General features: G+C 55.8%; 47 protein-coding genes and 2 pseudogenes. 22 read left to right on the top strand and 27 right to left on the bottom strand.

What is annotated here, in order from left to right:
* From IM291_RS19465 to IM291_RS19415, 12 genes and pseudogenes are all read left to right on the top strand, one after another.
* On the top strand, positions 1-607 hold a 607-nt coding region (locus tag IM291_RS19465), incomplete at its 5' end, for an S-type pyocin domain-containing protein (protein WP_192987526.1).
* 1 nt (position 608) lies between these two features.
* On the top strand, positions 609-857 hold the full coding sequence (locus IM291_RS19460) for a bacteriocin immunity protein (RefSeq protein ID WP_226837554.1): 249 nt from the start codon (positions 609-611) through the stop codon (positions 855-857).
* 46 nt (positions 858-903) lie between these two features.
* A pseudogene (locus IM291_RS22125) lies at positions 904-1,110 on the top strand (HNH endonuclease); the annotation flags it as partial.
* Entirely contained in the window at positions 1,097-1,354 is a 258-nt protein-coding gene (locus IM291_RS19455) for a bacteriocin immunity protein (protein WP_226837552.1), read from the top strand. The pseudogene IM291_RS22125 and the gene IM291_RS19455, both read left to right, overlap by 14 nt.
* Positions 1,326-1,559, top strand: coding sequence for a CPCC family cysteine-rich protein (locus IM291_RS19450; protein ID WP_370552184.1), 234 nt, complete (start codon positions 1,326-1,328; stop codon positions 1,557-1,559). The genes IM291_RS19455 and IM291_RS19450 overlap by 29 nt, the downstream gene beginning before the upstream one ends.
* Before the next feature lie 873 nt (positions 1,560-2,432).
* A complete protein-coding gene (gene tdcA, locus IM291_RS19445) occupies positions 2,433-3,353 on the top strand; it encodes a transcriptional regulator TdcA (protein ID WP_045260099.1) in 921 nt (306 codons plus the stop codon).
* Positions 3,354-3,449: 96 nt separating this feature from the next.
* A complete protein-coding gene (gene tdcB, locus IM291_RS19440; RefSeq protein WP_023326154.1) occupies positions 3,450-4,439 on the top strand; it encodes a bifunctional threonine ammonia-lyase/L-serine ammonia-lyase TdcB in 990 nt (329 codons plus the stop codon).
* A 9-nt stretch (positions 4,440-4,448) separates the two neighbouring features.
* Positions 4,449-5,780 carry a threonine/serine transporter TdcC gene (gene tdcC, locus IM291_RS19435; protein ID WP_047367071.1) on the top strand — a complete coding sequence of 444 codons (1,332 nt, stop codon included), beginning with the start codon at positions 4,449-4,451 and terminating at the stop codon, positions 5,778-5,780.
* A gap of 29 nt (positions 5,781-5,809) precedes the next feature.
* On the top strand, positions 5,810-7,018 hold the full coding sequence (gene tdcD, locus IM291_RS19430; protein ID WP_192987524.1) for a propionate kinase: 1,209 nt from the start codon (positions 5,810-5,812) through the stop codon (positions 7,016-7,018).
* 15 nt (positions 7,019-7,033) lie between these two features.
* Positions 7,034-9,328: a formate C-acetyltransferase gene (pflB, locus tag IM291_RS19425; protein WP_192987522.1), complete on the top strand. Its 2,295-nt coding sequence runs from the start codon at positions 7,034-7,036 to the stop codon at positions 9,326-9,328.
* Between the two features lie 273 nt (positions 9,329-9,601).
* Positions 9,602-10,932, top strand: a pseudogene (locus IM291_RS19420) (hypothetical protein).
* 20 nt (positions 10,933-10,952) lie between these two features.
* A complete protein-coding gene (locus tag IM291_RS19415; protein ID WP_192987519.1) occupies positions 10,953-12,254 on the top strand; it encodes a serine dehydratase subunit alpha family protein in 1,302 nt (433 codons plus the stop codon).
* Between the two features lie 53 nt (positions 12,255-12,307).
* On the opposite strand, the gene IM291_RS19410 is transcribed toward IM291_RS19415, so the two are convergent.
* The gene (locus tag IM291_RS19410; protein WP_022649481.1) at positions 12,308-13,009 is read right to left on the bottom strand and encodes a pirin family protein; all 702 of its coding nucleotides are present in this window, start codon (positions 13,007-13,009) and stop codon (positions 12,308-12,310) included.
* 104 nt (positions 13,010-13,113) lie between these two features.
* Here IM291_RS19410 and yhaJ point away from each other — a divergent pair, with 104 nt between their 5' ends.
* Positions 13,114-14,016, top strand: coding sequence for a DNA-binding transcriptional regulator YhaJ (yhaJ, locus tag IM291_RS19405; protein ID WP_003862655.1), 903 nt, complete (start codon positions 13,114-13,116; stop codon positions 14,014-14,016).
* A 41-nt stretch (positions 14,017-14,057) separates the two neighbouring features.
* Here yhaJ and IM291_RS19400 read toward each other — a convergent pair whose 3' ends face one another.
* The 11 genes from IM291_RS19400 to IM291_RS19350 all read right to left on the bottom strand — a co-directional run bounded on the left by IM291_RS19400 (position 14,058) and on the right by IM291_RS19350 (position 21,344).
* Positions 14,058-14,423: a DUF805 domain-containing protein gene (locus tag IM291_RS19400; protein WP_028014511.1), complete on the bottom strand. Its 366-nt coding sequence runs from the start codon at positions 14,421-14,423 to the stop codon at positions 14,058-14,060.
* A gap of 105 nt (positions 14,424-14,528) precedes the next feature.
* On the bottom strand, positions 14,529-15,515 hold the full coding sequence (locus tag IM291_RS19395) for a glutathione S-transferase family protein (RefSeq protein WP_028014510.1): 987 nt from the start codon (positions 15,513-15,515) through the stop codon (positions 14,529-14,531).
* 72 nt (positions 15,516-15,587) lie between these two features.
* Positions 15,588-15,980, bottom strand: coding sequence for a DoxX family protein (locus IM291_RS19390; RefSeq protein ID WP_014833394.1), 393 nt, complete (start codon positions 15,978-15,980; stop codon positions 15,588-15,590).
* A gap of 241 nt (positions 15,981-16,221) precedes the next feature.
* Complete coding sequence (locus IM291_RS19385; protein ID WP_014885330.1) at positions 16,222-16,518, bottom strand: YqjK-like family protein; 297 nt, start codon at positions 16,516-16,518, stop codon at positions 16,222-16,224.
* Positions 16,515-16,913 carry a phage holin family protein gene (locus IM291_RS19380; RefSeq protein ID WP_041907961.1) on the bottom strand — a complete coding sequence of 133 codons (399 nt, stop codon included), beginning with the start codon at positions 16,911-16,913 and terminating at the stop codon, positions 16,515-16,517. Before IM291_RS19380 ends, IM291_RS19385 begins: the two co-directional genes overlap by 4 nt.
* Before the next feature lies 1 nt (position 16,914).
* Positions 16,915-17,220, bottom strand: a complete 306-nt coding sequence (locus tag IM291_RS19375) for a YqjD family protein (RefSeq protein WP_008503141.1) — start codon at positions 17,218-17,220, stop codon at positions 16,915-16,917.
* A gap of 29 nt (positions 17,221-17,249) precedes the next feature.
* The gene (locus IM291_RS19370) at positions 17,250-17,618 is read right to left on the bottom strand and encodes a DUF1090 domain-containing protein (protein ID WP_028014508.1); all 369 of its coding nucleotides are present in this window, start codon (positions 17,616-17,618) and stop codon (positions 17,250-17,252) included.
* A gap of 143 nt (positions 17,619-17,761) precedes the next feature.
* A complete protein-coding gene (mzrA, locus tag IM291_RS19365) occupies positions 17,762-18,145 on the bottom strand; it encodes an EnvZ/OmpR regulon moderator MzrA (RefSeq protein WP_045260108.1) in 384 nt (127 codons plus the stop codon).
* Positions 18,146-18,147: 2 nt separating this feature from the next.
* Positions 18,148-18,810, bottom strand: a complete 663-nt coding sequence (gene yqjA, locus IM291_RS19360) for a DedA family general envelope maintenance protein YqjA (protein WP_008503144.1) — start codon at positions 18,808-18,810, stop codon at positions 18,148-18,150.
* Positions 18,811-19,153: 343 nt separating this feature from the next.
* On the bottom strand, positions 19,154-19,930 hold the full coding sequence (exuR, locus tag IM291_RS19355) for a transcriptional regulator ExuR (protein ID WP_028014506.1): 777 nt from the start codon (positions 19,928-19,930) through the stop codon (positions 19,154-19,156).
* A gap of 115 nt (positions 19,931-20,045) precedes the next feature.
* Positions 20,046-21,344, bottom strand: coding sequence for an MFS transporter (locus tag IM291_RS19350; RefSeq protein ID WP_028014505.1), 1,299 nt, complete (start codon positions 21,342-21,344; stop codon positions 20,046-20,048).
* Between the two features lie 476 nt (positions 21,345-21,820).
* Here IM291_RS19350 and uxaC point away from each other — a divergent pair, with 476 nt between their 5' ends.
* Positions 21,821-23,233 (top strand): glucuronate isomerase, encoded by a 1,413-nt coding sequence (uxaC, locus tag IM291_RS19345; RefSeq protein WP_048999508.1) that lies wholly within the window; start codon positions 21,821-21,823, stop codon positions 23,231-23,233.
* A gap of 17 nt (positions 23,234-23,250) precedes the next feature.
* On the top strand, positions 23,251-24,738 hold the full coding sequence (locus tag IM291_RS19340) for a UxaA family hydrolase (RefSeq protein ID WP_192987517.1): 1,488 nt from the start codon (positions 23,251-23,253) through the stop codon (positions 24,736-24,738).
* Positions 24,739-24,825: 87 nt separating this feature from the next.
* Here the strand turns inward: IM291_RS19340 and sstT are convergent, their stop codons facing one another.
* The 4 genes from sstT to IM291_RS19320 all read right to left on the bottom strand — a co-directional run bounded on the left by sstT (position 24,826) and on the right by IM291_RS19320 (position 29,067).
* The gene (sstT, locus tag IM291_RS19335) at positions 24,826-26,067 is read right to left on the bottom strand and encodes a serine/threonine transporter SstT (protein ID WP_028014502.1); all 1,242 of its coding nucleotides are present in this window, start codon (positions 26,065-26,067) and stop codon (positions 24,826-24,828) included.
* Between the two features lie 211 nt (positions 26,068-26,278).
* The gene (locus IM291_RS19330; RefSeq protein WP_126300141.1) at positions 26,279-27,244 is read right to left on the bottom strand and encodes a TerC family protein; all 966 of its coding nucleotides are present in this window, start codon (positions 27,242-27,244) and stop codon (positions 26,279-26,281) included.
* A gap of 250 nt (positions 27,245-27,494) precedes the next feature.
* Positions 27,495-28,493, bottom strand: a complete 999-nt coding sequence (locus IM291_RS19325) for a Gfo/Idh/MocA family protein (protein WP_028014500.1) — start codon at positions 28,491-28,493, stop codon at positions 27,495-27,497.
* A gap of 70 nt (positions 28,494-28,563) precedes the next feature.
* Entirely contained in the window at positions 28,564-29,067 is a 504-nt protein-coding gene (locus tag IM291_RS19320) for a YgjP-like metallopeptidase domain-containing protein (protein WP_023333531.1), read from the bottom strand.
* Between the two features lie 83 nt (positions 29,068-29,150).
* On the opposite strand from IM291_RS19320, the gene rlmG reads away from it, so the two are divergent.
* Positions 29,151-30,287 carry a 23S rRNA (guanine(1835)-N(2))-methyltransferase RlmG gene (rlmG, locus tag IM291_RS19315; protein ID WP_028014499.1) on the top strand — a complete coding sequence of 379 codons (1,137 nt, stop codon included), beginning with the start codon at positions 29,151-29,153 and terminating at the stop codon, positions 30,285-30,287.
* Here the strand turns inward: rlmG and IM291_RS19310 are convergent.
* From IM291_RS19310 to lsrR, 3 genes are all read right to left on the bottom strand, one after another.
* Positions 30,284-32,305, bottom strand: coding sequence for an NADPH-dependent 2,4-dienoyl-CoA reductase (locus IM291_RS19310; protein ID WP_192987515.1), 2,022 nt, complete (start codon positions 32,303-32,305; stop codon positions 30,284-30,286). The two genes, rlmG and IM291_RS19310, sit on opposite strands and share 4 nt — an antisense overlap.
* 185 nt (positions 32,306-32,490) lie before the next feature.
* Positions 32,491-34,071 carry an autoinducer-2 kinase gene (gene lsrK / locus IM291_RS19305; protein ID WP_192987514.1) on the bottom strand — a complete coding sequence of 527 codons (1,581 nt, stop codon included), beginning with the start codon at positions 34,069-34,071 and terminating at the stop codon, positions 32,491-32,493.
* A 32-nt stretch (positions 34,072-34,103) separates the two neighbouring features.
* Positions 34,104-35,075: a transcriptional regulator LsrR gene (gene lsrR / locus IM291_RS19300; protein WP_045260116.1), complete on the bottom strand. Its 972-nt coding sequence runs from the start codon at positions 35,073-35,075 to the stop codon at positions 34,104-34,106.
* A gap of 215 nt (positions 35,076-35,290) precedes the next feature.
* Between lsrR and lsrA the strand changes: the two genes are divergently transcribed.
* The 6 genes from lsrA to lsrG are packed head-to-tail and all read left to right on the top strand — an operon-like array spanning position 35,291 to position 40,976.
* On the top strand, positions 35,291-36,778 hold the full coding sequence (gene lsrA / locus IM291_RS19295) for an autoinducer 2 ABC transporter ATP-binding protein LsrA (RefSeq protein ID WP_192987531.1): 1,488 nt from the start codon (positions 35,291-35,293) through the stop codon (positions 36,776-36,778).
* On the top strand, positions 36,775-37,806 hold the full coding sequence (gene lsrC, locus IM291_RS19290) for an autoinducer 2 ABC transporter permease LsrC (RefSeq protein ID WP_192987513.1): 1,032 nt from the start codon (positions 36,775-36,777) through the stop codon (positions 37,804-37,806). The genes lsrA and lsrC overlap by 4 nt, the downstream gene beginning before the upstream one ends.
* The gene (lsrD, locus tag IM291_RS19285; RefSeq protein ID WP_192987512.1) at positions 37,807-38,784 is read left to right on the top strand and encodes an autoinducer 2 ABC transporter permease LsrD; all 978 of its coding nucleotides are present in this window, start codon (positions 37,807-37,809) and stop codon (positions 38,782-38,784) included.
* Position 38,785: 1 nt separating this feature from the next.
* Positions 38,786-39,787 carry an autoinducer 2 ABC transporter substrate-binding protein LsrB gene (gene lsrB, locus IM291_RS19280; RefSeq protein ID WP_045260120.1) on the top strand — a complete coding sequence of 334 codons (1,002 nt, stop codon included), beginning with the start codon at positions 38,786-38,788 and terminating at the stop codon, positions 39,785-39,787.
* A gap of 11 nt (positions 39,788-39,798) precedes the next feature.
* Positions 39,799-40,686 carry a 3-hydroxy-5-phosphonooxypentane-2,4-dione thiolase gene (gene lsrF, locus IM291_RS19275; RefSeq protein ID WP_028014491.1) on the top strand — a complete coding sequence of 296 codons (888 nt, stop codon included), beginning with the start codon at positions 39,799-39,801 and terminating at the stop codon, positions 40,684-40,686.
* A complete protein-coding gene (gene lsrG, locus IM291_RS19270) occupies positions 40,683-40,976 on the top strand; it encodes a (4S)-4-hydroxy-5-phosphonooxypentane-2,3-dione isomerase (protein ID WP_028014490.1) in 294 nt (97 codons plus the stop codon). Before lsrF ends, lsrG begins: the two co-directional genes overlap by 4 nt.
* Positions 40,977-41,022: 46 nt before the next feature.
* On the opposite strand, the gene IM291_RS19265 is transcribed toward lsrG, so the two are convergent.
* From IM291_RS19265 to IM291_RS19230, 8 genes are all read right to left on the bottom strand, one after another.
* Positions 41,023-41,649 carry a hypothetical protein gene (locus tag IM291_RS19265; protein WP_028014489.1) on the bottom strand — a complete coding sequence of 209 codons (627 nt, stop codon included), beginning with the start codon at positions 41,647-41,649 and terminating at the stop codon, positions 41,023-41,025.
* Positions 41,650-41,680: 31 nt separating this feature from the next.
* On the bottom strand, positions 41,681-42,418 hold the full coding sequence (locus IM291_RS19260) for a molecular chaperone (protein ID WP_226840440.1): 738 nt from the start codon (positions 42,416-42,418) through the stop codon (positions 41,681-41,683).
* The gene (locus tag IM291_RS19255; protein ID WP_028014487.1) at positions 42,384-42,914 is read right to left on the bottom strand and encodes a fimbrial protein; all 531 of its coding nucleotides are present in this window, start codon (positions 42,912-42,914) and stop codon (positions 42,384-42,386) included. Before IM291_RS19255 ends, IM291_RS19260 begins: the two co-directional genes overlap by 35 nt.
* Positions 42,915-42,923: 9 nt before the next feature.
* Positions 42,924-43,466: a fimbrial protein gene (locus tag IM291_RS19250; protein ID WP_049137051.1), complete on the bottom strand. Its 543-nt coding sequence runs from the start codon at positions 43,464-43,466 to the stop codon at positions 42,924-42,926.
* 9 nt (positions 43,467-43,475) lie between these two features.
* Complete coding sequence (locus tag IM291_RS19245; protein WP_049000025.1) at positions 43,476-44,492, bottom strand: fimbrial protein; 1,017 nt, start codon at positions 44,490-44,492, stop codon at positions 43,476-43,478.
* The gene (locus IM291_RS19240) at positions 44,493-47,111 is read right to left on the bottom strand and encodes a fimbrial biogenesis usher protein (protein WP_063155310.1); all 2,619 of its coding nucleotides are present in this window, start codon (positions 47,109-47,111) and stop codon (positions 44,493-44,495) included. It lies immediately after the preceding gene.
* Between the two features lie 49 nt (positions 47,112-47,160).
* Positions 47,161-47,868 (bottom strand): fimbria/pilus periplasmic chaperone, encoded by a 708-nt coding sequence (locus IM291_RS19235; RefSeq protein WP_028014483.1) that lies wholly within the window; start codon positions 47,866-47,868, stop codon positions 47,161-47,163.
* A 153-nt stretch (positions 47,869-48,021) separates the two neighbouring features.
* Positions 48,022-48,564: a fimbrial protein BcfA gene (locus tag IM291_RS19230; RefSeq protein WP_028014482.1), complete on the bottom strand. Its 543-nt coding sequence runs from the start codon at positions 48,562-48,564 to the stop codon at positions 48,022-48,024.
* Between the last annotated feature and the right edge of the window lie 336 nt (positions 48,565-48,900).

Below are 48,900 nucleotides of genomic sequence, written 5' to 3'. Positions count from 1 at the left end.
CCTTATCTGGACCCCGGATCATTCCGGTATTAACGCTCCGTCAAACACAGGTAATCAGACACCTCCAAAGCTACCGGAAAGCATCCTTGTTAACCCGTTACCGGATGGAACTCAGAGTACCAGCACAACAACTCCGGCACCGGATGAAAAAAATTTCGCGGATTACATTCTGATCCTGCCCGTATCAGACATCCCGCCAATTTATATCTATATTCGCAACAATCCGGGACAAGTCACAGGCAAAGGCCAGAAGGTTACTGGCACATGGTTAGGTGATGCGAATCAGGGGAATGGCTCTCCGATCCCGTCTCAGATAGCCGATAAACTGCGTGGGCGTACCTTCTCCAGCTTTGACGACTTCAGGGAAGCATTCTGGCAGGAGGTCAGTAAAGATCCTGAACTATCAGAGAAATTTATCCCCAGCAATTTAGCCCGAATGAAATATGGTATGTCTCCACGAACAATGTTTGTAGAAACTGTTGGGAAAAGGCGTGCTTTTGAAATTCACCATATCAAGCCTGTAAGCCAAGGCGGTGATGTGTACAATGTGGATAATATGGGTATCACGACCCCCAAACGCCACATTGATATCCATAAAGGAGCATAACTTGAAAAGTGTAAGCGAATTGTCAAGAAACGAGTTCATCGAGTTAATTGCAGAAATTATTAGTGCTGAAGGGGGCGAAAGTCATCAAGACGAGCTTTTGGAACAGTTCATTGAGCTATCAGAGCATCCCTCGGGTTCTGATTTAATCTACTATCCTGAACCAGGTGAACAAGCAACACCTGAAGCTATTGCGGAAAAAGTTCAGAAATGGCGTAAAGCCAACGGCAAGCCAGGCTTTCGTGGAGAGTAAGCTCCATTCGTAAACGGTTTGTCCCAGCCTTTCATCAAGACAATTTGATCTAGGTAGTTTAGCTACCATGAAGAATGGTCGAGCGCCTTACGTCAGGAAATCGGAAAGGGTTGGGTTAAGGGGCAAGCATGAGCTTCATCATATTGAAGAAATTCAAAATGGTGGCGCTGTTTATGGTGTCGATAATTTAGGGGTAGCAACACCTAAGCGTCATATCGAAATTCACCGAGGAGCACAAAATGGGAATGGGTAAAGAGATTACTGATTTTAGCGAGGCTGATTTCCTCGCTTTTGTTGAGGGCATCTACCAAGATACCTATCCCTCTGAAAACGCTCATATGGCTGCTGTAGCTGAGTTTGAAAGGCTTTGCGAACATCCTTCTGGCTCAGATTTGTTGTACTACCCGGAGGAAGGGAAAAGCGGACCGCTAGCGATTATCCAAGAAATAAAAGAATGGCGTAAAGCCAATGGAAAACCCGGCTTTCGAGATGAATAAGTCGCAAATTTTTGAGGCCAAGATGTTATGCCCCTGTTGTGGGCAGTTCGAGTTTAGCGGAGAGAGAAGTTATGAATTATGCCCTGTCTGTAACTGGGAAAATGATTCAGTTCAGAGCGGTGATCCTGATTATGCTGGTGGAGCTAATATCATGAGCTTGAACGAAGCGCGCGAAGCATTCCGACAAGGCCGAAAGGTAGGGTAACCCTGCTTTGGAGGATTTAATCTGTGAGTTGGACGACTGGGATTTTTCCCGGCCTTTCTTTTGTCTGGTAACCAGCTTTATCTGTCACACAAAGTGAGATACAGTCTGCGCCACAAGACAACTTCAGCGCTGTAGTTGCCTGACGTACAGTCGAACGAAGCCGCCTTATCGGTCAGCTTCAACTTCTTAAAAAACCCCGCTTCGGCGGGGTTTTTTGCTTTCTGGGGGTTGTAGGCAGGGTAAGTGCATCGCCACCCGGCAACTCGCACAAACGACATCAATTCTCATATTTGCGACATTAAGCACATTTCACTGCATGACCCTTTCGGGCATCGCCATGCCTACCGCAAACGATCGTTATCACAAAATTTCACCCTAAAAAATGGTGAATTTACAGTATTGTTAATTTGTTGCGAATGTTAACTGAACGATCGCAAATATTTTCTTATTTGATATAAACATATTGAAATTAAAAACATTCAGGCTATGAATGTGTGACGTATTCCACTGTTTATAAAAAGCTGTCCAAAAATCCTCTGCAAAATTTGATAATTTGAAAGAATGTTTAAAAGGAATAACGGTTATTTATTGGCCTTTAATTGTCTGAAAGTTCATCTTTATTGATTTATTTAACGTAGAGAAATTTATCAAGGTTATCGCCATAAAATAAATTTATTACTGCTGATTTTATTGATCGATATCAGCGTAATGGTGTGCTTTTAATTTTGTATAATATTGATTGTAAAGTGTTTTTTAGGTTCTTGTTGTGCCCGTAAAATGCGCGGGGAAGCAAATTGTGAGTAACAGCACATACCCCCTGAAACATTATTGGGTAGAATCCGCTGCGTCATAGGGAAATAAGCGCAGAATATTATGAATACTATTATTCTACCGAAAACTCAGCACCTCGTGGTATTTCAGGAAGTCATTAAAAGTGGCTCCATAGGTTCTGCCGCAAGACAACTAGGCCTGACGCAACCCGCCGTCAGCAAAATCATCAGCGACATCGAATCCTACTTCGGGGTGGAAGTGATGGTGCGTAAAAACACCGGCGTAAAACTCACTGCTGCTGGTCAGGTGCTGCTGTCATACGCTGAGTCGATCACCCGCGAAATGAAAAACATGGTGAGCGAAATCAACAGCCTCAGTTTCAGTACCGTCATGGACGTCTCCTTTGGCTATCCGTCGCTGATTGGCTTCACCTTCCTGTCTGAGATGATCAAAAAATTCAGGGAAGTGTTCCCGAAAGCGCGCGTCTCCATGTATGAAGCGCAGCTCTCTTCATTCCTGCCCGCCATTCGCGACGGTCGGCTGGATTTTGCCATCGGCACGCTGAGCGACGGAATGTTGCTTCAGGATCTTCACGTTGAGCCACTGTTTGAATCCGAGTTTGTGCTGGTGGCGAGTAAATCACGAACGTGCACCGGCCCGACCAGATTGGCATCACTTACGCATGAGCAGTGGGTGATGCCGCAAACCGATATGGGCTACTACAACGAACTCCTGACCACCCTGCAAGACAACCGCATCAGCATTGAAAACATCGTCCAGACCGATTCCGTCGTCACTATCTATAACCTTGTCCTTAATGCCGATTACCTGACGGTGATCCCCCGTGACATGATTGCGCCGTTCGGTTCGGACCAGTTTATCGTCCTGCCGGTGGAAGATGAATTACCCGTGGCGCGCTATGCCGCCGTGTGGTCGAAAAATTACAGTATTAAAAAATCGGCGTCAGTATTAGTTGAACTGGCAAAACAATATTCGTCGATGGATATCGATAAACGACGATAAAAATAATTAAGTTTTAAAACACCCGGAGCGACGCTTTTTAACGCTCTGATACCCTGACTTTGCCTGAAAACAATGAATTATTATAACGAGGATATTATGCACATTACCTACGATCTCCCGGTGACCATTGAAGATATTCAGGACGCCAGAAAACGCCTGGCGGGAAAAATTTATAAAACCGGCATGCCGCGCTCAAATTATCTCAGCGAACGCTGTAAGGGTGAGATATTTCTTAAGTTTGAAAATATGCAGCGTACCGGTTCGTTTAAAATACGCGGGGCGTTTAATAAGTTAAGTTCGTTGACGGACGCAGAAAAACGCAAAGGGGTAGTGGCCTGCTCCGCAGGAAACCACGCTCAGGGGGTGTCGCTCTCCTGCGCCATGCTCGGTATCGACGGCAAAGTGGTGATGCCGATGGGCGCGCCAAAATCCAAGGTCGCCGCTACCCGCGACTATTCGGCGGAAGTGGTGCTGCACGGCGAGAACTTTAACGACACCATCGCTAAGGTGAGCGAAATCGTCGAGATGGAGGGGCGCATATTTATTCCGCCTTATGACGATGCGAAAGTCATTGCCGGGCAGGGCACCATCGGCCTCGAAATTCTCGAAGATCTTTACGACGTGGATAACGTGATTGTCCCTATCGGCGGCGGCGGCTTAATTGCCGGTATTGCGACAGCAATTAAATCCATCAACCCGACAATCAATATTATCGGCGTACAGTCTGAAAACGTTCACGGAATGGCGGCTTCCTGGCAGGCCGGAGAAATAACCAACCATCGCGTTACCGGCACATTAGCCGACGGCTGCGACGTGTCTCGTCCGGGTAAATTAACCTTCGAAATTGTTCGTGAACTGGTCGATGACATTGTGCTGGTGAGTGAAGACGATATTCGCAACAGCATGATTGCCCTTATTCAGCGAAATAAAGTGGTGACGGAAGGTGCGGGCGCGCTGGCCTGCGCGGCGTTATTAAGCGGCAAGCTTGACCACTATATTCAGGGCCGTAAAACCGTCTGCATTATTTCCGGCGGCAATATCGATCTCTCCCGTGTTTCCCAAATTACCGGCTTCGTTGACGCATAAAGGTGACCTATGAGCAACACAGAAAGCATTATCGTTGGCCAGACAAAAACGTCCTCCTGGCGTAAGTCTGACACCACATGGACGCTCGGCCTGTTTGGTACCGCCATTGGCGCAGGCGTGCTGTTCTTCCCCATTCGCGCAGGCTTTGGCGGACTGATCCCCATCCTGCTGATGCTGGTACTCGCCTTCCCGATTGCGTTTTACTGCCACCGCGCGCTGGCGCGCCTCTGTTTGTCCGGCAGCAACGTCTCCGGCAACATCACCGAGACGGTGGAAGAGCACTTCGGGAAAACCGGTGGGGTGGTGATCACCTTCCTCTACTTCTTCGCCATTTGCCCGCTGCTGTGGATTTACGGCGTCACCATTACTAACACCTTTATGACCTTCTGGGAAAACCAGCTCCAGATGCCTGCGCTGAACCGCGGCGTGGTGGCGCTGTTCCTGCTGCTGCTGATGGCCTTTGTGATCTGGTTCGGGAAAGACCTGATGGTGAAGGTGATGAGCTACCTGGTGTTTCCGTTCATTGCCAGCCTGGTGTTGATTTCCCTGTCGCTGATCCCGTACTGGAACTCGGCGGTAATCGACCAGGTCAACCTGAGCGATATCGCCTTTACCGGTCATGACGGCATTCTGGTCACGGTGTGGCTGGGGATCTCCATCATGGTCTTCTCCTTTAACTTCTCGCCCATCGTCTCCTCGTTCGTGGTCTCCAAGCGCGAAGAGTACGAGCCGGAGTTCGGGAAAGCATTCACCGAGCAGAAATGTTCCAAAATCATCGGTCGCGCCAGCCTGCTGATGGTGGCGGTGGTGATGTTCTTCGCCTTTAGCTGCCTGTTTACGCTCTCTCCGCAGAACATGGCGGATGCCAAAGCGCAGAACATTCCGGTGCTCTCTTACCTGGCGAACCACTTTGCCTCGATGTCGGGCAGTAAATCCACGTTCGCCACGGTGCTGGAATACGGCGCCTCCATCATCGCGCTGGTCGCTATCTTTAAATCCTTCTTCGGCCACTACCTGGGCACGCTGGAGGGGCTGAACGGCCTGATCCTCAAGTTCGGCTACAAGGGCGATAAGAAGAACGTCTCCGTCGGCAAGCTGAACACCATCAGCATGATTTTCATCATGGGCTCCACCTGGATTGTGGCCTACGCCAACCCGAACATTCTCGACCTTATCGAAGCTATGGGGGCGCCAATTATCGCTTCTCTGCTGTGTCTGCTGCCGATGTACGCCATTCGTAAAGCGCCCGCGCTGGCGAAATACAAAGGCCGGACCGAGAACATCTTCGTGACCGTGGTCGGCCTGCTGACCATTTTGAACATCGTTTACAAACTGTTCTAACCCAAAGCTCAGGAAGAGCGGAGTAACACATGACTGAATTTCCGGTAGTACTGGTTATTAACTGCGGATCGTCCTCCGTTAAGTTTTCGGTGCTGGACGCAGCAGGCTGCGATGCCCTGCTGACGGGCATTGCGGATGGCATCAACACTGAAAAAGCCTTTATTTCCGTGAACGGGGGTGAGCCAGTCAGACTGGCTCACCAGGACTACGAAGGGGCGCTGGCCGCCATCGCCCTCGAGCTGGAGAAGCGCGACCTGATGAGCAGCGTGGCCCTGATTGGCCACCGCATCGCTCACGGCGGCGATCTCTTCAGCGAGTCGACCCTCATCACGGAAGAGGTCATTGAGCAGATCCGCCTGGTTTCCCCGCTGGCGCCGCTGCATAACTACGCCAACCTGAGCGGCGTGGAAGCCGCAGAGCGCCTGTTCCCCGGCGTGCAGCAGGTGGCGGTATTTGACACCAGTTTCCATCAGACCATGGCGCCGCAGGCGTATCTGTACGGTCTGCCGTACCGCTATTTTGAAGAGCTGGGCGTGCGCCGCTACGGTTTCCACGGCACCTCTCACCGCTACGTGTCCGGGCAGGCGCACGCGCTCCTCGGGCTGTCCCCCGATGACAGCGGCCTGGTGATTGCCCATCTCGGCAACGGGGCGTCCATCTGCGCGGTGCGCAACGGTAAAAGCGTCGATACCTCAATGGGGATGACGCCGCTGGAAGGGCTGGTGATGGGCACGCGCTGCGGCGACGTGGACTTCGGCGCAATGGCGTGGATTGCCCAGCAGACCGGCCAGTCGTTCGAGGATCTGGAGCGCGTGGTCAACAAAGAGTCCGGGTTGCTTGGCATCTCCGGTATCTCCTCCGATTTACGCGCGCTGGAGAAAGCCTGGCATGACGGCAATGACCGGGCGCAGTTGGCGATAAAGACCTTTGTCCACCGCATAGCGCGGCATATCGCCGGTCACGCCGCGTCTCTGCACCGTCTGGATGGCGTGATCTTCACTGGCGGCATCGGTGAAAACTCCACGCTGATCCGCGCGCTGGTGGCGGAACATCTGAAGGTGTTTGGCATCGCGCTCGACGAGGCGAAAAACGCTCTGCCGGGCAGCGCGGGTGCGCGCGTCATCTCCACCGAGTCGTCCCGCGTGACCTGCGCGGTTATCCCTACCAACGAAGAAAAAATGATCGCGCTGGACGCCCTCCGTCTTGGAAAGGTTATCCCGGCCGCGGCTTACGCCTGATAAAGCGAGAATCACATGAAAGTAACAATCGATACGGGCGTCGCGCCCTACAGCGACGCATGGGCCGGGTTTCGCGGTGAAGAATGGAAAAACGCCGTTAACGTCCGCGATTTTATTCAGCATAACTACACCCCTTATGAAGGCGATGAAGCTTTCCTCGCGCAGGCGACGCCAGCAACGACGGCGCTGTGGCAGAAGGTGATGGTCGGCATTCGCCAGGAGAATGCCACCCACGCCCCGGTGGATTTCGACACCAACATTTCCACGACCATTACCGCCCACGGACCGGGCTATATCGACCAGGATCTTGAGACGATCGTCGGCCTGCAAACCGACAAGCCGCTCAAGCGCGCCCTGCATCCGTACGGCGGGATCAATATGATCCGCAGCTCGTTCGAAGCCTACGGGCGGGAAATGGATCCGCAGTTCGAATACCTGTTTACCGACCTGCGTAAAACCCACAACCAGGGCGTGTTTGACGTTTACTCCCCGGAGATGATGCGCTGCCGTAAATCTGGCGTGCTGACCGGTCTGCCGGACGGCTACGGGCGCGGGCGCATTATCGGCGATTACCGCCGTGTGGCGCTGTACGGCATCAGCTATCTGGTGCGCGAGCGTGAACTGCAGTTTGCCGATCTGCAGGGGAGGCTAGAGCGCGGCGAAGATCTGGAGGCAACGATCCGCCTGCGCGAGGAGCTGGCGGAGCACAGGCGCGCGCTGCTGCAGATCCAGCAGATGGCGGCGAACTATGGCTTTGATATTTCACGTCCGGCGATGAACGCGCAGGAAGCGGTGCAGTGGGTCTACTTTGCCTACCTTGCCGCAGTGAAATCCCAGAACGGCGGGGCGATGTCGCTGGGGCGCACGGCCTCGTTCCTTGATATCTACATTGAACGCGACATGCAGGCGGGGCGGCTGAACGAGGTGCAAGCCCAGGAGCTGATCGACCACTTCATCATGAAGATCCGCATGGTGCGCTTCCTGCGCACGCCGGAGTTCGACACGCTCTTCTCCGGCGATCCGATCTGGGCCACGGAAGTGATCGGCGGCATGGGGCTGGATGGCCGTACGCTGGTGACAAAAAACAGCTTCCGCTACCTGCATACCCTGCACACCATGGGGCCCGCGCCGGAGCCGAACCTGACGATCCTCTGGTCTGAACAGCTGCCGATCGCGTTTAAGAAATACGCCGCGCAGGTGTCGATCGTCACCTCGTCGCTGCAGTATGAGAACGACGATCTTATGCGCGCCGACTTCAACAGCGACGACTACGCCATTGCCTGCTGCGTCAGCCCAATGGTGATCGGCAAGCAGATGCAGTTCTTTGGCGCTCGCGCCAACCTCGCCAAAACGCTGCTGTACGCGATTAACGGCGGGGTGGACGAGAAGCTGAAGATCCAGGTCGGCCCGAAAACCGAGCCGCTGCTGGATGAGGTGCTGGATTACGACACCGTGATGGCGAGCCTCGACCACTTTATGGACTGGCTGGGGGTGCAGTACATCAGCGCGCTGAATCTCATTCACTACATGCATGATAAGTACAGCTACGAAGCCTCGCTGATGGCGCTGCACGATCGTGACGTCTATCGCACCATGGCCTGCGGCATTGCCGGGCTGTCGGTGGCGGCGGATTCCCTGTCGGCGATTAAGTACGCCACGGTGAAACCCGTGCGCGACCATACCGGCCTGGCGGTGGACTTCGTCATCGAAGGGGACTATCCGCAGTACGGCAACAACGACGACCGCGTGGACAGCATCGCCTGCGACCTGGTGGAGCGATTTATGAAGAAGATCCAGGCGCTGCCGACGTATCGCAACGCGGTGCCGACTCAGTCGATCCTGACTATTACCTCCAACGTGGTCTACGGCCAGAAAACGGGCAACACGCCGGACGGACGCCGCGGCGGCACGCCGTTTGCGCCTGGCGCCAACCCGATGCACGGTCGCGACAGGAAAGGGGCGGTGGCTTCGCTAACGTCGGTCGCCAAGCTGCCGTTTACCTACGCCAAAGACGGGATCTCCTATACCTTCTCCATTGTGCCGCAGGCGCTGGGCAAGGATGAACTGGTGCGCAAAACCAACCTGGTGGGGCTGCTGGATGGGTACTTCCATCACGAAGCGTCTATTGAGGGCGGGCAGCACCTGAACGTCAACGTCATGAACCGGGAGATGCTGCTGGATGCCATTGCCCATCCGGAGAACTACCCGAACCTGACAATTCGCGTATCCGGCTATGCGGTACGGTTTAACGCTCTGACGCGCGAGCAGCAGCAGGACGTGATTTCGAGGACGTTTACGCAGGCGATGTAATTCCAATTGCCATTGTGCCTCCTCCCTAGAGGAGGCTTTTAATTTCGTGAATGTTGTCACATTTAGAAAATACCCTCATCATTTACATCTTCAGTAGCAATTTTTCCTCCAGCGTCAGGAAATCCCTATAAAACTTGTGACTTTTTTCTCCCTTGCTCCGGCTATGATTTTCTCACACCAATAACAAACACCTGCTGCTCTCTGACTCGCAATCGCTGGCGATCGGAACCTAATAAAAACAATTGTTTACCCTACAAAATAAGCGAGTGCCCAATGAATATGGCAACAAACAGCAGTGTGATTGTGAGTGTTTCCCTGCGGCAAGGCGGGCGGGAATGAGCGAAAGCGAATGGCGAGAGGCGATCAAATTCGACAGCACCGACACGGGCTGGGTCATCATGAGTATCGGGATGGCTATCGGCGCGGGAATCGTTTTTCTTCCGGTGCAGGTTGGATTAATGGGGCTGTGGGTCTTTTTGCTCTCATCGATAATTGGCTATCCGGCCATGTACCTCTTCCAGCGATTATTTATTAATACGCTGGCGGAATCCCCGGAATGTAAAGACTACCCGAGCGTGATTAGCGGTTATTTAGGTAAAAACTGGGGCATCTTATTAGGTGCACTTTATTTCGTGATGCTGGTCATCTGGATGTTTGTCTATTCCACGGCTATCACCAACGACAGCGCATCCTATTTGCACACTTTCGGTGTCACCGAGGGGTTGCTGTCGGAAAATCCCTTCTACGGCTTATTCCTGATCTGTATTCTGGTCGCCATCTCTTCGCGCGGTGAAAAGCTGCTGTTTAAAGTCTCCAGTCTGATGGTGCTGACCAAATTATTTGTGGTGGCGGCGCTGGGGCTTTCGATGATCGGCCTCTGGCATTTAGCCAACGTGGGCATGCTGCCGCCAATGGGGTTGCTGATAAAAAATGCAATTATTACGCTGCCCTTTACCTTAACCTCCATTCTGTTTATCCAGACATTAAGCCCGATGGTGATTTCCTATCGTTCACGGGAAAAATCCGTTGAGGTGGCGCGTCATAAGGCGCTGCGGGCGATGAATATCGCCTTTGGCATACTGTTTGTCACGGTCTTCTTCTACGCCGTCTCTTTCACCCTGGCGATGGGACACGACGAAGCGGTGAAAGCCTACGAGCAGAACATTTCCGCCCTGGCGATTGCGGCGCAGTTTATCAGCGGCGACGGCGCGGGCTGGGTCAAAATCGTCAGCGTGATCCTCAATATTTTTGCCGTGATGACCGCCTTCTTCGGTGTCTATCTCGGCTTCCGCGAAGCCACGCAGGGGATCGTGATGAATATCCTGCGCCGTAAAATGCCGGCTGAACGTATTAATGAAAGCATCGTCCAGCGCGGGATCATGCTGTTCGCTATCCTGCTGGCCTGGAGCGCGATCGTGTTAAACGCGCCGGTACTGAGCTTCACCTCTATCTGTAGCCCCATCTTCGGCATGGTGGGCTGCCTGATCCCTGCATGGCTGGTCTACAAGGTACCGGCGCTGCATAAATATAAGGGCGTATCGCTGGTGATTATTGTTATCACCGGGCTGCTGCTTTGTGTTTCTCCTTTCCTCGCATTTTCCTGAGGGCAAATAAGGTCGTAACGATGTCTGAGCAAACTCATCCTTTATGGAATCAATTTATTCGCGTAGTGCAGGAAGAAGTTAAGCCTGCGCTGGGGTGCACCGAGCCCGTTTCTCTGGCTCTTGCCTGTGCGATTGCCGCAGAGCAACTGCCCGGCGACGTCACGAAGATTGAGGCGTGGGTATCGCCGAATCTGATGAAGAACGGGCTTGGCGTAACGGTGCCGGGCACCGGCATGGTCGGGCTGCCCATTGCGGCGGCGCTGGGTGCCATCGGTGGCAATGCGCAGGCGGGGCTGGAGGTGCTGAAAGATGTCACCGCCGATGCGCTGGCGCGGGCCAAAGCAATGCTTAACGCCGGTCTGGTGCAGGTGAAATTGCAGGAGCCGTGCGATGAGATCCTCTATTCACGTGCCTGCGTCTACGCCGGTGAGGCCTCGGCCATGGTGACCATTGCGGGCGGACATACCCGCGTGGTGGAGGTGGTTTGTCACGGCGAAACGTGCTTCAGTCTTGACGAGCGGCAGGCCGAGGTAAGTAACGATCCGCTGGCGGTACTGTCAAACACCACGCTCTCGCAGATCCTGGAGTTTGTCGAACAGGTTCCGTTCGAGGCGATCCGCTTTATCCTGGAAGCAGGGCAACTGAACGACGCGCTCTCTCGTGAAGGGCTTAGCGGGAAGTGGGGGCTACACATTGGCGCCACCCTCAATAAGCAGCGCGCACGCGGATGGATGGCGCAGGATCTGGGTTCAGACATCGTTATCCGCACCAGCGCGGCCTCGGATGCCCGCATGGGCGGCGCGACGCTGCCGGCGATGAGCAACTCGGGCTCCGGGAATCAGGGAATTACAGCCACCATGCCGGTTGTCGTGGTCGCTGAACATGTTCAGGCCGATGACGAACGGCTGGCGCGGGCGCTGATGCTCTCGCATCTGTCGGCTATCTACATCCATTACCAGCTTCCGCGTTTGTCCGCGCTGTGTGCGGCGACAACGGCCGGTATGGGGGCCGCCTCAGGGATGGCGTGGCTGATGGGCGGAAGCTATCAGACGATAGCAATGGCCATCGGCAGTATGATCGGTGACGTCAGCGGGATGATCTGCGACGGGGCGTCTAACAGCTGCGCCATGAAAGTCTCGACCAGCGTCACCAGCGCCTGGAAAGCCGTGATGATGGCGCTGGATGAGTCGGGCGTGACGGGCAACGAGGGGATTGTGGCCCACGACGTGGAACAGTCTATCTCTAACCTGTGCGCCCTGGCGTGCCGCTCAATGCAGGCAACGGACCGGCAGATTATTGAGATTATGGCGAGTAAGGTGTAGCGATTGGCATTCGTCCCTCTTCCCAAAGGGGAGAGGGACCGATCGAGCAACTCTTACACCGGCAAATCAATCAGCAGCGCGCGCAGCGGCGTATCCGCCACCAGGGTGATATTCGCTTCGTCACGAATAAACGCCCCGTCGCCGCAGGTGAGCGCTTCTTTCTCTTCCGCGTGCGTTACCGCATGCACCGTACCGTGAATGGACTGCAAATAGGCGCGCGGGCCGTGCAGCTGGAAGCTTGCCTGTTCACCTTTTTTCAGTTCGATATGGTGTAGCCATACCTGCTGTCGCAGCTGCAAGCTGCCCTTGCTGCCGTCAGGCGAGGCAATCAGCTGCTGTTTATCGCCCTTCAGATCTATTTTCTGCACCAGCGGGTTTTCTCGCTCAGGGCAGGCGTCGAGCCACAGCTGCATGCGCGTCAGCGTTTTGTCTTTGCTGAGGTTATGCTCGCTGTAGCTGATGCCCGGCTGCGTGGAAATTAACAACGCTTCGCCAGCCTTTGCCTGGACATGATTGCCCTCGCTATCGCGGTATTCTGCCTCGCCTTCCAGGATCAGGTTCAGGATATCGACTTTCGGATACGTACGCGGCTGGAAGGAGGCGCCCGGGGCGAGCACTTCCTGGTTCAACACGCGCAGTGAAGCGTAACCGAGGAGTTTAGGGTCAAAGTAGTGTCCAAAGGAAAAGGTGTAGCGGGCCTGCAGCCAACCGAAATCGGCTTGTCCGCACTGTTTCGCTGTTCTTGTCGTAATCATAAACTTGACCTCTCTTTACACTAAAACAATGGTAAAGGTATGGACGCTGCATTGTTAGCCAGATATTCTGCCTGGTATGTTCAAATTTCCTGAATGAGAACGAGATGGCTAAAGAGAGAGCATTGACGCTTGAGGCGCTTCGCGTCATGGACGCGATTGACCGGCGCGGCAGCTTTGCCGCGGCGGCAGATGAACTGGGGCGCGTTCCGTCTGCGCTAAGCTACACCATGCAAAAACTGGAGGAAGAGCTGGACGTCGTGCTCTTCGATCGCTCCGGTCATCGAACAAAATTCACCAACGTGGGGCGGATGCTGCTGGAGCGAGGTCGCGTGCTGCTGGAAGCGGCGGACAAGCTCACCACGGACGCCGAAGCGCTGGCGCGAGGCTGGGAAACCCACCTGACGTTAGTCACCGAAGCGCTGGTGCCGACCGAAGCGCTGTTCCCGCTGGTAGACCGCCTGGCGGCGAAGGCCAATACGCAGCTGTCGATCATCACCGAGGTGCTGGCCGGGGCGTGGGAGCGTCTGGAGACGGGCAGGGCGGATATCGTCATTGCGCCTGACATGCATTTCCGCTCATCGTCAGAAATCAACTCGCGCAAGCTCTACAGCGTCATGAACGTCTACGTCGCCGCGCCGGATCACCCGATTCACCAGGAGCCGGAGCCGCTCTCTGAAGTGACGCGCGTGAAGTACCGCGGCGTGGCGGTGGCGGATACCGCGCGCGAGCGTCCGGTGCTGACGGTCCAGCTGCTGGATAAACAGCCGCGTCTGACGGTCACGTCACTGGAAGACAAGCGGCAGGCGCTGCTGGCCGGTTTGGGCGTGGCGACGATGCCTTACCCGTTTGTGGAAAAAGATATTGCGGAAGGGCGACTAAGGGTGGTGAGCCCGGAGTACACCAGCGAAGTGGACATTATTATGGCGTGGCGCCGCGACAGCATGGGCGAAGCCAAATCGTGGTGCCTGCGCGAAATTCCAAAGCTCTTTGCGCATCACAACAAATAAGCGAGCAGGCCCGGTAAGCGTAAGCGCCACCGGGCAGTAATTTACGCGCCGATCTTAGGATCCGGACCAAAGCGGTTTTCGCCCGGCGTCCCGCTCTGACAGTTGAAAATTAAAATCACGATCCAGCCGACAAGCGGGATCAACAGCAACAGCAGCCACCACGCCGAACGATCGGTGTCGTGGAGACGACGAAACAGCACGGCCCATGAAGGCAGCAAAACCAGCAAGCCATAAATCGTAGTGAGTACGCCTTCACCGCCGGCGCGCTCCCAGCCGAGGATTTTATCCACGATGCCCAGCACCATAATCAGGACGAAGTTCACCAGAACGAACATCCAGTACTCTTTGCGGCGGGCGCGGCCACCAAATCCAACGTAGTTGCGCAGTACTTTTAAATACCAGTCCATTTTCCTTGCCTCTTAATCAGTCAATCACTTGTTTTCTAAGCGATCGAGGTAAGGATAGATGTATGCTGTGAATTAAAAAAGGGAATCACTTGATTCCCTAAATAATTATCCGAAACGCACGTCGCGCCCGTGCGGTTCATCCAGATCCTGCCACGGGCCAATGGAGATGATGCCCGTTGGGTTGATGGTCTTATGGCTGCGGAAATAGTGAGTGCGAATATGGTCAAAATCGACCGTCTCCGCGATCCCCGGCATCTGGTAGATGTCTCGCAGGAAACCATACAGGTTCAGGTAGTCGCTGATGCGGTGTTTATCGCACTTAAAGTGGGTGACATAGACCGGGTCAAAGCGAACCAGCGTGGTCCACAGGCGAATGTCCGCTTCCGTCAGGCGATCGCCCGTCAGGTAGCGATGCTGGCCCAGGATCTGCTCCAGGCGCTCCAGCGATTCAAACACCTTTCCGACCGCTTCGTCATAGGCTTCCTGGCTGGTGGCGAAACCGGCCTTATAGACGCCGTTGTTGACGTTGTCGTAAATCCAGCTGTTCAGCTCGTCAATTTTCTCGCGTAGCTCGACCGGGTAGTAATCCCCGGCGCGGGCGCCGTGCGCATCAAACGCGGTATTGAACATGCGGATGATTTCCGCGGACTCATTGCTGACGATCGTCTGGTTTTTCTTGTCCCACAGCACCGGCACGGTCACGCGCCCGGTGTAGTGCGGATCGGCGCGCAGGTAGAGCTGGTAGAGGAAATCGTGGTGATACAGGTCATCACCGGTCGCGGCGGGGAAATCACTGTCGAACGTCCAGCCGTTTTCCAGCATCAACGGGTTGACGACTGAAACCGGAATGAAGGATTCGAGGCCTTTTAGCTTGCGCACGATCAGCGTGCGGTGCGCCCACGGGCAGGCGAGGGAAACATAAAGATGATAACGATCTTTCTCAGCCGCGAAGCCCCCTTCGCCACTCGGGCCAGGTGCGCCGTCGGCGGTCAGCCAGTTACGGAAGGCCGAAACAGAGCGCTTAAAGCGTCCACCGGTGGATTTGGTGTCATACCAGACATCCTGCCAGACGCCGTCTACGAGTTGTCCCATTTTTTACTCCTCCGTCAGATAGCAAAAGCGAGGAGATGTCTCCTCGCTTTGTGTTTATTCAGTATAGCGTGCTTACCATTTCTTATTCAGAACGCGGTCGATGCTGTATGCGCCTGGGCCGGTGATCGCCAGCAGCAGGAAGCCACCCGCGATGGTCAGGTTTTTCATAAACATCAGTGAGTTCACGCCTTCCGCAAAGTTGCTGTGGAAGATGAACGCGGTCAGCAGGGTGAAGCCTGCGGTAAACAGCGCGGTGGTGCGGGTCAGGAAGCCGAACAGAACCGCCAGGCCGCCGCCAAACTCAAGCAGAATGGTCAGCGGCAGCAGGAACCCCGGAACGCCCATGGCTTCCATATACTGCTGGGTACCCGCATATCCGGTGATTTTGCCCCAGCCTGCCACGATAAACAGAATTGGCATCAGAATACGCGCGACCAGTACACCAACATCTTCTAATTTTTTCATTTTACTCTCCAGGAAACCACATAAGCGGCTAAACATTATTTGTCTGCAATTCCGGGTAGATACCGCGGCTCTGCTGTCGATGGAGAGGAGTGTAAACGGGGCGGGTAGCAATTGTTAGCAAGGAAAACTGTCAATCTTCTTCAAAGATATTGAGTAAGGGCAGGTGCGCGCTGGTGCCCTCAGCCCACGGGGAGAAGGGCAAAAACAAAAAACGGTAACCTGAGTTACCGTTTTGCGTTTATCACCGCAGCTGTTGTTGCCGCAACGTTGCTTTGACCAGACGCCAGGCGCTCCAGGCACCAAAACCGCGTCGGGCCCAGCGGATGAGCATATTCGGATGACGAACCGTCCAGATAGCCATCACGCTGCTGCCGACCAGCGCCCACGAACGCAGGCTCAGGAAGGTATTCCAGCCACGGTCAAACCGTCGCGTCGCGTCGATCCAGTCACGGCGGCTGGCAGACAGATCCAGCCGCTGCTGCTGGATCTGACTCAACAGGTACGCTTTTCGCTTCTGACGTTCCGCTTTATCGCTCACGGCTTGTCATCCTCCAGCAGGGCGCGATCGTTAGCCAGTTCCTGGCGCGTGTGGCGCAGGAAAGTGGACCTGCGCGCTTTACGCATCGTCCATATGCCGCCAATCAGCGCCGCGACCAGCAGAACGACGGTCGTGGCAATCATCGCGTTAAGTCGATACTGCGGGTCAATGGCCCAGATGATTAACACCATCAGGCTCATCAGACCAAACGCGGCGAAGAGCATGGTCAGCCCGAGCATCAGCAGCATCTGGAAGAGGTTCGCTTTCTCCTCTTCCAGTTCGACCACTGCCAGCCGGACGCGCGTTTCGGCAATCCCAACCAGCGTCGTTAAAATACGCTGGCCGATGCCGAGGACGTTATTAGCAGGCCCTTGTGCGTGACGAGGATCTTCCATATCAACGACGCGTCAGCAGGACACCCAGTACCACACCCACTGCGGCACCAATACCAACTCCCGTCCATGGATTGTCGCGCACATATTCATCTGCACGCGCAGCCGCTTCACGGGTCTGTTTCGCCAGTGCATCACCGGTTTCACCCAGGCGGTAGCGGCTCTCTTTCAGCGCCTGCTCCGCTTTGCTGCGCAGCTTGCTTACTTCTTCTTTCGACTTATCGGCAGAGGAGTTCAGCACCTCTTCAAGGGTATCGGCCAGGGATTTCAGTTCAGCGCGCAGATGTTCAGACGTCGTATCTTTTGACATGATTCTCTCCTGTTGAGATTTCCGTTAACTCAATAATCGCGAGCTTCCAGCGCTTTCAGGTCGTCCTGCGCCTCTTTCAACTTCTTCTCGCGCTTAGCAATTTTTTCCGCATCCCCTTTCTCTTTCGCTTCCTGCAGGTCTTGACGGCGCTCGGCTATCTCGTCCTTCTGTTCAGCGATTTTCTTTTGGTGATCGGCACGCAGCTTGCTGTCTGAACAGTTCGCTTTCACTTCGCTCAGCGCTTTTTTGAGACCATCAACACGGTGCTGATTGTTATGCTTTTCGGCATAACCGATCTCACGCTGAATATCCTGTTCTTTCTCCTGACAGAGAGAGTTTGCGAAGGTCGTTGTGCTTAAAGAAAAAAGGGCCAGAGCCAGGGTCATGCGGAATTTCATTATCGAAACCTTCCATTGTGCTGCGGGGTTAGCCGCTATCCAAAATGATGCGGAGTACATTCGAGGGGTGCTCCGCGTACTTAAGCATAGTAAGTAAACGGGGGATTCACCAAAGTGAGTGAAAAGATTCGGAATCCAGGAAGTTATCCAAACCGATGCGACGTATCGCGAATCAATGATAACCACGCGGCTGGCGGGTTGTCATCTTCCTGCTGGGCAATGATATAGCCGTGCGGCAGCGTACGGTCAAGAACCGCTTTCGCGGCAGCGCTCTGCGCACGGGAATCAAACTTAATCAGTAAAACATCGTCCTGAGGGGTGATGCTTTTAAAGCGGATGCCGTTTGCATCCAGATGATGCCAGACAGAAAAACCGTCAGGCACACCGCCCCCCTGGTTTACCGGGCGAATGGCCAGCGTAGCCTCCTGATGTGAAAGCGTGTTCCAGGCCAGCAGTACGGCGCTAAGCATCACCAGTGCAATAAAGGCACAGGCAAAGCGGCGCATGGCGAGCGGTGAGATAACCATCGTTAACCTCGCGCTCCGTATTTTTTCTTCCACAGGACAACCAGCGAGCCGATCAGGCCGAAGACCAGCAGAACAACAGGCAGCAGCATCAGGCAGGACATCAGCTGATCTTCATATTTCATGAAGACCGGTGTCTTACCCAGCGCATAGCCCAGCGTCGTCAGGATCAGAACCCATAACAGGCCGCTCATCCAGTTGAAGAACTGGAAGCGTGCGCTGCTCAACCCGGACAGCCCGGCAATGGTGGGCAGCAGGGTGCGCACAAAGGCGATAAAGCGGCCAATCAGCAGCGCGGAAAGCCCATGCTTATGGAACAGGTGGTGTGCCCGCTGGTGATAGTGCGCAGGCAGATGGGAAAGCCAGTTCTGTACTATTCGGGTATTGCCCAGCCATCTTCCCTGGATATAGCTCACCCAGCAGCCAAGGCTGGCCGCGACGGTCAGTAATAAAATGGTTTGCGGGAACGCCATTGCGCCTTTAGCACACAGCACGCCGACAAGCACCAGCAAACTGTCACCCGGCAAGAAGGCTGCAGGCAGCAAACCATTCTCAAGGAACAGAATCATAAACAAGACAAAATAGAGCATGCCAATCATGGAAGGGTTGGCCAGCGTTTCAAAATCCTGCGCCCAAAGGGCATGCAGCAGTTGGGTCAAAAGTTCCATTCAGTGTTCCTGGAAATCGGTTAACGTCTCGCCTGTTATCCGGGACAAACAGCACGGCGACATTGTTGTGATTTCATTATGGTCGCTCGCGGACACATTGCGGTGTGGCCAACACTGTTCCCTGTTAATTGGCTGGTTAGCAAGCACTAACTTTCAAAATAACGAAGTGAATCCAATTGTAACAAAGCCCAACGTTCTGCGTCACAGAATTTGCAGGGTGAGGTGATTTTGGCGTAAGCCCTGAAAGTGAGCGAGGGATTTTACAAAGGCTGACACTATATATGTTTTGCTTACCCATTCAGGCGGGGAGGCGCAGCGAAGCGCCTGCCGGTAGAAAGGTCGCCTATTTTGCGCCGCTCGGGGCCGTATCGAGATGAACGACAGGATTATCGGCAAAAAGATAACGGTCAGCGTTAAATTCGAAGTCGTCGCTGGTTTCATTGAAGAGCATCTGCTTGGTGTTTTCCAGGTGCTGCCACATGGCGAGCTTCGCGGCGTGGGGGTCTTTACGAATCAGCGCTTTAAGAATTTGATCGTGGTCGTCACACCAGTTGTCCACGGTACGGGAATCAATATGATCGTGAAGTTTTTTCCAGTACGGGTTGTGAACGCGCTGAGTCCACATTTTCTCAACGATTGCCGCCAGCGCTGTATTCTGGGTTGCCAGGGCGACCTGAACGTGAAACTGCAGGTCCCACTCGGAATCACGGAAACATTTTTCCTTGCGAGCGTTCTCCTGGATCTCCATCAGCTTCATGATGTCCTGCTTGGTCACCTGCGTGGCGGCAAATTCGGCAATATTGCTTTCGATCAGCTGGCGAGCCTGGAGCAGCTCAAACGGACCGTAGCTGGCGAATTCTAGACTTTCATCCGCCACCGGAGAGTGTTTAGGCTGATTAGAAATAACGTGAATGCCGGAACCTTTACGTACCTCAACGTAGCCTTCCACTTCCAGCATGATAATCGCTTCGCGCACCACGGTTCGGCTTACGCTTTTTTCATCCGCGATAAAGCGCTCGGCGGGAAGTTTATCACCGACAAGATAGACCCCTTGCTCGATGCGATCTTTCAGCTCGGCAGCAAGTTGTTGATATAAACGACGTGGTTCGGTGATTTCCATATGCGCTCCAGGCAGGGTACGGCAGATGATTTGTTATACCACTTTCACGGGATACTCTCCAGATTTTGCCATTAAAAAAGCCGCCCGGGGGCGGCTTCGGTAAAACGCATTTTCGCTAACTCTGCGTAGCCGGTCGCCCGAGAGACTCTTTCGCCAGCTCCTCTGCGGATTTGCTTTTCAGCACCGTCCAGATAACCACCGCGCCCATCAGGTCGAAGATAGCCAGTACCGCGAACAGCGGGCTGAAGCCGATGGTATCCGCCAGTGCGCCGACGACCAGCGCAAACATCGTACTTGCGGTCCAGGCGGCCATCCCGGTCAGGCCGTTGGCGGTGGCCACTTCGTTGCGACCGAAGACGTCAGAGGAGAGCGTAATCAGCGCGCCGGACAGGGACTGGTGCGCAAACCCACCGATGCACAGCAGGGCGATAGCCACATACGGACTGGTGAACAGGCCGATCATGCCCGGGCCAATCATCAGCAGGGCGCCCATGGTCACCACCATCTTACGGGAAACAATCAGGTTCACCCCAAACCAGCGCTGGAACAGCGGTGGCAGGTAGCCGCCCACGATACAGCCCAGGTCAGCGAACAGCATCGGCATCCAGGCGAACATCGCGATCTCTTTCAGGTTAAAGCCGTAGACTTTAAACATAAACAGTGGGATCCACGCGTTGAAGGTGCCCCAGGCCGGTTCAGCCAGGAAGCGCGGCAGGGCGATACCCCAGAACTGACGGGTGCCCAGGATCTGCCAGACGGACATCTTCTTGCCATTGTTGGTCTGATGCTGCGCTTCCTGACCACCAATAATGTATTCGCGTTCTTCCTCGGAGAGTTTTTTCTGATCGCGCGGGTGTTTATAGAAAACCAGCCACGCCATTGCCCAGGCAAAGCTCAGCACGCCAGAGATAATGAATGCCATCTGCCAGCTGTGCATCACGATGGCCCACACCACCAGCGGTGGCGCAATCATTGCGCCGATGGACGAGCCCACGTTGAAGTAGCCCACCGCGATGGAACGTTCTTTTGCCGGGAACCACTCAGAGCTGGCTTTCAGCCCCGCCGGGATCATTGCGGCTTCTGCCGCACCGACCGCGCCACGGGCCAGCGCCAGACCGCCCCAGCTGCCTGCCAGTGCGGTTGCACCGCAGAATACCGCCCAGGCGATGGCGAAGAAGGCATAGCCGATTTTGGTACCCAGAATATCGAGAACATACCCAGCAACAGGCTGCATGACGGTGTAAGCGGCAGAATAGGCCGCGATGATGTAAGAGTATTGCTGCGTGGAGATATGCAGCTCTTCCATCAACGTCGGCGCCGCGGCTGCCACGGTGTTACGTGTCAGGTAGCCCAGCACGGTGCCCAGCGTCACCAGCGCGATCATATACCAACGTAACCCTTTAATTTTACGCATCTAAAACCTCATCGTTATGTTATTTCCGCGCCAGAGCACGGCAACCTCTCAACCGTTGCCGGGAGCAGTTGTGTAACGGGAGGGGCGTAGCCGGGAGAATGTCCCGGAACGGCCCGAACCTTGCCATAAGTAAGCGTGCATAAGTCGGTATCCGTACCGTTAAATCCGATGTGTCTCACACCGGTAACGCATTCCGTCGGCTTAGTGTTTGCGACGGCGAAACGATAACTTGTCATACAACTTTAAAAGGTGAGTGACATCACAAATGTATGATTCTTTGTAGGGACATTAATCGCTGCGCGCAAAGCCAGAAATGGCGCGGCCTGTAGAAGGGTTTACCCCATTGAGGGTAATTTATTTGTTAGCGTTTATTGATCTCACTCACGAAAAAAGCTTCGGTGGGTGGAAATTGGTGTGATAACTTTGCAGCATATGAACATACGCTTTCTGACGCTCCCGTAATGAGGAAGACGATAATGACGCCGTTTATGACCGACGATTTTCTGTTAGATACCGAATTTGCCCGCCGCCTGTACCACGACTACGCTAAAGACCAGCCGATTTTCGACTACCACTGCCACTTACCGCCGCAGCAGGTTGCCGAAAATTACCGTTTCAAAAACCTGTATGATATCTGGCTGAAGGGTGACCACTATAAATGGCGCGCAATGCGCACCAACGGCGTGGCCGAGCGCCTGTGTACCGGCGACGCGACCGATCGCGAGAAGTTCGACGCCTGGGCCGCTACCGTGCCGCACACCATCGGTAACCCGCTATACCACTGGACGCACCTCGAACTACGCCGTCCGTTTGGCATCACCGGCAAGCTGCTTTCTCCCGCTACGGCGGATGAGATCTGGGACCAGTGCAATGCGCTGCTGGCGCAGGATAACTTCTCCGCGCGCGGCATCATGAAGCAGATGAACGTGAAGATGGTGGGCACCACCGACGATCCGATTGACTCCCTGGAGCATCATGCCGTTGTCGCCAAAGACGCCTCTTTTGACATTAAAGTGCTGCCAAGCTGGCGCCCGGACAAAGCCTTCAACATCGAACAGGCCACCTTCACCGACTACATGGCGAAGCTGGCGGAAGTGTCCGATACCGACATCCGTCGTTTCGCTGACCTGCAAACCGCGCTGACCAAACGCCTGGACCACTTCGCGGCGCACGGCTGTAAAGTCTCTGACCACGCGCTGGACGTGGTGCTGTTCGCGGAATCCAACGAAGCTGAACTGGACAGCATCCTGGCGCGTCGCCTCTCCGGTGAATCGCTTAGCCAGCATGAAGTAGCGCAGTTCAAAACGGCGGTGCTGGTGTTCCTCGGTGCGGAATACGCCCGTCGCGGCTGGGTACAGCAGTACCACATCGGCGCGCTGCGCAATAACAACCAGCGCCAGTTCAAACTGCTGGGCGCGGACGTGGGCTTTGACTCCATCAACGACCGCCCGCTGGCGGAAGAGCTGTCAAAACTGCTGAGCAAACAGAACGAGCAAAACCTGCTGCCGAAAACCATTCTCTACTGCCTGAACCCGCGCGATAACGAAGTGCTGGGCACCATGGTGGGCAACTTCCAGGGCGAAGGTATGCCGGGCAAGATGCAGTTCGGATCCGGCTGGTGGTTCAACGATCAGAAAGACGGCATGGAGCGTCAGATGACGCAGCTGGCGCAGCTCGGTCTGTTAAGCCGTTTCGTGGGTATGCTGACCGACAGCCGCAGCTTCCTGTCCTATACCCGTCATGAATATTTCCGCCGCATCCTGTGCCAGATGATTGGCCGCTGGGTGCACGCGGGTGAAGCGCCAGCGGATATCCAGCTGCTGGGCGAAATGGTGAAAAACATCTGCTTTAACAATGCGCGTGACTACTTCGCCATTGAACTGAACTAAGGCCGTCTGAGGTTGATATGCAATACATCAAAATCCATTCGCTGGATAACTTGGCCGTCGCGCTGGCAGATTTAACCGAAGGCACGGAAGTAGCCTTCGATAACCAGTCGGTCACGTTGCGCCAGGCCATTGGACGTGGACACAAGTTTGCCCTGATCCCCATTGCAAAAGGGGAGAACGTGGTGAAGTACGGTTTGCCCATCGGCCATGCGCTGGCGGATATTGCGCCGGGTGAATATATTCATTCCCACAATACCCGCACCAATCTCAGCGATCTGGACGAGTACAGCTATCAGCCTGAACTACCGAAGGCAGGCGTGCAGGCGGGGGATCGTGAGGTGCAAATCTACCGTCGCGCAAACGGCGATGTGGGGATCCGCAACGAGCTGTGGATCCTGCCGACCGTCGGCTGCGTGAACGGCATTGCGCGTCAGATCCAGACCCGCTTTCTGAAGGAGACCCACGATGCCGAGGGTATCGACGGGGTACATCTGTTCAGCCACACCTACGGCTGCTCCCAACTGGGTGACGACCACATCAACACCCGCACCATGCTGCAAAACATGGTGCGCCACCCGAATGCGGGCGCGGTGCTGGTGATCGGCCTCGGCTGCGAGAACAACCAGGTCGACGCCTTCCGCGAGACGCTGGGAGAATTCGACCCTGAGCGCGTTCACTTCATGGTGTGCCAGCATCAGGACGACGAAGTGGAAGCGGGCGTTGAGCAGCTGCATCAGCTTTATGAGGTGATGCGCCACGACAGGCGCGAGCCGGGCAGGCTGAGCGAGCTGAAGTTTGGCCTGGAGTGCGGCGGGTCTGACGGTCTTTCCGGCATTACCGCTAACCCAATGCTGGGCCGCTTCTCGGATTACGTGATTGCCAACGGCGGCACGACGGTGCTGACCGAAGTGCCGGAGATGTTTGGCGCGGAGCGCATTCTGATGAGCCACTGCCGCGACGAAGAGACGTTTGAGAAGACCGTCACCATGGTGAACGACTTCAAACAGTACTTCATTGCCCACAATCAGCCGATTTACGAGAACCCGTCGCCGGGGAACAAGGCGGGCGGAATCACCACGCTGGAGGAGAAATCCCTCGGCTGCACCCAGAAAGCGGGGGCCAGCCAGGTGGTGGACGTTCTGCGCTACGGTGAACGCCTGAAAACCCACGGCCTGAACCTGCTGAGCGCACCGGGCAACGATGCGGTCGCCACCAGCGCGCTGGCGGGGGCGGGTTGTCACATGGTGTTGTTCAGCACCGGTCGCGGTACGCCGTACGGCGGTTTTGTGCCGACGGTCAAAATCGCCACCAACAGCGAGCTGGCGGCGAAGAAAAAGCACTGGATCGATTTCGACGCAGGCCAGCTGATCCACGGCAAAGCGATGCCGCAGCTGCTGACGGAGTTCGTGGATACTATCGTGGAGTTTGCTAACGGCAGGCAGACCTGTAACGAGAAGAACGACTTCCGCGAGCTGGCGATCTTTAAGAGTGGTGTGACGCTTTAAGTGTTTTGTCGGGTGGCGCTAGCGCTTACCCGACCTACTGAACCCTGTAGGCCCGGTAAGGCGTAGCCGCCACCGGGCTTTTTCTTTTTAACCTCGCAGGGCGTTCTTCGCTAAACGCGCGTCTTCCGCCTGGCACACGGCGGCGGTAAACATCACGTCGGTGGAGGAGTTGATCGCGGTTTCGCAGGAGTCCTGCAATACGCCGATGATAAAGCCCACCGCAACCACCTGCATGGCGATCTCGTTCGGGATGCCGAACATATTACACGCCAGCGGGATAAGCAGCAGGGAACCGCCCGCCACGCCGGATGCGCCGCAGGCACACAGCGAGGCCACCACGCTCAGCAGCAGCGCGGTGGGCAGATCCACCGGAATACCCAGCGTATTCACCGCGGCCAGCGTCAGCACCGTGATGGTGATGGCCGCTCCCGCCATGTTGACGGTCGCGCCCAGCGGAATGGATACGGAGTAAGTATCGCGGTCCAGATTCAGCTTCTCACACAGGGACATGTTGACCGGAATGTTTGCCGCCGAGCTGCGGGTGAAGAAAGCGGTCACGCCGCTTTCGCGCAGGCACATCAGCACCAGCGGGTAAGGATTACGTCGGGTCTGCAGGAACACCAGCAGCGGGTTAATCACCAGTGCCACGACGGCCATACAGCCAATCAGCACCAGCAGCAGCTGCGCATAGCCCCACAGCGCGCCGAAACCGGTGGTTGCCAGCGTGGATGCTACCAGACCGAAAATACCAATCGGCGCAAAGCGGATGACCACCGTCACGATAAACGTGACGGCGTGAGAAAGATCGTTAACCAGGTTTTTGGTCGTGTCGTTGCTGTGGCGCAGAGCGAAGCCGAGGCCGACGGCCCATACCAGGATCCCGATGTAGTTCGCGTTAATCAGGGCATGGATCGGGTTGGCGACAATACTCATCAGCAGGCCGTGCATCACCTCAACAATACCCGCGGGCGGCGTGATGTCGGTGGCGCCGGTGGTCAACTGCAGCGTAGACGGGAAGATAAAGCTAACGACAACCGCCGTCAGCGCGGCTGAGAACGTACCCAGCAGATACATCCACAGAATCGGGCGAATATTGGTTTTCTGCCCCTGCTGGTGGTTGGCGATTGAGGCCATCACCAGCGTTAAAACCAGAACCGGCGCGACCGCTTTCAGCGCGCCGACGAACAGCGTGCCCAGCAGGCCAGTGGCTTCGGCGGCAGGTTTTGAGATCAGTGCCAGCGCGACGCCGAACACCAGTCCAATCAGTATTTGCTTAACAAGGCTGCCGCGCGACAGGCGCGCAAGCAGGCCCGATGAGGATATCGTCATGAGTGTTCCTTAAGTGAAATTGCGTTCCATCCCGGCTGTGCTCTTAGTCACATTTATGTCCGGATGTAAGTAAATGTTTGCCTGGTCGAGTATAGGGAAAGTGTCTGCGGAGGGAAGCGTAAAATGCTGAATTTTACGTGTTGCGTCATGTTTTTTAACTATTGATTAACGAAAAATGCCCGGTAAGCGCAACGCCACCGGGCAAAAAGCACTAAGCCTGCTGCTTCTTATCGTGCTGGCGGTTAACCCAGGTATTGATAACCAGCGTCACCAGCAGAATGCCGAACACCACGCCGAGCGAAATGGCGATCGGGATGTGGTAGAAATCGACGATCAGCATTTTGATACCGATAAACACCAGGATCACCGACAGGCCGTACTTCAGCATCGAGAAGCGCTCTGCCGCGCCTGCCAGCAGGAAATACATGGCGCGCAGGCCGAGGATCGCAAACAGGTTAGAGGTCAGCACGATGAACGGATCGGTCGTCACCGCGAAGATTGCCGGGATGCTGTCTACCGCGAAAATCACATCGCTCAGCTCGACAAGAATCAGCACCAGCAGCAGCGGGGTAGCAAACAGCAGGCCGTTCTTACGCACGAAGAAGTGCTCGCTCTCGATCTTGTCCGTCATGCGCAGATGACCACGGATCCACTTCACCAGCGGCTTATCACCGATACCGGTATCGTCTTCTTTCGCCAGCGCCATTTTGACCCCGGTAAACAGCAGGAACGCGCCGAACACGTACAGCAGCCATTCGAACTGGGTAATTAGCCAGCTGCCGGCGAAGATCATGATGGTACGCAGGACAATGGCACCCAGCACGCCGTAGACCAGCACGCGGCGCTGCAATGCTGCAGGCACAGCAAAGTAGCTGAACAGCATCAGCCAGACGAAGACGTTATCAACCGCCAGGGCTTTTTCAATCAGATAACCGGTGAGGAAGGCGAGCGCCTGAGGATCGGCCACCGCACGGCCTTCAGTCGAGGCCAGATACCACCAGAAGGCGGCGCAAAAGAGGAGCGAGAGGGTAACCCAGACCAGCGACCAGACGGCGGCCTGCTTAACGCTCATGCCGTGCTCGCCGCGACGACCCTGCAAAAAGAGGTCGATCGCCAGCATGATGAGCACGACAACCGCGAATCCGCCCCACAGCATTGGAGTGCCGACAGAATGCATACTATTTTCCTTACACATAAAAAACAAAAACGGCCATGGTCAGAAGACGATAGCCGTTAGCTTTTTATGCATAGACCTCGCCTTCCGGCAAGGTCTCACTTACAACCACGAAGGTTGCCCGGCGACCGGATGCATATTTTACGCATCGTAATGACGATCCACCGGCGAAGAAGTTACTCCCCTTTGCAGGTAACAAAATATGTCAGACCATCGGTTTCGTCAATGGCCTGCGCCGTTTCATTACACAGCTTTACGCGATCGCTTCCGCGCCTATGCCGTCTGCCGGGAACACCACGCCGGTCTGGCGGCGGATCTCGGTTTGCAGCTTCGCCGTGGTGCGGCTTACCGCAAGGCCTGGGTGATTCACTTCGTTGTCTTCCACCAGACGGGCGAAGACCTCTGCCTCATAGAGCATAGTGTTAATATGCTGAGGCTGCGTCAGTTCTTGCGCTTTGCCGCCGCGCGGCACGAAGCTCACCTTCTGGCATTCGGAGATCTTCTCGATGACCAGCGACCCGGCTTCGCCCTGAATTTCGCTCGGCAACACGGAATCGCTCACCTTGGAGTGCTGCAGCGTGACGCTGAAATCACCGTAATCCAGCACCACCAAACCGTGTGCATCCACGCCGCTCTCCAGCAGGCTGGCGGTGGCCGTAACGCCGTGCGGCTCGCCCCACAGCGCTACGGCAGAGGCCAGGCAGTAAAAACCGATATCCATAATCGAGCCGTTTGAGAACGCCGGGTTAAAGGTATTCGGATTCTCGCCGTCCAGATAGCGCTGATAGCGCGACGAATACTGGCAGTAGTTGATAAAGGCTTTTCGCACTTTGCCAATTTTCGGCAGGGACTGCTGCAGCAGAAGGAAATTCGGCAGGCTGGCGGTTTTGAACGCTTCGAACAGCACCACCTGGTTTTCGCGGGCAAGCGCAATGGCCGCTTCCACTTCCTCAATATTCGAGGCCAGCGGCTTCTCGCAAATCACGTGCTTTTTGTGGCCGAGAAACAGCGCCGTTTGCGGGAAGTGCAGGGAGTTCGGGCTGGCGATATAGACCGCGTCAATGGCGTCGCTTTGCGCCATTTCATCCAGGGAGGTGAAGAGATGCTCGACGAGGTAGTCGTTAGCAAAGCTCTGCGCCTGCTCAAGGCTGCGGGAATAGACTGCGGTGAGTTTAAGTTTGCCGGTTTCGTGGGCGGCGTCGACGAACTGGCGCGTGATCCAGTTCGTTCCAATGACTGCGAAACGTATCATAAACGTTTACGTACTCCGTAGCGGGGAACCTTTAGCCACTGTAGCACGGGATTATTGCAAAACCAGTGCGCTATTCCGCATTACCATTTAACGATAAATGCGTAAGCCACAGGCGGGTATCAAACTCCAGCTGGTGATACTGCGGCTCCATGTGGCAGCACAGGGAATAGAACGCTTTGTCGTGCTCTTTCTCTTTCAGGTGCGCCAGCTCATGCACCACGATCATCCGCAGAAAGGCTTCCGGCGCGTTACGAAACACCGTCGCCACGCGGATCTCCGCCTTAGCCTTCAGCTTGCCGCCCTGCACGCGGGAGATGGCGGTGTGCAGGCCGAGCGCGTTTTTCAGCACGTGGATCTTGTTGTCGTACATCACCTTGTTGATCGGCGGCGCGCTCTTCAGATATCGGCTTTTCAGATCCTGCGTATACTGCCAGAGGGCCTTATCGGTCGCGAAATCGTGCGTGCCGGGGTAGCGTTTTTCCAGCACCGCGCCGAGCTTCTGCTCGGCAATCAGGCTGCGAACCTGAGTCAGTAAATGCTCCGGGTAGCCCTGGAGATAAGTAAGTTGGTTCATCAAAAGCCCAAATTAATGCGAAAACGGGTATACTCACGCACCCTTTTCAGGGATACGCCAAATTTTACCATTCAGGAGGGCCGATGAGCCACTTAGACAACGGTTTCCGTTCACTCAACCTTAAACGTTTCCCGGAAACGGACGACGTTAACCCGCTTCAGGCGTGGGAAGCGGCGGATGAATATCTGCTGCAGCAGTTGGATGAGACTGAAATCCGCGGCCCGGTTCTGATCCTGAATGACGCGTTTGGTGCCCTGGGCTGCGCCCTGGCAGAGCACACGCCTTACAGCATTGGCGATTCCTACCTGAGCGAACTGGCGACGCGTGAAAACCTGCGCCATAACGACATCGACGAGTCCAGCGTGAAGTTCCTCGACAGCACCGCGGACTACCCGCAGGCGCCGGGCGTGGTATTGATCAAGGTGCCAAAAACCATGGCGTTGCTGGAGCAGCAGCTGCGCGCGCTGCGTAAAGTCGTCACGCCGGAAACCCGCATCATTGCGGGTGCCAAAGCGCGCGATATTCACACCTCAACGCTGGAGCTGTTCGAGAAAGTGCTCGGCCCGACCACTACCACGCTTGCCTGGAAAAAAGCGCGCCTGATCAACTGCACCTTCAGCGCACCGGAGCTGGCCGACGCGCCGGAGACGCTGAGCTGGAAACTGGAAGGCACCGACTGGACCATCCATAACCATGCGAACGTTTTCTCCCGCACCGGGCTGGATATTGGGGCGCGTTTCTTTATGGAGCACCTGCCGGAAAACCTGGAAGGGGAGATTGTCGATCTGGGCTGCGGCAATGGCGTGATTGGCCTGACGCTGCTGGCGAAGAATCCGGAAGCCAGCGTGGTGTTCAGCGACGAGTCGCCGATGGCGGTGGCCTCCAGCCGTCTGAACGTAGAAACCAACATGCCGGAAGCGGTGGATCGCTGCGAATTTATGATCAACAACGCGCTCTCCGGCGTTGAGCCTTTCCGCTTCAACGCCGTGTTCTGCAACCCGCCGTTCCACCAGAAGCACGCCCTGACGGATAACGTCGCGTGGGAGATGTTCCACCACGCGCGCCGCTGCCTGAAAATCAACGGCGAGCTGTATATCGTGGCGAACCGCCACCTGGACTACTTCCACAAGCTGAAGAAGATTTTCGGCAACTGCGTCACCATTGCGACCAATAACAAGTTTGTGGTGCTGAAAGCGGTGAAGCTGGGGCGTCGTCGCTAAATAACCAGTGCAAGCTGGGTGCCCTGCGCAATCGCCCGCCGCGCATCCAGCTCCATCGCCACGTCGCACCCGCCGATCAAATGCACCGTTTTACCCGCTTCGCGCAGCGGATCGGCCAGATCGCGCTTTGGCTCCTGTCCGGCGCACAAAATCACATGATCCACGCGCAGCAGCTGCGGTTCACCACCGATCAGCACATGCAGCCCGTCGTCGTCGATCTTCTGGTAGCTCACCCCCGGGATCATCTTCACCCCGCGCGAGAGCAGGGTGGCGCGGTGGATCCAGCCCGTGGTTTTGCCCAGCCCTTCACCCGGCTTGCTGGCCTTACGCTGGAGCATCACGATCTGGCGCGGGCTTTTCGGCAGCTGCGGTCCTTCCGGCCGTAATCCGCCGGACTGACTCAGGCTGGTATCAATGCCCCATTCTACGCAAAACTCGGCGATGTTCTGGCTGGTGGCCTCGCCCGGCTGGCTTAAATACATCGCGGTATCAAAGCCGATCCCGCCGCAGCCGATAATCGCCACCTTCTCGCCAACGGGCGCTTTGTCACGCAATACGTCCAGATAGCTCAACACCTTCGGATGATCGATACCCTCGATTGCAGGCGTGCGCGGTGCGATCCCGCTCGCCAGGATCACCTCGTCGAAACCGATCAGATCCGCCGCGCTGACAAGCTGGTTAAGCCGCAGATCAACACCCGTCAGATCGATCATCCGGCGGTAGTAGCGCAGGGTTTCATAGAACTCCTCTTTGCCGGGGATCTGTTTGGCGATATTAAACTGCCCGCCAATTTCACCGGCGGCATCAAACAGCGTCACGCTGTGCCCGCGCGAGGCGGCATTCACCGCAAACGCCAGCCCAGCGGGGCCAGCGCCCACCACGGCCAGGCGTTTTTTATTGACCGTCGCAACCACCGGCATTTTGGTTTCATGGCAGGCGCGGGGGTTCACCAGGCATGAGGTTACTTTGCCGGCGAAGATTTGATCCAGACAGGCCTGGTTACAGCCGATGCAGGTGTTGATCTCATCCGCACGGCCGCTTTGCGCTTTGGAGAGCAGTTCGGAGTCCGCGAGGAACGGACGCGCCATCGATACCATATCGGCGTCGCCGCGTGAGATCACATCGTCCGCCACCTGCGGGTCGTTAATGCGATTCGTCGTTACCAGCGGAACGGAGACTTTGCCTTTCAGCTTGCGCGTTACCCAACTGAACGCCGCGCGCGGCACCGGCGTGGCGATGGTCGGGATGCGCGCTTCGTGCCAGCCAATCCCGGTGTTGATAATCGTGGCGCCTGCGGCTTCAATCGCCTGCGCCAGCTGCACGGTTTCGTCGAACGTGCCGCCGCCCTCCACCAGGTCGAGCATCGACAGGCGGAAGATAATAATAAAATCCGCACCCGCACGTTCACGCACCGCACGCACCACCTCCACGGCAAAGCGCATCCGGCGGGCATAGTCGCCGCCCCATTCATCGTCGCGCTGGTTGGTGCGGGCGGCGAGGAACTCGTTAATCAGATAGCCTTCAGAGCCCATCACCTCCACGCCGTCGTAACCCGCCTCACGCGCCAGCGCGGCGCAGCGGGCAAAATCGTCGATCAGCGCCAGGATCTCGTCGTGGCTGAGGGCGTGAGGAGTATAGCGGTTAATCGGCGCCTGAATAGCCGATGGCGCAACCAGTTTTGGCTGATAGCTGTAGCGCCCGGTATGCAGAATTTGCAGGGCGATTTTGCCGCCTTCGTTATGCACCGCGTCCGTGACAATGCGGTGATGCGGCAGCTGTGTCGCATCATTCAGAACTGCGCCGCCCTCCATCGTCACGCCTGAAGGGGCAGGGGCTACGCCGCCGGTGACAATCAGCGCCACCCCGTGGCGGGCGCGTTCGGCATAGAAGGCTGCCAGGTGCTCGGCTCCGTCCGGACGCTCTTCCAGCCCGGTGTGCATCGAGCCCATCAACACGCGGTTTTTGAGGGTGGTAAACCCCAGATCGAGGGGGGCGAATAGCGACGGGTAGCGGCTCATAGTCTCTTCCAGTGTAAAATTATTGTTATGTGGTCGGATGAGTTACTAATTTAGCCAGCGGCAGCAGAAAGGTAAAAGCGGGATCGAATGATTGTGATAGATCTCAAAGAACTTCCCCGGTGGCGCTACGCTTACCGGGGCTACAAAACCCCAGGACGGATAAGCGCAGCGCCATCCGGCGTTATTTACGGCGTCGCTGCCCGCGCTAACCCCGGCGCCTGCCACATCGACGTGGTCAGCCCGCTGTCCACCAGCCCGAGCTGATCCGCGTACACCGCCTGCCACTTCTCCATCATGCCGTCGTACAGCTCCCGGTGCTGCGGGTTTGGCGTAAACTCGCGGCTCCACTTCACCAGCCGCTCGCCCGTCGAGGCCATATCCGCAAACAGCCCCGCACCCGTTCCGGCGGCAATGGCGCAGCCGAGCGCCGTTGCCTCTTTGACTTCCGGCACGCGCACCGGCAGGCCGGTGACGTCGCTTAAAATCTGGCTCCACAGGGCGCCTTTTGCGCCACCGCCCGCAAACACCAGGCTATCAAACGTCACGCCGGAGAAGCGCGAAATCTGCGCCAGGTTGCAGGCCGAGACGATTGCCGCGTTCTCCTCCAGGGCGCGGAACAGCGTCGCTTTGTTGCACTTTTCCGGGTCGATAGAGAGGTTAATAAACGACGGCGCGGCGTGGTACCACTGCTTGAAATGCATCGCGTCGGAGAAGATTGGCATTACGCCGTGGGAGCCAGCGGGTACGCGGCCCGCCATCTCTTCCAGCAGGGAATAGGTGTCCATCCCCATCCGCTCGGCAATCAGCTTCTCTTCGGCGCAAAAGGCGTCGCGGAACCAGCGCATGGTCAGCCCGGTAAAGAAGCTGATCGACTCCGCCTGTGCCATGCCGGGGATAACGTGCGGGTTCACGCGGATGTTCATCTCAGGGTCGGTGCGCACCTGCGGCAGGTTAACCACCTGCTGCCAGAAGGTGCCGCCCAGCACCGCCGTTTGTCCGGCGCGGACAACGCCCAGCCCCAGGCAGCCCAGCTGCACGTCGCCGCCGCCCATCACTACCGGCGTGCCCTCGCGTAAACCGCTCTGCTGTGCGGCTTCTTTCGTGATGGCCCCCAGCACGGTGCCGGTCTCTTTTACCGGCGAGAGAATATCGGCGCGCAGCCCGGCCATGTCGAGCAGCGCCGGACGCCAGTCGCGTGAAAAGAGATCCAGCATGCCGGTGGTGCCCGCGTTAGACGGATCGACCGCCAGCTCGCCGGAGAGCTTTGCCGCCAGCCAGTCGCTGATCATGGTGATAGTGGCGGCCTTACGATAAATATCCGGGCGATGATGCGCCAGCCAGAGCAGGCGCGGCATGGCGCTAAGGGCAAGCGTCTGGCCGGAAACGTCATACACTTCGGATTCAAAACGGTAGTCGTGGATCTCTTTGAGTTCAGCCACCTCGCGGCTGGCGCGGGCGTCGACGTTGGCGCAGGCCCAGATGGCCTCGCCGCTGCGGTCGTACAGCACGATCCCTTCGCGCATCGAACAGCAGGCGACGGACTGAATATCCGCCGCGCTCAGGCGCGCGCGCTCCAGCGCCTGCTGAATGCACCGGCAGGCCAGCTGCCAGTTGGTGTCGAGATCGAACTCCATCGACCCCGGCACGTTCTCCACGCTCAGGTGCTTCCACTCGGCCTGGCCGACGGCAATCTGGTTGCCCTGTAAATCGAAAATCACGGCGCGAACGCTGCCTGTCCCTGCATCTAACGCTAAAAGGTAACTCATGAGCTTGCCTCGCTATTAGCGCAGGGCGACTCTTATTCGGCCAGAGCCAGCACCGCGCGGGCTGTCGTCTCTTCCGTCACCAGGCCATTAATACGGCGACCTTTCAGTGCGGCATAAATCGCATCGGCTTTCTCTTCCCCTCCGGCCACGCCGACGATGGTGGGCAGTTGCGCCAGTTCATCGAGCGTGACGCCCAGTAATTCTTTATGGATCTCCAGCTCCTCGACGCACTCCCCTTCGGCATTGAGGAAATAGCCGAGAATGTCGCCGACCGCCCCTTTGCGGGCGTACATCAGCTGTTCACCTTCGCTGATATAGCCGGAGCGCAGTATCGTCGCGTCACGGCGCTGGTTCACGGAACCAATGCCGACCACCGCCACGTCAGCGGCGGTCGCGGCGAGGATCACGTCCCGCACGCTGGTTTCACGTTTTAAGATCCCGGCGACTTCCGCAGATGAGACGCGAAGCGGGGCGGGGATCATGCTGACGCTACAGGCCGCATCCAGCTGGCCGATACCGGTCATATACGGCCCGACGCCGCCGGACAGCGTCACGAGGCGGATCTGCTGCGAGCTGATAAAGCCGCTTAAGTGTTGCAGGCTGCTCATGGTGGTTTCACCGAACCCCACCGCCAGCAGCTGGCCGGGCTCCAGCACGCCCATCAGCGACTGCGCCGCGCCAATGCCCAGCCGCACGTTCATCGGCGGGGTATTTAGGGCAGGCATCACGCGCACCAGCTTCAGGCCAAAGCGCTGCTGTAGCTCGGTTTCCAGCGACAGGCAGCCCTCGTAGCGGGAGTTGATCTGCACGCGGATCACCCCCGACTGGCGGCCTTTCTCCAGCAGGCGGGAGATCTTCAGGCGCGGCAGACCGAGCCGTTCGCCGATATCATTCTGGGTCAGCCCGTCGTGGTAGTAGCACCAGGCGACGCGCGCCACCAGCTCCTCTTCCGCCAGTGCCAGCCCGGCAAACCGTCCTTCTTCCGCAGTGCGTTTATCGCTCATAATTGAACTCTTATAAAAATTTAGATCATATGTTCGTAATGGCGCGGCGTGAAAATGTGAGCCACGCGGCAAAACGGATCTTTTAGATCGTTTCTGGTTAATCTGAATCTCAATCGATAAAACTGTGATCCCTGCACGGTTGTAAATATAGTTCACCGTCTACGCTTTTGAACATTATTAAATCTAAAAATCATTTGTTCAATAGCGGAGTGATGATGACACCACTTCTCAACGCGCGAAATATCAGCAAGCAGTTCTCAGGCGTGCCGGTTCTAAAAGGCATTGATTTCACGCTGCTTGCGGGGCAGGTGCACGCGCTGATGGGCGGGAACGGCGCGGGAAAATCGACGCTGATGAAGATCATCGCCGGGGTCGAGACGCCGGACGGCGGTGAACTTTCGGTAGCGGGCGAGTCTTTTGCACGGCTTACCCCGGCGCAGGCGCACCGGTTAGGCATTTATCTGGTGCCGCAGGAGCCTCTGCTTTTCCCCAACCTGACCGTGAGGGAAAACATCCTGTTCCGCCTGCCGCGCGAGCGCGATCGGGAAAAGCGGCTGGCGGAGAAACTCCAGCAGCTGCAATGTCAGCTTAATCTCGACGCAACGGCCAGCACCCTGGAAGTGGCGGACCAGCAGATGGTGGAGATCCTGCGCGGGCTGATGCGCAACGCCAGAATTCTGATCCTAGACGAGCCCACGGCCTCGCTGACGCCCGGCGAAACCGAACGGCTGTTTCGCCAGATCCGCGCCTTACAGGCGTTCGGCGTCGGGATTGTCTTTATCTCGCATAAGCTGCCGGAAATCCGCACGCTGTCGAGCCACGTCTCGGTGATGCGCGACGGCGCGGTGGTGCTGAGCGATGAAACCAGACAGTTCGACGATAGCGCCCTGATCGCCGCCATGACGCCGGTCAGCCGCGAGAAAGGCTTAAGCGATGCGCAAAAGCTGTGGCTGGCGCTGCCGGGAAACCGCCGCACCCAGCCGCAGGATTTTCCGGTGCTGCGCGTGGAAGATCTCACCGGAGAGGGCTTTATCGATCTCAGCCTGGAGATTTACGCCGGGGAGATCGTCGGCCTTGCCGGACTGGTCGGATCCGGGCGCACCGAGTTTGCCGAAACGCTCTATGGCCTGCGTCCCGTACGCGGCGGGCGGGTGTGGCTGGAGAGCCGGGAGATCACCTCCGATCCGGTGGGTTTACGTCTGGAAAAAGGGCTGGTTTATCTGCCGGAAGACAGGCAGGTGTCCGGCCTGTTTCTCGACGCGCCTGTCCGCTGGAACACGGTGGCGCTGAACGAGCCGTCGCTCTGGCAGCAGCGAAAGCGGGAGTCTGCGGTGGTGGAGCGCTATCACCGGGCGCTGGGGATCAAGCTCAATCATGCGGATCAAACCGTGCGCACGCTCTCCGGCGGCAACCAGCAGAAGGTGCTGCTGGCGCGCTGTCTGGAGGCCAATCCTTTATTGCTGATCGTCGATGAGCCGACGCGCGGCGTGGACGTGTCGGCGCGTGCCGATATCTACCAGCTCATTAAAAGCGTGGCGGCGCAGAATGTTGCGGTGCTGATGATCTCAAGCGATCTCGATGAGTTTCCCGGCCTCGCGGACCGCGTGCTGGTGATGCATCAGGGCGTACTCAGCGGCGAGCTGCCGCGCCACGCCGTCAGCCTCGATCGGATGATGGCGCTGGCGTTTGGAGGACAATCATGAAGATCTTACTCAAAAACCGCGAGCTGAGCGCGTTTCTTGCCATTCTGGCGCTGTTCGCCGTGCTGGTGGCGCTGAATCCGTCCTACTTCAGCCTGCAAACGCTGGGGATGATCTTCGCCAGCGCGCAGATCCTGATCCTGCTGGCCATCGGCGCGGCGCTGGTGATGCTGACCCGCAATATCGACGTTTCCGTGGGGTCTACCGTCGGGCTGTCCGCCATCGCCGTCGGCGTGGCGCTCAACGGTGGCTACAGCCTGCCGGTATCGATACTTTTTGCGCTGTCGATTGGCGCGCTGGCCGGGGCGTTCAACGGGTTGCTGGTGGTGGGGCTGCGCATTCCGGCGATTGTCGCCACCCTCGGCACGCTGGGGCTGTATCGCGGGGCGATGCTGCTCTGGACGGGCGGAAAGTGGATTGAGGGGCTGCCGCCGGGGCTGAAATCCCTCTCTGAACCCGCCGCCATCGGCATTTCACCGCTCGGCGTGGGAGTGTTGATTCTCGTTGTCGTTGGCGCGTGGGGGCTATCGCGCACCGCGTTCGGGCGTGATTTCTACGCCGTGGGGGATAACCTCGCCGCCGCGCGTCAGCTGGGCGTGGCGGTGAACCGCACCCGCATGATCGCCTTCACCCTCAACGGCGTGCTGGCGGCCAGCGCCGGGATTGTTTTTGCCGCGCAGATTGGCTTTGTGCCCAACCAGACCGGCAGCGGGCTGGAGATGAAGGCCATCGCCGCCTGTGTGCTCGGCGGTATTTCGCTGCTGGGCGGCACCGGCACGCTGGTCGGTGCGTTCCTCGGCGCGTTTTTCCTTACTCAAATCGACACCGTGCTGGTGCTGTTCAGGCTACCGGCGTGGTGGAACGACTTTATTGCCGGGCTGGTGCTGCTGGGCGTGCTGGTGCTCGACGGGCGGCTGCGCCAGGCGCTGGCGCGTCATCAGCGGGCGCTCAAGTACGGTCGCTTCCAGCCGGGCAACCGAGGGGGAAAGCACGTCACCCCCTTTACCAAACGCAACAAAGAGGTGGCGTAAATGAGGCTCAACTGGGAAAGCGCGCTACTGATATTGCTGGTGCTGGAGATCCTGCTCTTCGGCGCCATTAACCCGCGCATGCTCGACGTTAACATGTTGCTGTTCAGCACCAGCGATTTCATCTGCATCGGCATCGTGGCGCTGCCGCTGACGCTGGTGATTATCAGTGGCGGGATCGACATTTCGCTGGGCTCCACCATCGGCCTGTGCGCGATTGCGCTGGGGGTGATGATGCAGGCCGGGTGGCCGATGGCGGTCGCTATTCCTCTGACGCTGCTGCTTGGCCTGCTGTGTGGGCTGGTGAATGCGGCGCTGATCCACTACACCGGCATTAGCCCTTTAGTCATTACCCTCGGCACGCTCTACCTCTACGGCGGCGGCGCGCTGCTGCTCTCCGGCATGGCGGGGGCGACGGGCTACGAGGGCATCGGCGGCTTCCCGGACAGCTTTACCGCGTTCGCTAACCTCACCGTGCTGGGGCTGCCAATCCCGCTGGTGCTGTTCGCGGTGATTACCGCCTTTTTCTGGCTGATTACCCATCGCGGGCGCTTTGGCCGCCATCTGTTTTTAATCGGCCAGAATCCGCGCGCGGCGCGCTATGCGGCGCTGTCGGTGAACGGCATGCCCTACGCGCTGTACGGTCTGGTCGGCGTGGCGTCGGCGGTGGCCGCGCTGGTGATGGTCTCCTATTTCGGCTCTGCGCGTTCGGATCTGGGGCGCGATTTGCTGATGCCCGCGCTCACCGCCGCCGTACTCGGCGGGGCAAATATTTACGGGGGTTCAGGGTCGGTGCTGGGTACGGCGCTGGCGGCGCTGCTGGTGGGGTATCTCCAGCAGGGATTACAGATGGTCGGCATCCCCAACCAGGTGTCGAGCGCGCTGTCGGGGGCGCTGCTGGTTGTGGTGGTGATGGGACGTTCGCTAAGTCTGCACCGCGAATGGGTGCGATCTCTCTTCAGAAAACTATCCGGAGCGTAAGATGAAAACAAAACTGCTCGTCCTGGCAATGGCCCTCAGCTTCGCTTCGGCGCAGGCGGCGGACCGCATTGCCTTTATCCCCAAGCTGGTGGGCGTGGGTTTCTTCACCAGCGGCGGCAACGGCGCGAAAGAGGCGGGGAAAGATCTTGGCGTGGACGTGACCTACGACGGCCCGACAGAGCCGAGCGTTTCCGGCCAGGTGCAGCTCATCAATAACTTCGTCAACCAGGGCTATAACGCCATTATCGTCTCCGCCGTGTCGCCGGACGGCCTCTGCCCGGCGCTGAAGCGCGCGATGCAGCGCGGCGTGAAGGTGCTGACCTGGGATTCCGACACCAAACCGGAGTGCCGCAGCATTTATATCAACCAGGGGACGCCGGAACAGCTGGGCGGCCTGCTGGTAGAGATGGCGGGCAAGCAGGTCACCAAACCGAATGCCAAAGTGGCGTTCTTCTACTCCAGCCCCACCGTCACCGACCAGAACCAGTGGGTGAAAGAGGCGAAGGCCAAAATCGAGAAAGATCACCCCCAGTGGCAGGTCGTGACCACCCAGTTTGGCTATAACGACGCCACCAAATCTCTGCAGACCGCCGAGGGGATCTTAAAAGCGTATCCGGATCTGGACGCGATCATCGCGCCGGACGCCAACGCCCTGCCGGCGGCGGCGCAGGCGGCGGAAAACCTGAAGCGGGAAGGGGTGGCGATTGTCGGCTTCAGCACGCCGAATGTTATGCGCCCGTACGTTGAGCGCGGGACGGTGAAAGCCTTCGGCCTGTGGGATGTCGTACAACAGGGCAAAATTGCGGTCAATGTCGCCGATCGTCTGCTGAAAAAAGGCGATCTTAACCCTGGCGACAGCGTGGACGTAAAAGGTATCGGCGCGCTGAAGGTGGAGCCGAACAGCGTGCAGGGCTATCAGTATGAGGCGAAGGGCAACGGCATCGTGCTGCTGCCGGAGCGGGTGGTGTTCACCAAAGAGAACATCAGCAAATACGATTTCTGACGGGGGAGCAAATGGCTGATTTAGACGACATAAAAGACGGCAAGGATTTTGGCATTGGCACGCCGCAGCAGAATGTGCCGTTCACGCTGAAGGGCTGCGGCTCGCTGGACTGGGGCATGCAGTCCCGCCTGGCGCGCATCTTTAACCCGCAGAGCAACCGCACGGTGATGCTGGCCTTTGACCACGGCTACTTTCAGGGGCCGACCACCGGCCTTGAGCGTATCGATCTCTCCATTGCGCCGCTGTTCGGTGAAACAGACGTGCTGATGTGTACCCGCGGCATTCTCAGGAGCCAGGTGCCCGCCGCGACAAACAAACCGGTGGTGCTGCGCGCCTCCGGCGGTAACTCCATTCTGGGGGAACTCTCGAACGAGTGCGTGGCGGTGGCAATGGAGGATGCCCTGCGCCTGAACGTCTGCGCGGTGGCGGCGCAGGTGTATATCGGAAGCGAGTTTGAGCATCAGTCTATCAACAACATCATCAAGCTTGTCGATGCAGGGGCACGCTACGGCATGCCAACGCTGGCGGTAACGGGCGTCGGCAAGGAGATGGCCCGCGACGCGCGCTACTTCTCGCTCGCCAGCCGCATCGCCGCCGAAATGGGGGCGCAGTTCGTCAAAACCTACTACGTGGACGAGGGCTTTGAAAAAGTGACCGCCAGCTGCCCGGTGCCTATTGTGATCGCCGGGGGCAAAAAGCTGCCGGAGCTCGAGGCGCTGGAGATGTGCTGGCGGGCGATTGATCAGGGGGCGTCCGGCGTGGACATGGGACGCAATATCTTCCAGTCCAGCGCGCCGCTCGCCATGCTGAAAGCGGTGAAAAAAGTGGTTCACGAGAACGTGAGCGCCCGGGAGGCGTTCCAGTTCTGGCAGGAAGAGAAACAGGGAGAAGCAAAATGAACGTGACGCTGGTTGAGATTAACATCAAGCCCGAGCGGGTGGACGAGTTTCTGGAGGTGTTTCGCGCCAACCACGAGGGGGCCATCAGGGAGCCGGGAAACCTGCGCTTTGACGTGTTGCAGGACCCGAGGGTGAAAACCCGGTTCTTTATCTACGAGGCCTACAAAGACGAAGCGGCGGTGCTGGCGCATAAGCAAACCCCGCACTATCTGGCGTGCGTGGACAAGCTTGAGGAGCTGATGTCGGAGCCGCGCAAAAAACGCAGTTTTGTGGGGCTGTTGCCGGAGTAATTCGATGCCCGATGACGCACTCATGCGCGTTATCGGGCATCCTGGCTTATCCTTTGGCTTTCTGGATCGCCATGATTAATGCATCGGAAGAGACGTTTCCTGACATCACGCTAATGCGCTGAATGACCGGATCTTTTTCCTGAGGTAAAACCACAAACGCCGGCGCGTTGGCAAAACCGATCTGCTTCACGAGCTTCACATTGTCCTGTAACACTTTGTTTGCCGACCCGGCCGAAGGCAATTTTTTAAAGATAAAACGGATATCCGGGTTGGCATGGATAAGCGTTTCTGTGACGTTGCAGTTCACGCATTGCTCATCCACAAAAGACACCACGGCGACTTTTGCGTTGGCGGGCCCGACAACAGGATCGCCGCCAGCAAGCAGCTGCTCGCGATGGAGGATGACATTTTGCACCATGGCCTGTTGCTGCGCTATCTCCTGACGCTGGCGAAGGCTTTCCCCTGCCGCAACTAAAAATTCAGGATGTTCAGCGAGATAGGTAGAGACAATTTCACCCATTTTTTCAGGATGGGCGGCGAAATACGCTTCGGCGGCTTTTCCTGTTTGTTCAATCTGCTGTGGCGTCGCTTGCTCTGCCAGCGCTGCGGCTGAGAAAGTCAGGGTCGCAGCCAGCAGAAGCGAAAGGCGACGAAGGGAGGTTGAAACTTCCATTGATGTTATTCCGTAAAAGAGAGAGACGGGACTAGGACGCCAGTGCCTGTGTACGAACAGGCATAATGCGTCCATAGTCATTAATCGCTTGCCAGCGCACCTGGCATACCCCTGGGTCTGGACAACCCTCGAGCGCTCGCTCGCTAAAAGGGGCGACAAGGCCGCCATCAGCGATGTGCTTACCGCCGAGGCTGAGCTGATAAAGCGTGATGTAGTAAGGCGTCGGATTATTCACAATGACGTTTTTTTTGTTTCGTGACCAGCGTAAGGCCTGATAAGCATCATCGGGATTGCCGGTGAGCCCGGTGGGTCGATAAAAAAGTTTAAAGCGTGAACGTACCGCCGTTTGCACACCCGTGGTGTGCGGGTTAGCGGAAGGGATCGCCGCAACGTTTAACGTGAACAGCGTTTCACGATTTCTGGGCAACGTTCCCCCCGTAAATATCAGCCGAATCGTGTTTTCGCGTTGCGGACGCAACGAGAACAGCTGCGGCGTGGCGACAAATGCGGATTGAACCCCGTGTGGGGCATCCGCCCCAGTCCACAGGCCACCCGGCTCGACTTTGGTGTAGATCAGATACGATTCGTCAGAAGGGTTACGCACGGAAAAGCTGATCGATTTCTCACGTTCCGGATAGACAAACCGCGTTCCGCCGATCACCACGCCAGCTTGCGCCTGAAGCATGATGGTGGAGAGAAAAAAGAGAAGCAGGATCTTCGCCGGATAAACACACTTACGCATAATTGAGAATAAAGGTTGTCGTCGCATTTGCCGTTCCCGTGGTGACCTTGTTTGCGGTGGCAACATAGCGGGCGTAAAACTGGAGAGTCGCGTCGCTTTGATTAGGAATAATCATCGTCTTCTGGCTTTTACTTCCCATAGAGATGAGCGACTTGTCCTGGTTGTAAATTCCTACGCCGATACCGGTTGCGTAGCCTTCACCGCCGATGAGCGTCAGTAAATCCGGGTTTGCTGTATCGGGTGTGCCGTCAAAGGTAATACTTACTGAGCCTTCTGTTCCGGCACAGTTTTCCACATTAATAGCAAACGGATGATAATCAGCGCCCATACCTGACTGGGTGAAATATTTACTTTGCACGCTGTCCATTGTGACGGTCAGGTTCTGAGAATCAGGCGCGATACTGCACGTCTTTTTATGGATCACGCCAGTGATATAAATTGTACCGTCGTGCGCCAGTGTACGCGCTGAAAAAAATGGCACCAGAAAAAGCGCGGTGAATATTATTGTGAAAAACTTTTTCATTTCCGCATCCTACTGATAGAGCAGATCAAAATACATGATGGCCGTAGCATTCCCTGTCGTAACCTCGGGCAGGGTCGATTTGTACCGTAAATTAAACGTCAGGCTATTATCTCCCTGCTTTAAGGGATAAATTTCGGATTCCGTATTATTTATTTTAATCGGATTCATTCCGGCATTGAGAAGCTCCACGCCAATGCCCGTCGCCATTTCGCCAGCCGTTCCTTTACCCGTGTCGCTGAGCGCCAGCAGGTCCGAGTTATTGGTATCCGGCATACCGCTGAACCAGATTTTTGTCCCCTGAATGGCGCGTGAACAATTTTTAAGATCGATCGTGAACGCTTTTTCCGGTGTCGTTGTTCCGGTTGCGGGAAATTCAGATATATCGAATGCGCCTAAATCAACCGTTTGTTCTTTACTGTTCACATCAACTTCACACGATTCGCCGATAATTGTGCCGTATATCTGGAGGTTAACTGTAAAACCCTCATCGGCGTACGTTGTTGCTATGCCAGAGAACAGCGTCGCCAGGGCGACAAAATACAAGACTCTCATTTTTCACCCTTACGCAAAATCGATACGTAAACAGGCCAACGCAGTAAACAGACCTTCTGCCGGAGCCTTCCCTGTCGTGCTGATGGGGTAGGTTTTTAACGTGACATCAGCATGGCCCGAACTATCAGTAATAAAATCAGCGGTGCTGGAGGCGTCGTTAGGTATCATGACGGTGCCATTTTCGTTGGTTACCACCACGCCGACATCTTTATTATCCGTAGCGATCGCCTGGCCGACGTTGCTGTCTGCGTTGGCGACCAGTCGAAGCGTAAGATGCGCAGGCGAAATCACGTCCGCATTACACTCGATGGGAACATTAAAGGTTTTTACCGGCGCATTAGAAGGTTTCTCACCCGCTTTCGTGAATGAAGAACTGTTGAGTTTTCCCAGGTCAACCGTAATGATTTGCCCTGCATTTATGATGCAGTTTTGCGGCACCGTGACCGCGCCGCTGTAAGTTATTTGATAAACAATATCATTCAACGGGTCGGTATTTTCGGTGGTGATATAAACATTAAACATCACTTTACTGGGGATAATGACCGTGCCGATAAAAGGTTTGATAATTTTTAACCGGAATACCAGGTTGGAGTCATATACCGGGAAAGGTATGTTCATATCCTCTTTATCCACCCTGTAATCTTTACCCATATGGATATAGTCTCCAGGCGGAAAATATTCACCAATTTCGGAATCGGTTATCCGCATCGCCCCTGCAATATAGATCGGGTCAAGATTCATATACTGCCACTGGTCTTCCGTGAAAATCACCGGGTAGGTATTCCTGTATGAGCGATAGGTACGAGAATCGCCATCTGGATGATAGTCACATATGGCGTTTACGCCCACATCCTGTGATTTAACCAGTTCAACTGCCTGCCCCAGCTGGTTTTGTTCTTTTGTCAGCGAGGCCGTCAGATCGTAATTAACGTTAGTAATGCTGTGATCAAAGTTATGGCAGACCGCTGCCAGACTTTGCGTAGAAGCCGTAAGGCTGAGTAATAAAAAAATAATGCGTACTTTCACTTATCGGCACTCCGCTTTTAAACGCACGAGGGACTGCTTTGTTTCACTTAGCTTGTAAACGGCAACACATTTTTTATCATCTGTGTCGCCCCATTGCGCTGTCAGACTCCCTGTCTCGCCCAGCCCAGACAGATACGCTTCGCCGTTATCGCCTACGATGGTGTCCCCACCTTCATCGCTGCGCGTAACAACCGCGCCAAAGGGCACAGGGCGCCCGTTATGCATGAGTGCAATCATCGCGCGCGTTCCGGAGCGCGCCTTAAAGGTGGCGCGAACCAGGGCGCCCTGGGTTGGAACAACGTGGGTTACAGCCTCGTCAATGTCCAGATCGTCGCTGAGCGAGTTGGTGTTCAGCGCCATGCGGTTACGGTGGTATGCGCTGGCATACGGCACAACCGCATAACCACGCCAGTCGGTATGGATCCCTGGGCCGTCTTCGACCTTCACGTTGCTTGCGCCCGGCGCGGCGATCAGGACATTGGTATCCCCCAACGGCTGGCTTAAGGTGATGCCGTTGCGATGCGCGACGATACCGCCGCTGAGGCCGTAGTTGATCTGTTGATAATCGCCATTGTTACTGTAGTTGTACCCCAGGCTCGCATTACCGTAGGCGCTATCATATTCCGTGCTGATGCTTCCGCTGGCGCCAGTGTGTTGGTTCTGATACCCCTGCTGAACGCTGTAGCTGAGGTTATTGTCTTCAAGCAGTGTTCCGTTGATGCCGGCAGTATTATTGACCCTGCCGTCGTTATCGGTGCTCATGCCGTATGTGGCGTAAATGCTGTTTAAACGTTTGGTCACATCTCCACCTGGATGAAGCCACAGATTGAGCGGGAAGGAGAGCGTTAAAGAATAAATACGATCGCTTTCACTCATGCCAGGGGATTTATTGTAGTTGTAGGTCAGGTTATAGGTTACGCCCGCAACCGTTCCGCTATAACCCAGCTGAATAAGCGTATTTTTTTCATCGGTATGCCAGTACGTTTGCTGGCTGCCGTTGAGGAAAATCGACCCGGCAGTGCCCAGCTGTTGGGAAATATTGGCCTGCAGCTTGCCGCGTTTGGTGTAGTACAAATTGTAATAATCGGTCCACACGGGCTGATTGTCGTCGGTGTGGTCGTTGGGATCGTCTTGGCCGACATAACCTTTCATTTGCTTATAGGTGGTTTCATCCAGGGTATAAAAACCGGATGTGGAATAGCGATAGCCTAACAGCTGGAAATTGGTGCCCATGCCGTTCAACGATTTTGCATATAAGAAACGTATTGACTGCCCGTTATGTGAGCTACCGTCGCTCAGTTCGCTTTGTGCGGAGGTGAGATCGGCCGATACGGCGCCAAAATTCCCCAGGTTCACCCCGGTACCCAACGCAAAGGCAGAGTATTTTTCCGTCAGCTGCGTACCACCGTAGACGGTAAATCCTTTTGGTAACCCCCAGATAAGCGTTCCCTGGACAAAGTTTGTGTCCTCCTGCTGGTCGCTGTTACTGCGATAGCGGGCCGCGGTGGCGGCATATTTTACGGTGCCTTCACGCTGTAAAACCGGAACCGCGGAATAGGGCACAGAGTAGCTGCTGATCGTTCCGTCAGATTCTTTGACCTCCACATTCAGGTCACCGCTGGAGGAGGTGGGGTACAGATCGTTAATGGCAAACGCCCCGGGCGGCACATAGCTTTGATAAATGGTGTAACCGTTTTGTTTGATGGTGACCTGGGCGTTAGATTTAGCGATCCCATGAATGGTTGGCGCAAAACCTTTCATACTATCAGGCAGCATGTTGTCATCAGAATTGATCTGCACCCCGCGGAATGGCAGGCTGTCGAAGACATCCGAAGTGGTATAGTTCTCGCCGATTGTTAGCTTGCTTTTTAGCGGGATAACGGCACGTTCAACATAGGTTTTAATGTGTTCCCAGTTGGTGTAGGTCTCTGAGCCGCTGCTGTTGTAGCTCCATGTAGAGAAATCCCGCAGCCGCCACGGCCCCAGGTTTAATCCACTGTTAAGTCCCAGAAAATAGTTGTCTGTCGTCGAACCATAATCACCGCTATTGTGACTATGCGAACCCGAAAAGTCATAATTCAGCAACAGGGCGTTAATGCCTTCGTCCCATTGCTCAGGGGGAATGTACCCGCGCGCGTTATTACGCAGCGCCGCTTGCGGAATACTGATATTCAGGCGCTGGTGTTCAAAATCAAAAAATGTGGTGGCAGCGGGAATGGCTGCCGGCAAATCGACACAGTTGCCCGCTTTTTCGTCCTTAAGACCGGGTAAGACATCGACATTTACCCCCATCGCATCAAGTGACTTACGCGAGAGGCAGGGCGTCAGCCCCGTATCGTCATCCGTAGGTGTTGAATTTTTGCGCACGTTAAACGTGACGTCGCGCGTGGCTAAAAAATTGTCATTCAGCCATACGTCCACGCGATAGACCCCTGGCGCCTGACCAGCATTACTAAAACGTGATAAATCAGCAACCGCCGCAGGATCGCTTGAAAGAAAGGCAGGGTTGAAATAATAGCCCGCATCCGCATTAACGGATGCGAATGCGCCGAGCATGGCCAGCGTGAGAGGGGCCAAACGATGATTGACTATCCTTGTCTGATACTTGCGAAACTTCATTTTTCTCTGCCTGCTTCAACGCGCTATGTTCGGTATTTTTCCGGGAAAATTATGCTCCAGGGCATGTCTGAACAGGGGTGGTAGCACCGAAATCGTTAACGGTCTGGAACGTCACCTGGCTCCCGCTACCGGCAGGTAGATCAACGACCAGGCTGTTCATTGGCGGAACCATGTTATTGGTTAACTTTGCGTTTCCCGCTTTGAATTGCACCAGCGACACGTAATAAGGCGACGCGTTTTTGATGGTCAACTTGCCGTTACTGACCGTGCAGCGCAGCGCCTTTGGCGCGTCAATTGACGGGGTAGGCAATTTTTTTGGGCGAATAAAAAGCTTAATGACGCTCTGCGTCGCAATCTGCAATGTATTTCCCTGCAACTTACTTTTATCCACGGCGGGGATAGCTTTGCTGTTGAAATAAAAAACGCTTTCTCTGTCTTTCGGCAAATCTGGGCCAGCGTACATAATCCGGATGGTGTTTTCTTTTTTAGGATGCATAACAAAAAGTGGAGGCGTAACAATAAAGTCTGTGGACTTCGATTGATCGGCGTTCGCAACCCACGATTGCACCAGGAAAGCATTGCTTTGAGACGAGTTCGTAATAGGTAACGAAATCTGTTTATCACCCTGAGGGTAAATAATACGCGTTGCGCCCAGGCCTATCCCCCCAGCGTGAGCCGTAGTCAGCACCGTAGCTGCGAATAAAAAAGAATGCGTAATCAGCTTCGTTATCAAAGATACAGTATTAATTCGTTTCATTTATATATCACTTCATTGAATACATAATCAAATACATAGAATAAAACATGCCGTTTAAGCCTATGTATTTAATCTATATAAAACGGTCGGTTATATTAAAAATCCCTCCTTCGTACAGGCGTACGAAGGAGGGATGACAGCATCCTAATTCGATTAGGAATAAACCATCTGGAAGGTAGCGGTGGATGCTACGTTACCTGGTGTTGCTGCGCCTGTAGCGATGTAGTCAACGCTCAGTGGGATAATGTTTTCACCGTTGATCAGGCCGATTGCAGAAGAGGTGGTACCCAGATCCAGGTTTTTACCGTCCGGTCCAAACAGCTGCAGAGCCACGTTCTGTGCGGAACCTGCACCTGCGGTATTCGCCATAGCGCCCGGCTGAGTTGCATCCTGCTGCGCGTTGAAAATAACCGCTGCGTTCTGGCTGACAGTGGTGTCGCAATCTTCCAGTTTAATGTTGAAATCTTCTTTCTGATTCGCCAGCATTCCGCTTTGAGTCAGCTTCACGGTACGAACCTGGCTCAGGATAACGGTCTGGTCAACAGAATCGGCAGCAACTGAACAGGCAGCGTTAACAACCTGACCGACGAAATTAACGGTACCGCCGCTTACTGTGGTGGTGTCTGCCTGTGCGTTCATCATCACGCCGCTTGCCATAGATGCAGCAACAACCATTGCTAAAACATGCTTTTTCATACAAATCCTTTTAAATAAACAGTTTTCTGTCAAGTTGAAACAAAATTAAAGGTGACTTAATACAAGACTATTCAGATTAAAAATCATGAATATACAGAATCATACAGTACGCTGTGTTTTGCACATTCTCGTGATGTTCCGAAAGCGTATTTTATGAGGCGAGACATATTATATCAATCTATTGCTGGTTGATTTTTGCTTAGAAATTCTTAAATGGGTTTTAATTAAAAATTTATTAGTTTTTAGAATGGGAGGGTATGTTTGATGCGCTATTTAGCCTGATTCAGTAAGGTGCAATCGCCGAGAGTGATATTTCTGCATTGTTATTGAACGCTA

It is taken from the genome of Enterobacter cloacae complex sp. P27C, from assembly GCF_014895705.1.
Lineage (GTDB): Bacteria > Pseudomonadota > Gammaproteobacteria > Enterobacterales > Enterobacteriaceae > Enterobacter > Enterobacter bugandensis.
This window is presented reverse-complemented; position numbering and strand designations above follow the sequence as displayed.

Excerpts from the sequence above, each read along its gene's own strand:
- IM291_RS19455 (WP_226837552.1), top strand. The coding sequence starts at position 1,097 with ATGGGAATGGGTAAAGAGATTACTGATTTTAGCGAGGCTGATTTCCTC.
- IM291_RS19450 (WP_370552184.1), top strand. The coding sequence starts at position 1,326 with ATGGAAAACCCGGCTTTCGAGATGAATAAGTCGCAAATTTTTGAGGCC.
- tdcA (WP_045260099.1), top strand. The coding sequence starts at position 2,433 with ATGAATACTATTATTCTACCGAAAACTCAGCACCTCGTGGTATTTCAG.
- tdcB (WP_023326154.1), top strand. The coding sequence starts at position 3,450 with ATGCACATTACCTACGATCTCCCGGTGACCATTGAAGATATTCAGGAC.
- tdcC (WP_047367071.1), top strand. The coding sequence starts at position 4,449 with ATGAGCAACACAGAAAGCATTATCGTTGGCCAGACAAAAACGTCCTCC.
- tdcD (WP_192987524.1), top strand. The coding sequence starts at position 5,810 with ATGACTGAATTTCCGGTAGTACTGGTTATTAACTGCGGATCGTCCTCC.
- pflB (WP_192987522.1), top strand. The coding sequence starts at position 7,034 with ATGAAAGTAACAATCGATACGGGCGTCGCGCCCTACAGCGACGCATGG.
- IM291_RS19415 (WP_192987519.1), top strand. The coding sequence starts at position 10,953 with ATGTCTGAGCAAACTCATCCTTTATGGAATCAATTTATTCGCGTAGTG.
- IM291_RS19410 (WP_022649481.1), bottom strand. The coding sequence starts at position 13,009 with ATGATTACGACAAGAACAGCGAAACAGTGCGGACAAGCCGATTTCGGT.
- yhaJ (WP_003862655.1), top strand. The coding sequence starts at position 13,114 with ATGGCTAAAGAGAGAGCATTGACGCTTGAGGCGCTTCGCGTCATGGAC.
- IM291_RS19400 (WP_028014511.1), bottom strand. The coding sequence starts at position 14,423 with ATGGACTGGTATTTAAAAGTACTGCGCAACTACGTTGGATTTGGTGGC.
- IM291_RS19395 (WP_028014510.1), bottom strand. The coding sequence starts at position 15,515 with ATGGGACAACTCGTAGACGGCGTCTGGCAGGATGTCTGGTATGACACC.
- IM291_RS19390 (WP_014833394.1), bottom strand. The coding sequence starts at position 15,980 with ATGAAAAAATTAGAAGATGTTGGTGTACTGGTCGCGCGTATTCTGATG.
- IM291_RS19380 (WP_041907961.1), bottom strand. The coding sequence starts at position 16,913 with ATGGAAGATCCTCGTCACGCACAAGGGCCTGCTAATAACGTCCTCGGC.
- IM291_RS19375 (WP_008503141.1), bottom strand. The coding sequence starts at position 17,220 with ATGTCAAAAGATACGACGTCTGAACATCTGCGCGCTGAACTGAAATCC.
- IM291_RS19370 (WP_028014508.1), bottom strand. The coding sequence starts at position 17,618 with ATGAAATTCCGCATGACCCTGGCTCTGGCCCTTTTTTCTTTAAGCACA.
- mzrA (WP_045260108.1), bottom strand. The coding sequence starts at position 18,145 with ATGGTTATCTCACCGCTCGCCATGCGCCGCTTTGCCTGTGCCTTTATT.
- yqjA (WP_008503144.1), bottom strand. The coding sequence starts at position 18,810 with ATGGAACTTTTGACCCAACTGCTGCATGCCCTTTGGGCGCAGGATTTT.
- exuR (WP_028014506.1), bottom strand. The coding sequence starts at position 19,930 with ATGGAAATCACCGAACCACGTCGTTTATATCAACAACTTGCTGCCGAG.
- IM291_RS19350 (WP_028014505.1), bottom strand. The coding sequence starts at position 21,344 with ATGCGTAAAATTAAAGGGTTACGTTGGTATATGATCGCGCTGGTGACG.
- uxaC (WP_048999508.1), top strand. The coding sequence starts at position 21,821 with ATGACGCCGTTTATGACCGACGATTTTCTGTTAGATACCGAATTTGCC.
- IM291_RS19340 (WP_192987517.1), top strand. The coding sequence starts at position 23,251 with ATGCAATACATCAAAATCCATTCGCTGGATAACTTGGCCGTCGCGCTG.
- sstT (WP_028014502.1), bottom strand. The coding sequence starts at position 26,067 with ATGACGATATCCTCATCGGGCCTGCTTGCGCGCCTGTCGCGCGGCAGC.
- IM291_RS19330 (WP_126300141.1), bottom strand. The coding sequence starts at position 27,244 with ATGCATTCTGTCGGCACTCCAATGCTGTGGGGCGGATTCGCGGTTGTC.
- IM291_RS19325 (WP_028014500.1), bottom strand. The coding sequence starts at position 28,493 with ATGATACGTTTCGCAGTCATTGGAACGAACTGGATCACGCGCCAGTTC.
- IM291_RS19320 (WP_023333531.1), bottom strand. The coding sequence starts at position 29,067 with ATGAACCAACTTACTTATCTCCAGGGCTACCCGGAGCATTTACTGACT.
- rlmG (WP_028014499.1), top strand. The coding sequence starts at position 29,151 with ATGAGCCACTTAGACAACGGTTTCCGTTCACTCAACCTTAAACGTTTC.
- IM291_RS19310 (WP_192987515.1), bottom strand. The coding sequence starts at position 32,305 with ATGAGCCGCTACCCGTCGCTATTCGCCCCCCTCGATCTGGGGTTTACC.
- lsrK (WP_192987514.1), bottom strand. The coding sequence starts at position 34,071 with ATGAGTTACCTTTTAGCGTTAGATGCAGGGACAGGCAGCGTTCGCGCC.
- lsrR (WP_045260116.1), bottom strand. The coding sequence starts at position 35,075 with ATGAGCGATAAACGCACTGCGGAAGAAGGACGGTTTGCCGGGCTGGCA.
- lsrA (WP_192987531.1), top strand. The coding sequence starts at position 35,291 with ATGACACCACTTCTCAACGCGCGAAATATCAGCAAGCAGTTCTCAGGC.
- lsrC (WP_192987513.1), top strand. The coding sequence starts at position 36,775 with ATGAAGATCTTACTCAAAAACCGCGAGCTGAGCGCGTTTCTTGCCATT.
- lsrD (WP_192987512.1), top strand. The coding sequence starts at position 37,807 with ATGAGGCTCAACTGGGAAAGCGCGCTACTGATATTGCTGGTGCTGGAG.
- lsrB (WP_045260120.1), top strand. The coding sequence starts at position 38,786 with ATGAAAACAAAACTGCTCGTCCTGGCAATGGCCCTCAGCTTCGCTTCG.
- lsrF (WP_028014491.1), top strand. The coding sequence starts at position 39,799 with ATGGCTGATTTAGACGACATAAAAGACGGCAAGGATTTTGGCATTGGC.
- lsrG (WP_028014490.1), top strand. The coding sequence starts at position 40,683 with ATGAACGTGACGCTGGTTGAGATTAACATCAAGCCCGAGCGGGTGGAC.
- IM291_RS19265 (WP_028014489.1), bottom strand. The coding sequence starts at position 41,649 with ATGGAAGTTTCAACCTCCCTTCGTCGCCTTTCGCTTCTGCTGGCTGCG.
- IM291_RS19260 (WP_226840440.1), bottom strand. The coding sequence starts at position 42,418 with ATGCGACGACAACCTTTATTCTCAATTATGCGTAAGTGTGTTTATCCG.
- IM291_RS19255 (WP_028014487.1), bottom strand. The coding sequence starts at position 42,914 with ATGAAAAAGTTTTTCACAATAATATTCACCGCGCTTTTTCTGGTGCCA.
- IM291_RS19250 (WP_049137051.1), bottom strand. The coding sequence starts at position 43,466 with ATGAGAGTCTTGTATTTTGTCGCCCTGGCGACGCTGTTCTCTGGCATA.
- IM291_RS19240 (WP_063155310.1), bottom strand. The coding sequence starts at position 47,111 with ATGAAGTTTCGCAAGTATCAGACAAGGATAGTCAATCATCGTTTGGCC.
- IM291_RS19235 (WP_028014483.1), bottom strand. The coding sequence starts at position 47,868 with ATGAAACGAATTAATACTGTATCTTTGATAACGAAGCTGATTACGCAT.
- IM291_RS19230 (WP_028014482.1), bottom strand. The coding sequence starts at position 48,564 with ATGAAAAAGCATGTTTTAGCAATGGTTGTTGCTGCATCTATGGCAAGC.